Consider the following 56,117-nt stretch of genomic DNA (forward strand, 5'->3'; position numbering starts at 1 on the left):
CGCGCGATGCAATTTCATCCGGTAGGCCTGTGATCCAGGCCACATGTGAATGCATCAAAAAGTGCTGTGACATCCGGGACGTGCCCGCGTCCTAGTTGCGACGCGGACGAAGTTCGGACCTCGCTGGGGGCGGGCCGAGCTCCGGCGCGTCGGGTGGGGGACCGTGGTTCGGAGTGCGCTGGGGGCACGCCGAGCCACGATCCCCCGCTCTCCGGCGTGAGCGCCGGCTCGGACCTCGCTGGCGGCGGACCGAACCGGCGCTCGTGTCCTCGCGCTGCCGGTCCTCGCGCGGCCCCGCCGACGGCGGGACGCGCGAACGTCCTTTACCCGGCCCGGCCGGCCCGCGTACCGTGGACGCATGCGCACCGCACGCTCGCTGCTTACCTAGCCGCACCGGACTCGCCCCTCGACCGGGCACGACCGGTGCGGCCGCCCCTCCCTGCGAGGGGCTTTTTCGTGCCCGGAACCCGATCGACGCACCGGAGAGCGAGAACCATGAGCGAGCAGCGCACCACCCCTGAACCGGCCGACGGCGGTCCGGCCGCGAACCACCCGTTCGCGGCGTCCGACGACGGCGCCCGGCCCTGCCGCTACCTGCTGACGATGTTCCCGTACCCCTCGGGCGACCTGCACATGGGTCACGCCGAGGTGTTCGCGATCACCGACGTCGTCGCCCGCCACTGGCGCGCCAAGGGCTTCGACGTGCTGAACCCGGTGGGCTGGGACTCGTTCGGCCTGCCGGCCGAGAACGCGGCGATCCGCCGCGGTGAGCACCCGGCCGTGTTCACGGAGGCCAACATCGCGACCCAGGCGGCGTCGATCGAGCGCTACGGCGTCTCGTTCGACTGGTCGCGGCGGCTGCACACCCACGAGCCGGCGTACTACCGCTGGACGCAGTGGCTGTTCGCCCGCCTGCACGAGCGGGGCCTGGCCTACCGCGCCGAGGCGGAGGTGAACTGGTGCCCGCACGACCGCACCGTCCTGGCCAACGAGCAGGTCGTCGACGGCGCGTGCGAGCGCTGCGGCACCGCCGTCGTCGCGCGCAGCCTGACGCAGTGGTTCTTCCGGACCACCGCGTACGCGGACCGGCTGCTGGACGACATGACGCTGCTGGAGCCGGGCTGGCCCGCGCACGTGCTGACGATGCAGCGCAACTGGATCGGCCGTTCCGTGGGACCGGACGGCGAGCCCACCTACCGCCTGCACGACTGGCTGATCTCGCGGCAGCGCTACTGGGGTGCGCCGATCCCGGTGGTGCACTGCGCGGCCTGCGGGGAGGTCCTGGTGCCGGACGACGAGCTGCCCGTCGAGCTGCCGCACCTGGAGGGGGACCACCTGGCCCCGGGCGGCGTCTCGCCCCTGGCCGCCGCCCGCGACTGGGTGGAGACCACGTGCCCGCGCTGCGGCGGCCGGGCGGAGCGGGACACGGACACGATGGACACGTTCGTGGACTCGTCCTGGTACTTCCTGCGGTACCTGTCACCCGGGTACGACGGCGGTCCGTTCCGGCCCGAGGACGCCGCCCGGTGGATGCCCACCGCGCTGTACGTGGGCGGCGTCGAGCACGCGACGATGCACCTGCTGTACGCGCGTTTCGTCACCAAGGTGCTGTACGACATGGGCCTGGTGCCGTCGCCCGAGCCGTACGCCCGCCTGATGAACCAGGGGCAGGTGGTCAACCACGGCCGCGCGATGAGCAAGTCGCTGGGCAACGGCGTGGACCTGGCGGCGGAGCTGGACCGGCACGGGGTCGACGCCGTCCGGCTGGCGATGCTGTTCGCCGGCCCGCCGGAGGACGACGTCGACTGGGCGGACGTCTCGCCCGGGGCGATGCGCACGTTCCTGGCCCGCGTGCTGCGGCTGGTCCCGGCCCCGGGTCCGAGCTCCTCCCGTGGGTCGAGCGTGTCGAGACCCGGGTCTCGACACGCTCGACCAGCGGAGCTGCGCCGAACGGTGCACCGGACCGTGCACGACGTCGACGGCCTGGTCGAGGCCGGTCGGTTCAACGTCGCGATCGCGCGTCTGATGGAGCTGGTGGGCGAGGTCCGGCGCGCGGCGTCGGCCGACGTCGGGACGTCCGACGGCGGGACGCACGACGGCGGGACGCACGACGGCGCGGAGGCCTACCGCGAGGCCGTGTCCGCCGTCGCGGTGCTGCTGAGCCTGTTCGCGCCGTTCACCGCCCAGGAGCTGTGGGAGCGGCTGGGGCGCACGACGTCGGTCGCGACGCAGCCGTGGCCCGAGGTGGACCCGGCGTACCTGGTGACGTCCGAGGTCGAGGCCGTGGTCCAGGTGGACGGCCGGGTGCGGGACCGGATGCCGGTCCTGACGGACGTCGCCCCGGCCGAGCTGGAGCGGGCCGCCCTGGCGCGGCCGGCGGTCACGCGCGCCATCGGCGGCCGGCCGGTGCGGCGGGTCGTGGTCCGGCCGCCGCGCCTGGTCAACGTCGTGACCGGGCCGGGCAGGACGCCGGATGAGACGCCCGGCGTGCTGCCGGCGTGACGCCAGGCTAGGCGGCCGCGCCGTCGTCCTCGTCGAGCTTGGCGCGCAGGGCGCGGAGCTCGGCGAGGATCTCACGGTTCTGCTCGGCCAGGGCGTCGAGCCGCTCGTCCTTCTGCTCGTCGTCGTGGCGCTCCTCCTCCGCGATCTCCTCCATGCCGTTGACGATGACGGCGATGAACAGGTTCAGCACCGCGAAGCTGACCACCAGGATGTACAGCACGAAGAAGATCCACGCGGCGGGATGGGTCTCCATCACCGTGCGCGCGATGTCGGGCCAGGCCTCGCCCGTCATGGCCTGGAAGAGCGTGAACAGGGAGATCCACAGGCTCCCGAAGTACTCGGGTGCGGCCTCGCCGAACAGGCCCGTCGCGATCACCGCCGACACGTACATGATCAGGACCAGCAGGGCCCCCACGGCGCCCATCCCCGGCACGGCCCGCAGCAGGCCGTCGACGACGCGGCGGAGCGACGGCACCACGGTGATCACTCGCAGCACCCGCAGCACCCGCAGGGCACGGAGCGCCGACAGGGACTCGCTGGCCGGGAGCACCGCGACGCCGACCACGAGCAGGTCGAACACGTTCCACGGGTCGCGGAAGAACCGCCGGCCGTACGCGACCAGGCGCAGGAGCAGCTCCAGCACGAAGAAGCCGAGCATGACGTGGTCGATGCTCTGCAGGACCTCGAACGCCTCGCCGTGCACCATCGTCTCCGCGCCCAGGACGAGGGCGTTCGCCAGGATCACCCCGAGCACGAGACGGGTGACCCACTTCTGGTCGAGAAAGGCACGCAGTCGCTCTCGTCCGGTCCGCGGCGCGGCCTGGGTGCCGATCTCCTGGTTCATCGGGTGTCTCCTCCACGTTCCCGTGCCCGGAGCCGCGCTCCGGCCTTGCCTCAGGGCCCCTTGCCCGGCCGAACCTTAGCGCGGCGGTGCGCCTCGGCTCGTCCGGGCGCAATGTCCCGATATGAGCATGATCGGCGGGTCCGGTGGCAAGTGGACCGAATAAGTGCTGGAGTAGAGCACAAGCAAGCAACACGACTGGAGGAAAATGCCATGGGCTTCTGGGCCTTTCTCATCCTCGGACTGATCGCCGGTGTCATCGCACGCATCGTCATCCCGGGCAAGCAGCCGGGCGGTTTCTGGGTCACCTTGCTTCTCGGCGTGCTCGGCGCCATGCTCGGCGGCTGGCTGGGCGGACTCATCTTCAACATCGGATTCGACGAGTTCTGGTCCTGGTCGACCTGGCTCTTCGCGGTGATCGGCGCGGTCATCGTCATCCTGATCGCGCAGGCGATCTTCGGTCGGCGCAAGACCGCCTGACCGCTGTGGCCCGCGGCCGCACCACCCTCGTCGTCGTCCTGACGTCGCTGGTCGGGGCGGCCGCGGTCGCATGTTCGGGCGCGCCCGCGCCGTCGTCGACCCTGGGGCCCGTGCCCGACGACATCGCCGACCACCTCAGCGTCCAGGTGGACCAGGGGCGCACGCAGTACGCCGCCCGCGAGATCGTCCTCGCGGTCACCAACGACTCGGACGAGACGATGACGCTCCTGTCGGGCGCCCTGGACGCGGACGGCTTCGGGCCGTCGCACCCCACCAAGGAGAACCGCACCCCGGCGCTGCGGCCCGGCACCACGCGGGACGTCTACGTCGAGCTGGGCGAGGCGGAGTGCGCGGGCTTCCCGGCGGGTCCGGAGGAGCCGGTGCCGGACGCCGCGCCGTCGGCCACGATCACGCTGGCCCGCGGCGAGTTCGACGACCTGGGACCGGCCGCCGACGTCGTCGTCGCGGAGGTGGGCGACCCCGGCGGGCACCTCGCGCGGAACCACGCGGTGGACTGCGCCACGGCCGCGGTCGCGGCGGGTGCGAGCCTCGCCGTCGACGCGGACATCCCCGTCGAGACGCGCGGCGGGGAGCTCACCGCCCTGGTCACGCTGCGGATCGACCCGGTGGACGGCGGGCCGGGGGTCACGATCGACCGGATCGCCGGGACCACCATCATGAACAACCCCGACCCCGACGGCGAGGAGACCGGCTGGACCGGCTCCGCGCTCGACGGGCAACGGTCGGGCAGCATCACCCTGCCCGTGGTGCCCGCCCGCTGCGACGCCCACGCCGTGGGCGAGGACAAGCGCGGCACCTTCCTGCCCGTGACGGCGAGCGTCGACGGGGTGACGCAGCACGTGATCTACGTGCCCATGCCGGACTCGGCGCGTGCCGACCTGTTCGCCTTCATCGCGGACAGCTGCGACTGGCCGGAGTAGCCCGTCGTCCCAGGCGTACGCGAAAGGCGCCCCCTCGGTACCGGGCCCGGTACCGAGGGGGCGCCCCGCGAGAAGCTCTGTTCAGGCAGTCTCAGGCTCTGCCTTTTGTCGTCTGAGCCTGCGGCTCCGCTCCGGGCGAGTGCCTCGTTCCTCGGCCCTCACCCTGCGCTGCGCCTCCGGCTCAGACGACGCGGATGAAGGTCGGGCTGTTCTGCCACATCTCGGTGTAGCGCACCGGCATGCCGGCCGCCCAGGCCTCGATGATCATGCCGTCGCCCGCGTAGAGCGCCACGTGGCCGGGCGTCCAGACGATGTCGCCGGGCTCGGGGTACGTGACCTGGTAGCCGGAGCTCAGCAGCGCGCCCGACGAGTGCGGCAGGGAGATCCCGAGCTGCGCGTACGTGTACTGGATCAGGCCCGAGCAGTCCATGCCCTCCGCCGGCGAGTTGCCGCCCAGCACGTAGGTGATGCCCAGGTAGTTGAAGGCCACGTTGACGGCCTGCTGGCCGAGCGGGACGGGGTCCGGTGCGTCGACCGAGACGACGGCGGGGCCCTCGCCCTTCTCGCCGTCGGCCCCCGTGGAGGCGCCCAGGGCTTCCATCTCGATCGGCATCTTCGCGTCGGCCGGGACGGTCACGGTGGGGGCGGCGGCGACGGACTGCTTGGCCACCGCGGTGAGGGAGTTGAGGTCGACCGAGTTGAGCTTCGCGGTCTTGACGTCGGTCTTCAGGTCCATCGCCGGGGCCGCGTGGGCCGTCGTCGCGATGGTGGAGATCAGGACGCCACCGGCAGCTGCGGCGAGCGCGCCGCGGCGGGCAACGGTGCCGGCGTTCTCGGTGGCGGTACGAGCGAGGATGGTCAGCGGAGTCTGGGCCGGGCGGCTGTCACGATGCCGTCCGCGGAGGGAGTTCGTCACCTAATGTCTCCTGTACCGCCTGCGAGGTCAGCTGTCGGGTTCGGGTAGGAGTACAACCCGGCCGCACGGCTACTGGGGGGTTTCCGTCCGGCTTCACCCCGAGGACGACGATCCTGCTGTCGCCCGGGAATGGGTCCCCCGCTCCTGTCTTGAACGTCTGGTCACGAACCGGTGACAGGACTCGGCGTCCGGATCGCGACTCCACCGTGGAGGTGGAGCAGAAGTCAAAGTACACACGTTCACGGAAAAAGTCACGATCGGGTTACGCATTACGGTCTGACCCAACGAAGGCGCAGATTTGCGCCGTTCCGGGCTTCAGGGGTTATGACCGACATCACACATCCGCTAGCGTTCGGCGGCATGGGCGAATCGCACTCCCGTATCTCCGCCTGGTGGGTGTTTCCCATCAGTGCGATCGTCTGGTGGATCTGTGGGTTCCTGCCCTGGCTCGCGCAGCTGTCGTACCAGGTCACCGGCGTCGCGCAGGCGTCTGACACGGCCGCGGCGGGCCTCCTCCCGCTCCCCTTCACGGCCGACGGCGCGGTGGTCGGCCTCGTCGTGATGGCGCTGTTCGGCGGCGTGCTCGCCGGGGCCACCGCCCGGCTGGCCCGCTCGGCCGGAGCGGGTGCCGGGGCCGCGATCGCCGGCACCCTGCTCGCGATGGCAGGGGCCGGCGGCGCCTCGTGGTGGCTCGCAGCCCGCGAGACCGTCCCCGGGGACGCCATGCCGGTCGGCATGCTCGTGGTCACCTGCGCGGCCGGGATCGTGGGCCTCGGCGCGGGGCTCCTGGCGGGCCTCGGGCCGGCCGCGCTGCGCGGTGTCGCCCTCGCCCTGCCGGTGGTGCTCGTCGACGGCTGGTTCTGGGGCTTCGTGCCCGGCAACGAGGTGTCCCCGACCGGCACGTGGTGGGTGTTGGCCGTGGCCCTCGGCATCGCATTCGGCCTCACCGTGGACAGCAGGCCGATCGAGCTCCTCGGCTGGTTGCCCGCCGCCGGTGCCGTGTGGGTGCTCCAGGCGGCCGGACCCGCCCTGCTCGCGGTGCAGGAGAACATCTGGCCGGGTTCCGCGCTCACCGAGGACCCGCTGTCCGCCGTCGCGATCGCCGCGGGCAAGATCGCTTCCGCCGCGATCGTGGCCGACGGGCACCAGCTCGGAGCCTGGGTGGTCGCCCTGCTGCTCGGCGCGGCGATCGCGGCGCTCCGGCTGTCCCGGGAGGCCGCGGACGAGAGCGAGCTCTCCGAGGCGTGGGCCTGACACGTCGTGCCCCTACTGATTGCGATTGTGTAAATTTCACCCCTCACGGCGCGCGAGGCCTGTTCGGCGCCGACCTGATCACCCTAGGTTTGCCCCAGTTCGGGGGTAATCAGCCCCTGTGCGAACAATGGGGGCATATATGAACAGGAAGTCACTCGTCGGCGCCGCCACCTCCGCGGCGCTCGTCGTGGCGGCGCTGGTCGCGGGGGCACCGGGTGCGCAGGCAGCGACCAGCGATCCCCTCCGGGACAGGCAGTGGGGCCTGGACCAGATCAACGCCGAGGCGGCCTGGGCGGCCAGCACCGGTGACGGCGCGGTGGTGGCCGTGGTCGACACAGGAGTCGACTTCGACCAGCCCGACCTGGCAGGACAGCTCCTGCCGGGTGCCACCTTCACGGGCTGCGCGGACGTCCGTCCGTGCGGCGACGGGGACTTCAGGGGCCCCGACGGCAGCAACGACGGCGACGAGCACGGGACCCACGTGGCGGGCATCGTCGCCGCCGCGACGGACAACGGCATCGGCGTCGCGGGTGTGGCGCCGGACGCCAGGATCCTCCCGGTCAAGGTGCTCGAGGCCGGGTCGGGTTCGTCGCAGGACATCGCGGACGGCATCCGCTGGGCGGCCGACCACGGTGCCGACGTCATCAACCTCTCCCTGGGCTCCGGCCTGGGCGGGCAGCTGCTGACGATCATCGGCGTCGACACCCTGATGCGGGACGCCATCGCCTACGCGCGCGAGCGCGGTGTGCTCACGGTGGCGGCGGCCGGCAACTCGTCGACCCCCCTCTGCAGCGACCCGGCGTTCACCAGCGTCGCGATCTGCGTCGGGGCCACGGACTCGGCCGGGCTCCACTCCTACTACTCCGAGCTGCCGGTCAAGCTCGACCTGAAGAGCGTCTCGGCGCCCGGCGGGTCGGGCGGGCTGACCGGCTGCGACGGCGACGTCTGGTCGACGGTTCCCGTGGGTACGGGGTCCGACACCTGTGCGGGCGGCAGCTACGACTCCTACGCGGGCACGTCGATGGCGACGCCGCACGTGGCCGGGGTCGCGGCGCTCCTGTTCGCACAGGGGCGCCCGGTCGACGAGGTGGAGGGCGCCATCCTCCGCACCGCCCACGACCCGCTGCTGGGTCTCACCGGGCTGTGGACGCCGCTCTACGGGTACGGCGTCGTCGACGCGGCCGCGGCGGTCGCGTACTGACGCCACGAAAGTCTGGCGCGCAGGAGCACCGCGGCCCACGCCGCGGTGCTCCTGCGCTCTGGTTGGTGGTGCGTGCTCGGTGCGGCTCAGTACGGGCGGATGTAGACCGCGTAGTCCTGCCACTGCTCGGTGTAGCGCACAGGACTGCCGTAGTTGGCGGCCTCGACCACCATGCCGTCGCCGGCGTAGAGGGACACGTGTCCCTGGGTCCACACGATGTCGCCCGGGATCGGTGACGACACCTGGTACCCGGTCGCCACCATCGACGAGGACGAGTGGGGCAGCTCGACGCCGAGCTGCGCGTACACGTACTTGACCAGGCCCGAGCAGTCGAACCCGGTGGCGGGCGAGCTGCCGCCGTACGCGTAGGCGATGCCGATGTACTGCATCGCGATCGAGACGGCCTGGGCTCCGATGGAACCGTCGGACGCGTAGTCCGGGGTGGCCGGCTCGGCTTCGGCGGCCGCGGTCGTCGCGGTCACCTGCTCTGTGGTGGTCTCCACGACCGGCTCCGGCTCGGGCTCGGGAGCGGGGGTGACCTTGACGGCCTTGCTCTCGATGGTGAGCCTTGCGTCGTTCGCGACCTGCACGGCTGGTGCCGTCGCGACTTCCTTGGCCAGTCGGTTCGAACCGTCTCCCGCGATCGCGTGTGCGCTGGGTGCGAACGCCGTGGCGAGAAGTCCGGATGATGCCGCGATCACTGCACCGGAACGTGCTGCGGTGCGGGTGACGGACATGAAGTGAGTGCTAGGAGCGTGATCGGCGCGGTGTCGACCGCGTCGGACGGTGGTACTCACCGAAGTTCTCCAAGTCGCCGGTTGCGCGGTCCCGTACCGGTCTGGGGAATGGGGCCCGCGGCCGCGCCTCCGGTGGCGCGGCGAATCTGACGCTACATACGGGTACCCACCTTGTCTCGATCAGATAACACTTGTCGTGAAGTATCGGCGTGTCCGAAACGCGCGTAACTTTTCGACCAGATGCCTTTTCCCAGGGTAAGGAGCATTTTCAACGCCGAAATGCCGTCCTGACGGCTATGAAAGAACAGTGGACGAAATGATGCGACACGCGCCTCTCCGGCGGTGTGTCAGCCCTTGTCCCGCACCTGGAGCTCCGCCTCGGCCACCAGGTCGGCCAGCTCCGTGTCCGCCAGCTCGCGCGCCCTCGGGGCCAGCGCGAGGTCGGTCAGGCCGGCGAGCATCCCGCTCCGCGCGACGACGAACGTGACCTCGCACGCGGCGCCGTGCAGCGGCGCGACCCGGTGCGCGATCCCGGTCCGGACCCCGGGGGTGGCGCTGCTCGACCAGGAGAAGCCCTGCCCCGCCGTGAGGCCGTCCACCTCCCAGGTCGCGGTCGGCAGACCCGGCTGGTCGATCTCGACCCGGGAGCCCACGGCGAGCGCCGTCCCGGGACCGAGCAGCGTCACGCGGGTCATGGCGGTGGTCCACGCGGGCATGCGCTCGACGTCGGACAGGATCTGCCAGACGACGCCGGCGGGCGCCTCGATCCTGGCGCTGGTGCGGTAGGCGTGAGCCACGGGCCCCAGGCTACGCCGGGCTCGGGACCATGCTTCCTTCACGGTGCGGCACGGCGAAAGATCGAGCGGCGCGTCCGGGTGACTGTGGGTGTGCTTCCGTATCCTCGCGGCATGGCCACCCACCGGCTCACCGTGCAGCAGGCGCGCCGCATCGCGCTCCGCGCCCAGCTTCTCGACGCCCACCGGCCGGTCGACCTGGTGCACCTCGTGGAGGACCTCACGTTCCTCGCGGTGGACCCGACGTCGGCGGTTGCCCCGGCGGTGGACCTCGTCGCCTGGTCGCGGCTCGGGAACGAGTACTGGGTGGGCGCGGTCGACGACGCGATCACGGACCGCATGCTGTTCCAGCTCCGCGGCACGGTGCGGTCGATGGGGGACCTGCCGCTGTACCTGGAGCAGATGGGGCAGTGGCCGCAGAACGCGACCATGCGGCAGTGGCTCGCCGACAACGTGGAGTTCGAGCGCGAGGTGCTGGCGCTGGTCGAGGCGGAGGGGCCGGTGCTCGCCAAGGACGTGCCCGACACCGCCCGGGTCCCGTTCACCTGGGGCGCCGAGGGCTGGAGCAGCCGGCGCAGCGTGGCCGAGATGCTCGAGGCGCTGAACATGCAGGGCAAGCTCGCGATGGTGGGGCGCAAGGGCCGCCAGCGGTTGTGGGACCTCGCCGACCGGGTCTATCCCCAGGTCGAGGCGGTGCCGCTCCAGGACGCGCTGCGCGAGCGGGTGGACCGGCGGCTGGCGGCGGAGGGCATCGCGCGCAAGCGGGTGCAGGGCCGCTCGGGCGACGGCGCCTGGTGGGTCGACCTGCCGGGCGAGGTCGTCGAGGTCGAGGGCGTCGAGGGCGAGTGGCGGGTGGACCCGGAGCTGCTTGAGCACGCGGACGACGAGTTCGAGCCGCGCACCGCGCTGCTGTCCCCGTTCGACGCGATCGCCGCCGACCGCGCGCGGCTGCTCGACCTGTTCGGCTACGAGTACACGCTGGAGATGTACAAGCCGAGGGGGAAGCGGCGCTGGGGGTACTTCGCGCTGCCGATCCTGCACGGGGAGCGGTTCGTGGGAAAGCTCGACGCGAAGGCGGACCGCAAGGAGGGCGTGCTGAACGTCTTCGCGGTGCACGAGGACCTGCCGTTCGACGGGGCCACGATGGACGCCGTGCACGCCGAGATCGAGCGGCTCGCGGCGTGGCTCGGCCTGGGTCGGGTCGACTACGCAAGATCCACCTAGCGGTACGCCGCGGCCTGTCCGGGGTGGATCCGCAGGCGGCGTACGACGCGCTGCGGGCGCGCTGGGGTGCCGTGGCTCCGGTCGAGATCGAGGCCGGGGTGCCCGCGTGGCTGGTCATGGGCCACCAGGAGAGCTGTCAGGTGATGCGCTCCGAGGCCGCCTTCGCCAAGGACCCGCGCACCTGGCGGTGGAACGAGCAGGACCTGCTGCCGCCCGGCACCGCGATCGCCACGTTCGCGCCGGCCGACCCGCGGCCGTCGTCGTTCCACCACGACGGCGAGGAGCGGCGCCGGCTCCGCAAGCCGCTGGACGACGCCCTGGAGCAGCTCGACGAGCGGGTCGTCCGCGACAGCATCACCGACCTGTGCCGGCGGATCATCGACCGCATGGGCCCGAGCGGCACCACCGACCTGGTCCGGGCGTTCTGCCAGCCCATGGGCTTCCTCGCGATGACGACGCTGCTCGGGTTCGACCTCGAGACGGGCGCACAGCTCATGGCCGACTCCGCCAAGGTGGTGGCGGCCGACGGCGACGAGGTGGCCGCCGCGCAGGCCCGGGTCGCGGGCACGATCCTGCAGCACATCCAGCAGCGCAGGCAGGACGGCGGGCAGGACCTGATCTCGTTCCTCGCGGTGCACCAGAACTTCGCGCACGACGGCGAGATCGCCTCGACGGCCGTGGTCCCGATGCACGCCGCCGCGATCTTCCTCACCGCGTGGATCACGCAGACCCTGCACCTGCGGCTGTCCGACCGGCAGCTCGCGTCCTGGGTGACCGGCGGACGCGTCGGGCTGGACGACGCCCTGGACGAGGTGCTGTGGCGCCAGTCCCCGATCGCCCAGTCGCCGGCGCTGCGGTTCGCGCGCAACGACGTCGAGCTGGGCGGGCGGCTCGTCGCGAAGGGCGACGCCCTGGTGCTGTCGATCGCGGCCGCGAACGGCGACCCCGCCGTGCACACCAGCGACCCGTGGGACGAGGTGGGCAACCGTGCCCACCTGTCCTGGGGCACCGGACCGCACGCGTGCCCGGCGCCGCGCCAGGCCCGCCTGATCGCGCGCATCGCGGTGGACCAGCTCCTGCGGAACATGGACGTGCAGCTCCACGTGCCGGAGGAGGGCCTGCCCTGGGCGCACTCGCCCTGGGTGCGGCACCCCGAGCGGATGCCGGTGACCTACCGCCGGGCCATGGCCCACGGCGACGTCAACGCCTGACGACGGGCCGGGCGCCCGGGCCGGGCACCCGGCCTCGTCACACGAGCGCGCGGCCTGCCGCCGTCAGGACAGGCGCGCGGGCAGCCGGGCCGGGCCGTTCGCCACGAAACCGGGCACCTGCCCGTGGTCGCCGTCCGGCTCGACGAGCCGGAGGTCGGGGAAGCGCTCGAACAGCGCGGGCAGCGCGACCTCGGCCTCCAGCCGCGCCAGCGGCTCGCCGGGGCAGTGGTGGGCACCGCCGCCGAACGCGAGGTGCGTCCGGTCCGCCCGTGCGGGGTCGAACACCGTGGGCTCCCGGTGCACGGCGGGGTCCCGCCCCGGGGCGCCGAACGCCGCGATGATCGGGTCGCCCTTGCGGATCTGCACGCCGCCGAGCTCCAGGTCCTCGACCGCGAAGCGCAGCGGGATGTAGACCACGGGCGGGGCGACGCGCAGGGTCTCGTCGACCACGGCCGACCAGGAGACCTCGCCCGCGCGGGCCGCGGCCAGCACCCGGGGGTGGGTCAGGAGCAGGCGGGTGGCCGAGGCCAGCAGGTTCACGGTGGTCTCGTGGCCGGCGATGAGCATCAGCCGCACGGTGGACACGGCCTCCTCGTCCGTGAGCGCGGCCGCGACCGTGCTGGTCAGGTCCTCGCCGGGCGTCTCGCGCTTGGCCTGGACCAGGTTCGCGATGAGCTTGCCCAGCTCGATCTGGGTCGCCAGCGCCTCGGTCGCCGTCGTGCTCGTGTCCATCAGGACGTCGGCGCACCGGCGCATGTCGCCGCGCACCTCCGGGGGTACCCCGATCAGGTCGCAGATCACCTCGATGGGGATCGGGTAGGCGAAGAGCTCGCGCAGGTCCACCACCGCGCCGTCGGCGCCGGCAGCGGCGAGCCGGTCGAGTGCGGAGGCGGCCGCCGCCTCGACCGCGGGCCGCATCTCCCGGGTGCGCCGAGCCGTGAAGGCGCGGGCGACCGAACGGCGCAGGCGGCGGTGCTCGTCCCCGTAGGAGTTGAACATCGACTTGCTCGTGACCCAGGTGTACAGCGGCCACTGCGGGGTGATCTCGCCGGCGGCGAGGGCGGTCCAGTGCTGGTGGGAGTCCTTGGAGATCCGCGGGTCGACCAGCATCGGGCGGAGCAGCGCGACGTCGGTCACCGTCCACGCCTCCACCCCGCCGGGCAGCGTGACGCGTGCGACCGGGCCCGTCGCGCGCAGGCGGGCGGCTTCCTCGAGCACGGCGCCGCCGGCGGGATCAAGTACCACGGTCTCCACGAGCATTCCTCCTGATCAGGTCCAGAAACGGTGGCCTCAGTCTTTTCCGGGATGCCCGCTTTGTCCATACCGGAAGTGGTTGAATATTTCAGTAGCATCGGGTGCTACGAAATCGGACTATCATCCGCGACGTGACATCACAGCTGATGGTGGACCTCGTTCCGGTGGGCGAGGACGTGCTCGAAGACCTGCTCGCCCTGGCCGTCGCCGAGGCCCAGCCCGGCGAGGTGATGCCGCCCGCCTCCGGTGAGTCCCCGCACGAGGCCCGCACCACGTGGACCGAGCTGCGCAAGGGCGCGTTCCGCGACTACCACCGCCGGTGCCGGCTCAGCCCGACCGCCCCGGTCCCCGAGGTGACGTGGGCGGTCAAGGCCCGGGGCCGGATCGTGGGGGCGGCCCGCCTCGCCCTGGTCGACGGCGACCCCGGCGCACGCGAGGTCGGGCTCTGGCTCGGCGAGTCCTACCGCGGGCACGGCATCTCCGGCGAGGTGGCCTACTGGGCGCTCGCGGCGGCACGGACCATGGACGCCCGGCGGCTCGTGGCGCGCACGGTGGCGAGCGCGCGGGCGCGGCGGTCGCTGGAGCGGATCGGCTTCGAGGTCGCCGAGCGGGACGGCGGCCTGGTCGGCACCCTCGCGCTGCCCTGACCCTCGCCCGGGACGGTCGTCACGGCAGGGTGAGGTGCGCCAGCTCCTCGCGCGTGCCCGCGAAGACGTTGAGGTCGATGTACGGCTCCGCGCCGTCGTACCCGGCCAGCCGGTCGCGGTTCGAGTACTGCCAGACGGTCCAGTCCCGGCCGTCGGACAGCCGGGGCGGCCACGCAACCGACCGGATCCAGACCGGCAGGTCGGGGTAGCGGCCCGCGACGTAGCGGTCGTACGCCTCCTCGGTCGCGTACACGATCGGCGGCACGCCGTAGTGCTCCTCGATGCCCGCGACGAGCGGGTCGAGGATCGCGCACACCTCGTCGGGCGTGGGCGGGTCGTCGAAGTACGGACCGTAGAACTCGAGGTCGATGACGGGCGGGAGCGTGCCCGGGGTCGCGGGCACCTCACTCGCGAGGTGGGCAGCCTGTTCCGCGCCCGGGCTCTCGAAGCTCATGAAGTGGTACGCCCCCACGAGCAGGTCCGTCCCCGTCGCGGCCGCCCAGTTCTCCGCGAACCGCGGGTCGGTGTGCGACGCGCCCTCGGTCGCCTTGATCCACGCGAAGTCGAGGTCCTGCGTGGCGAGCACGTCCCAGGCGATCTCGCCCTGGTAGTGCGAGACGTCCACGCCCCGCACCTCGTAGGCAGCCGCCGGGATCCGGTTGGGCCAGACGGTCCCGGTCGCCACGAGCGCGCCGAGGACGGCGACGACGGCCACCCCGGCCGCCGTCGTCCACAGGCCTGTGCGCAGTGCTGACCTGGACGGACGGGGTGCGGGCGGGGTGTGCATGCCCGGAGGCTAGCCGCGAGATGCGCGTGCCGCGGTGGACATCCGTGCAGGTCGTGTGCGAGCGGCTACTCGCCCGTCGCGCCGCCCGCGATCTCGGCCGCGACGTCCAGGTGGCCCGCGTGCCGGGCGTACTCCTGCAGCACGTGGAAGCAGATCCACGCGAGCGTGGGCGGGTCCTCGGTGAACCGGCCGCCGAGCGCCCCGTGCTCCGCGAGGTCGTGCGTGGCGAGCACCTCGCGTGTCGCCTCGCCCCCGGCGTGCAGCGCCGCGAGGAGCTCGTCCGGGCCCACGCCGTCGGGCACCGTCCACGGTCCGTGGGGGTCCTGGTCCGCGTGGTCGCCCCAGGGCCGGTCGACCTGCTCGCCCAGGAATCCCCACCGGAACCAGCGGCGCTCCATGTGCACCAGGTGGATCAGGAGCTCGAGCGGCGACCAGCCGGACGGCAGCCGGGAGGCGCGCAGGTCGGCGTCGGACAAGCCACGCACCTTCCGGTCCACGGCCTGCCGGTAGTAGTCCAGGTAGGCGGCGAACAGGACCGGGGTGTCGGCGGAGTCGAGGCGGGGCTCGCGGTCGGAGAGGGGCACGTGGCGAGGTTACGTCGCCCCGCCAGGAAACCGCCGCGAAGAAAGTTGCCGAAGTGCTGTGACATCGGCGGGGTGGCCGCGTCTTCAGGGCATGACCGCGACGAAGAGCAGGACCTACGGACTGGCCTCGAACCCCTCGGAGTGGGCCGCGCACCGCCGCGCCGTCGTCTTCTCCGTGCACCGGATGTTCCCCGGGGTGGACGCCGAGCGGGCGGCCACCGAGGGGCTGGGCGAGCTGTGCCGCCAGATCGTGATGCGCGGCGCCGTCGACCGGCCCGCCGTCGTGTGGTGCGAGGCCGCGATAGCGGCCGCCGCGCGCCTGCGGGCCGAGGACGGCGCGGCGGCGTGAACCACCGGAGGTGTGCCCACTCCCCGGCGTCCACGCCGCACCCACGGATGTCGGACGCACAGGCCCGCGGGACCTGTGCGCCCGACGCGAGGATCAGCGCGTACTGCCGACCTCTGCCACGAACCGAGCGGCGCGTTCGCGCAGACCGGCGATGCGGCGGTCGGTGATCAGCTCACGCATGGCCGGGTCGTTGCCGGCCTCGGTGAACGTGGGCGTGCGCCGCACGTTGCGGGAGCAGACGAACTCGGTGCAGATCAGCGTGCCGATCGTGTTGCCGTTGCGGCCCGAGGCACCGCCGCGCTTGGCGACGTAGAGGGACACGTCCTCGGTGACCACGACGTCCTCGCACCAGGCGCAGACGCCCTTGGTGCGCTTGCCGCCCGCCTTGGCGTCGGTGGAGCGCAGCAGCACCCCGGTCGGTTCGCCGTCGAGCTCGAGCACCACGTACGCGGACAGCGGCGCCTTGCGGTCACGCCATCCGAGGTAGTCGAGGCGCTCCCAGTCGAGGGCGTCGAGGTCGGGGAGGGTCGCCTGCGCGGCCTCGCGCTTGCTCGCGTTCTGGAAGGACGCGCGGATCTGCTTCTCGGTCAGGGGGTTCATCAGGTGTCTCGGCTTCCGGTCGTACGGAAACCACCGGTCGGCGCCCGTCGTCGGGCGCGCACGACGGCGTCACGGTTCACCGACACGTGTCGGTCACCGGGCCGGCCGGCGGCAGGGCAAGGGACGATGCCGCGCCCGCCCTCCGAGCGGTGTGACCAGGTCAGAGGGCTGTAGCGCGGGTCCGGGCGCTGCCCGAGCAGGCCGAGACGGCCGCCCCGCATCCCGCGGTGTGTTCCCGCATCTCTCGCTCCTCGTGTGTGACCGGTCCGTCGGCCGGGCCTGCGTGCCGCACAGCCGACCTCTCGATGCTACGACACCGTTGCCACGTGGTACATGTGCTTTTCGGCACGTCCTGGCCGGGTCATCGCGTGGGCTGGAGCTCCGCGTTCGGCTTGCGTGCGGCCTCACGGTCGGCAGGGCCGGTGAGGTGCCCCGTGCGCCGGAGCCACCACTCGGCGAGCAGCGTGGTCAGCGGCGGCACCGACGAGGCCAGCGCCACGAGCGTCCGGAACCAGCCCCAGCGCAGCCTGATCCCCACGACCACCGTGACCACGACGAAGAGCACGAACGCCCCGCCGTGCAGGCGCCCGAACAGCCACACCCCGGCCTCGGTGGTCTCGGTGACGTACTTGAGGAACATCCCGACCAGCAGTCCCGCCCAGGTGAACGCCTCGATCCAGGCGACGACGGCGAACAGGCGGCCCAGACGGGACATCGGGGGCATGCGGGATCCTTCCGGAGGAGGGTCGGGTGTGCGCCCAGTCTGCCTGACGCCCGGCGGTGCGCCTCAGCCGGGCTGCCGCAGGCGGGACCGGACGGCGATGCCGGCGCAGAGGATCACGGCCGCCCCGCCGAGCGCCGTGGCCCAGCCGGTCTGCTCGTGCAGGAGCAGCGCCGCCCAGCCGATGCCCAGCACGGGCTGGACCAGCTGCACCTGGCTGACCTGCGCCATCGGGCCGATCGCGAGGCCGCGGTACCAGGCGACGAAGCCCAGGAACATGCTCACCGCCCCCAGGTAGCCGAACAGCGCCCAGTCGAGCGGTGTGCCCGACGGCGGCTGCCGCACCGCGGCGGCCGTGGTGAGCAGCGCCATCGGCACCGCGGCGAGCACCAGGGCCCACGAGATCGTCTGCCACGAGCCGAGCTCGCGCGAGAGCAGCCCGCCCTCCGCGTAGCCGAACCCGCAGGCGACCACGGCGGCGAGCAGGAGCAGGTCCGAGCCGCCCAGGCCGCCGAACCCGTCGCCCTGGACCGAGGCGAAGGTGATCGCCGCGACCGCGCCCAGGGCGGCCATCACCCAGAACGACGGCCGCGGCCGCTCGTGCCCGCGCAGCACCACCAGCACCGCGGTGGCGGCGGGCAGCAGCGCGATCACGACGGCGGCGTGACCGGCCGACGCGGTGGTCAGTGCGAACGACGTCAGCACCGGGAAGCCGACGACCACGCCGGCCGCGACGACCGCGAGTCGCGCCCACTGGGCGCCGCGGGGCCGGCGCTGCCGCGTGACCGCGAGCGCGGCACCCGCCAGTACCGCGGCCACGACCGCGCGCCCGCACGCCACGAACAGCGGCGACATGGCGCCGGAGCCGACGACCACGCGGGTGAAGGGGAGGGTGAACGAGAAGGCCAGCACCCCCAGGAGCCCCCACCAGAGACCGGCGCGCGAGGCCGATAGCGGGTGGTCCGTCGGGAGGGTAGCGCTACTGTTGGCTGTCATGTATGACGATAGCAGCGGACGGATCGTCGCCGGCCTGCGTGACTGGATCGCGTCCGCGGCGCCCGGCGCGCGCCTGCCGTCCAGCCGGGAGCTCGTGGCCCGCTACGGGGCGAGCCCGGTCACGGTGCAGAAGGCGCTGCGCACCCTGGTGGCGCAGGGCGTGGTGGAGACCCGGCCGGGGATCGGCACGTTCGTGCGGGCCGTGCGGGTGGCACGCCCCCACGACTTCGCTTGGCAGACGGCGGCGCTCGGCCCCCGCCGGCAGCCCGCCCAGCAGCTCTCCCGGGCTCAGCACACCGTCCCGAACGACGTCATCGCGCTGCACTCGGGATACCCGGACCGCGAGCTGCTGCCCGAGCGGCTGGTTCGCGCGGCCTTCACCCGGGCGGCACGCAGCGACGCCGCTGTGACCCGGTCGCCCGCCGCCGGCGTCCCGGAGCTGCAGGCCTGGTTCGCGGCCGAGGTCGGCGGCGCGTCACCGGCCGGCGTCGCCCCGCCGGCGCCGAGCGACGTCGTCATCTTCCCCGGCAGCCAGAGCAGCCTCAGCATCACCTTCCGTGCGCTGGTCGGCGCGGGCCGGCCGCTGCTGGTCGAGTCGCCCACCTACTGGGGCGCCCTGCTCGCGGCCGACCAGGTCGGGGTGCGGGTCGTCCCCGTGCCCAGCGGACCCGAGGGTCCGGACCCGGAGGCGCTCGCGCGCGCGTTCGAGCAGACCGGCGCGCGCGCCTTCTACGCGCAGCCGCACTTCGCCAACCCGACGGGAGCCCGCTGGTCGCCCGACCTGTGCGACGAGGTGCTCCGGCTGGCCCGGCAGCACGGCGCCTACGTGATCGAGGACGACTGGGCGCACGACTTCGGCATCGCCGAGGACGTGGTGCCGCTCGCGACCCGCGACGACAACGGCCACGTGGTCTACCTGCGCTCCCTGGCCAAGAGCGTCTCGCCGGCGGTGCGGGTGGCGGGTCTGGTCGCCCGGGGCCCGGCCCGGGACCGCATCCTCGCCGGTGCCCAGGCCGAGTCCCTGTACGTGAGCGGCATGCTGCAGGCTGTCGCGCTCGACGTCGTGACGCAGCCCGCCTGGCGCACCCACCTGCGCGGGCTGCGCCAGCAGCTCGCCGGCCGGCGCGACCTGCTGCTCGGCGCGCTGCGGGAGCACGTCCCGGACGCGCGCGTCGAGGCCGTACCCCGGGGCGGCCTCAATCTCTGGGTCCGCCTTCCCGACCCGACGGACGTCGCGCGCCTGGTCCGGGACTGCGAGGCGGCGGGCGTGATCATCGCGGCGGGCGACGAGTGGTTCCCGGCGGAGCCGACGGGCGCCTACCTGCGGCTCAACTACTCGGGCCCGAACCCGGGCGCGTTCCCGGAGGGCGCCCGCGTGATCGGCGAGATGCTGGCCCGACAGGGGTGAGCCTGGCCCGGCGACCAGGCACCTGCTGCCACGCCGGCCCGGTTTCCGGCAGCAGATGCATGGTCGACGGGCCGACGCCTACTTGGCCGGCAGCGTCCGGGCGAAACCGACCCCGCGCCGCACCCAGATGATGAGCTCCGCCTCGGTGGCCACGGCGGTTGCCGGGACGTCCAGCCAGCCCGCCATGGTCCGGGCGCCCATCACCGCGCGCCCGGCGGCCGTGGTGCGGGCGAGCTCCTCGGCGGCCTCGGCGCCGACCCGGACCAGCAGGCCGTCGTCGCGCACCGCGACCGCGAGGTTGCCGCCCACCAGGAACGACAGCCCGCCGAACATGTGCTTCTCGGACAGCCCGTCCTCGCCGGCCAGGGCATGTCGGATCTCGTCGGCCAGGACCCGGTCGTACGCCATGCCTGCGAGGCTACGCCCGCTGCGGCCGCTCCAGGCGGAACAGACGCACCTTGCGGCCCGACGCCCGCTCGTAGCCGCGGTAGCCCGGCCACTGCCGCTCGATCTGCGCCCAGATCGCGTCGCGCTCGCCGTCCTCCACGAGCGTCGCGTGCACGGGGATGTGGCGGCCACGCACGCTGATGCTCGCGTCGGGGTGGGCCAGCAGGTTGTAGGTCCACGCGGGGTGCCGGTCCTGGGCGAACGCCGAGCCCGCCACGATCGCCCGGCCCGGGCCGTCGGGCGTGTACATGAGGTAGGTGTCCCGTGGCTTGCCGGACCTCGCGCCCCGGGTGTGCAGCACGAGCGACGGCACCAGCAGCGCGCTGATCTGCAGGCGTCCGCCGGAGCACCAGGCGAGCACGCGCTCGGCGGGCGGCAGCACCACGGGGCCGACGGCCCGGAAGAACCGCGTACGGGTGAGCGGGGCGACGGCCGAGCGGACGGCGTGCAGCAGGCTGGACATCTGCCCATGATCTGACGCGTGGGCGGAGTCGGCAGCACGATGCGCGGTAGCGTCGCGACCGGCGCTCTCGTGCGCTTCCCCGACCGACGCCGCCTGGAGGAGTCATGACCATCACCCACGAGACCGTTGCCGCACCGGACGGCGTCGTCGCGCCGCGGTTCCGCCCGCCGGCCGGTGCGTCGAGCGCCGCGTCGGTGTCGCTCGACGGCGAGTGGCGGTTCCGGCTGTTCCCGCACGCCGACACGGGTGTCGACCGCGCGGAGCCCGGCGAGGACTGGGACCGGCTGGCCGTACCGGGGCACTGGCAGCTCGCGCGGGCCCCGCACGCCTGGCCCTACGGCGTGCCCGAGTACAACAACGTGACCTTCCCGTTCCCGATCGAGCCGCCGCACGTGCCGGACGACAACCCGACGGGCGAGTACCGCACCACGCTGCGGCTGCCCGCCGACTGGCCGGACGGCGGCCGCACCCTGCTGCGGTTCGAGGGTGTGGACTCGTGGTTCCAGGTGGCGCTCGACGGCGAGCTGCTCGCCACGTCGCACGGCTCGCGCCTGCCCACCGAGATCGACCTGACCGACCGGCTACGGCCCGGCACCGACCACCTGCTCGCGGTGCGGGTCACCAAGTGGTCGGCCATGTCGTACGTCGAGGACCAGGACCAGTGGTGGCTCTCCGGCATCTTCCGGAGCGTCTCCCTGGAGCACCGGCCGGACGGCGCGCTCGACGACGTGCGGGTGCACGCCGCCTACGACCACACCACCGGTCAGGGCACGCTGCGGGTGGACGCCTTCACCGTGGGTGCGGGCGCCGCGGGCGCCGCCGGCGCCGGCCGGGACGCTGTCGCGGCCCGCGTCACGGTGCCGGAGCTCGGCATCGACGCGGCGTCCGGCGAGGAGGTCCGGGTGGCCGTCGAGCCGTGGAGCGCCGAGCGCCCGCGCCTGTACGACGTCGTCGTCGCGACGGACACCGAGACCGTGACGCTTGCCGTCGGCTTCCGCACCGTATCGATCGAGGACGGCGTGTTCCTCGTGAACGGGCGGCCCGTCAAGCTGCGCGGCGTCAACCGGCACGAGTTCGACCCGCTGCGCGGCCGGTCCGTGACCCCGGAGCGCATGCTCGAGGACGTGCTGCTCATGAAGCGGCACCACATCAACGCCGTCCGCACCAGCCACTACCCGCCGCACCCGCACTTCCTGGACCTGTGCGACCGTCACGGGCTCTACGTCATCGACGAGAACGACCTGGAGACGCACGGCTTCACCGACGACCGTGGCTGGGAGGGCAACCCGGTGAACGACCCGGACTGGACCGAGGTGCTGGTCGACCGGGTCACCCGGATGGTCCGCCGCGACGGGCACCACGCGAGCATCATCCTGTGGTCGCTCGGCAACGAGGCCGGTGGCGGCATGAACGTCCCGGCCATGGCGGACGCGATCCGTGCGCTGGACCCCAGCCGTCCGATCCACTACGAGGGCGACTGGTCCAGCGAGCACGTGGACGTGTACTCGCGGATGTACGCCGAGACCGGGTACGTGGACCTCGTCGGGCAGGGCATCGAGCCCGCGCTGGAGCGTGCGGACGCCGACGCGCGCCGCCGGGGCATGCCGTTCCTGCAGTGCGAGTACGCGCACGCGATGGGCAACGGTCCGGGCGGCCTGTCCGACTACGACGCGCTGTTCGACCGGTACCCGCGCCTGATGGGCGGGTTCATCTGGGAGTGGATCGACCACGGCCTGACCCGCACGGACGCCGACGGCACCCCGTTCTCGGCGTACGGCGGCGACTTCGGCGAGCGGTTCCACGACGGCACGTTCATCGCCGACGGCCTGCTGCTGCCCGACCGGACCCCGTCGCCGGGCCTGGTGGAGACGGCCGCGGTGTTCGCGCCGGTCCGGATCGACGCGCAGCCGGACGGCACCCTGCTGGTGCGCAACCGGTACGCGTTCCGGGACACGAGCCACGCCGAGCTGCGGTGGACGCTGCACCGCGGCGCGGAGGAGCTCGCCTCCGGCGTCCTGGACCTGGTGCTGGGCGCCGGGGCGGAGACCGTGGTGCGCCCGCCCGCCGACCTGGTCCTGCCGGAGCCGGGTGACGCGCCCGTCTGGTGGACCCTGCGGGCGGTACAGCAGAAGGCGGACGCGCTGGAGGAGGCGTGGCTCCAGGAGGGCTTCGTGCTCGGCGCGGGGCAGCTCCTGCTCGTGGAGCCCGCGCCGCTGGCGGCGCCGTCCGGCCGGGTGACGATCGAGGACGACGGGGGGTACGTGGCCGGTCCGGCGCGCTTCGACCGCCGCGGCGACCTCCGCTCGCTCGCGGGCCGCGAGATCCACGCGTTCCGGTTCGACGCCTGGCGCGCGCCGACCGACAACGACCGCCGCGCCGGCATGTGGCGCGGGCTGTCCGACGCCGAGGTGTGGCGCAGCACGAGCCTGCACCTGCTGGCCGAGCGCAAGGCCGGGGTGGCCGTGCGTGAGGACGGCGCGCTGGAGATCGACGCACGGATCGCGGGCCCGACGACGCGCGCGGGCTTCGCCACGCGCTACACCTGGCAGCCCGTCACCGACGCCCCGGACGCCGTCGACCTGGTGGTCGACGTCCGGCCGAAGGGCCGCTGGCCGGAGAGCGTCGCGCGCCTCGGCGTGCTGCTCGCGCTGGACGAACCGCGTGCCGCCGACGCGGGCGTGCGCTGGACCGGTCTCGGCCCGGACGAGTCGTACGCGGACTCGAGGGCGGCCGCGCTCGGCGGGGCGTGGGAGCACTCGGTGGCCGAGTGGCAGACCCGGTACACGCACCCGCAGGAGAACGGCGCGCGGCGTGGCGTCACGAGCGCGGCCGTGTCGTTCGCGGACGGCTCAGGCCTGCGGATCGACGCGGGCGAGGTGACGGTCGGGGGCCGGCCGCAGGTCGGCTTCGAGCTGTCGCTGCGGCCGTGGTCCGACGAGGCGCTCGACCGGGCGGCGCACCCCCACGAGCTGGTGCCGGACGGCCGGCTGTGGCTGCACGTCGACGCCGCCCAGCACGGTGTGGGCAGCGCGGCCTGCGGGCCGGGGGTGCTGCCGAACGCCCAGCTGCACGCCGCGCCGGTCCGGATGCGGCTGCGCCTCACGGCGTTCTGAGCCGCTGCGCGGCGCCGTCGGACGCGCTCCGCGGACCGCCCGGCCAACCACTGAGTGAGCACCGTGCCCGCCCCGCTCGTCGGGGCGGGCATGATGTATACAAGAGCGGCTGGACAACGACGACGAGGAGAACCGCTGTGAAGATGGGCTTCCGCTGGTACGGCGAGGGCAACGACACCGTGACCCTGGATCACGTGCGCCAGATCCCTGGCGTGGAGACCATCGTGTGGAGCCTGCACCACAAGCAGGCCGGCGAGGTGTGGGAGCAGGCGGAGATCGACGCCGAGATCGCGAAGATCACGGGCCTGTCGGACGCGGCCCGGGCCCAGGGCATCACGAAGACGTTCGACGCCGAGGTGGTCGAGTCCGTCAACGTGCACGAGTCGATCAAGCTCGGCCGCACCGTGCTCGGGCTCAGCCGCGACGAGGCGATCGAGAACTACATCACGACGGTCCGCCGCCTCGGGCAGTCGGGCGTCAAGGTGGTCTGCTACAACTTCATGCCCGTCTTCGACTGGCTGCGCACCGACCTGTGGCACCCGCTGCCCGACGGCTCGACCGCGCTGTTCTACGAGAAGGCCGTGGTCGACAAGATGTCGCCCGAGAGCCTGATCGCCGACATGGAGGCGAACACGCACGGGCTCACCCTGCCGGGCTGGGAGCCGGAGCGGCTGGCGAGCTTCAGCGAGCTGAACGCGGCGTACGAGGGCGTGACCCACGACGACATGTACGCCAACTACAAGTACTTCCTCGACGCGGTGATCCCCACGTGCGAGGAGGTCGACGTGAAGCTTGGCGTGCACCCGGACGACCCGCCCTTCGACGTCTTCGGCTGGCCGCGCGTGGTCTCGACCAAGGAGGGCATCGCGCGGGTCCTCGACCTGAACCCCAGCCCGTACAACGGCCTGACTCTTTGTCTGGGCAGCTTCTCCGCCAACCCGGAGCAGGACCCCGTCGACGCGGTCAGGACGTTCATGGACCGCATCCACTTCTCGCACGTGCGCAACATCAAGCACTTCGACAACGGGGACTTCACCGAGGTCGCGCACCGCGCGTGCGAGGGCAGCGTCGACACCACCGGCATCATGAAGGCGTACGCCGAGGCCGGCTACGAGGGTTACATCCGGCCCGACCACGGCCGGCACCTGTGGGACGAGAACACCACGAACAAGCCGCGCCCCGGGTACGGCCTGTACGACCGGGCGCTGGGCATCCAGTACCTGCTCGGCGCCTGGGACGCGTACCGCTACCAGGGCTGATATTCCTCGCCCGGGGTCGCCCGCGCTGTCATCATCCAGGGATGGAGAGCAGCACGGGGCCCCGGGCAGACGGCGGGACGACGCCCGGCGGCGGTCTGTCGCCGGACGCCACGCCGTCGGGAGTGGCCGTCGTGCCGGACGCCGCGGCCGCACCGGTCGCCGCCGTCGCCGGCGCGGCGTACGCCACGTGGGGACAGCGCGTGGTCGCGGCGATCCTCGACGACGCGATCCTGGCCGGGGTCACCTGGCTCGCGCTCGGGTCGGGTTTCTCACCCGTCACGCTCACGCCCGTGTTCGCCGCGGCCGGCACCGAGGCGTGGGGGCGCGGCCCGCTCGTCCTGATCCCGCTCGCGGCTCTCGGGGCCCTGCTCGTGCTGCAGGGCACGACGGGCTGGACGCCGGGCAAGCTGGTGCTGGGCATCCGTGTCGTCCGCGAGGACGAGCACCGGCCGGCCGGGCTGTGGCGGACAGCGGCACGCTGGGTGCTGCACGTGCTCGACGCAGTCCTCCTGGTCGGCTACCTGCGACCCCTCTGGCAACCGAGGCGGCAGACCTTCGCCGACTCGATCGTGCACACGGTCGTGGTGCGTGAGCACCTCGGCCTCCCCCGGGGGCGGCGCGTCGCCGTGTACGTGGCGGCGGGCGTGACCTGCCTGCTCGGGCTCGGCTACAGCGTGCCGATCAGCAGCATCAGCAGCCAGAGCCTGGTCGGTGATCCCCTGTGCGAGCTGCAGGGCCCGGGACCGGCCCTGACCGGCGGTGCGATCACACCGGTCGCGTCCGTGTCGGTCGACCAGGACCGCCGGCTGTGGACCGTCCGGGAGACCCGTACGGTCAGCCCGGGCGCGACGCTCGCATGGACCAGCGACCCGTCGGCGCGCGGCACCGGGTACCGGGTCGAGCTCGACGTCCGGCCGGGACCCGGCGAGGAACCGCTGGTCTCCCGGTCCTGGGCCATCGGCACGGGCAGCGTCGACACCTGGGCGCACGACGCCGGGTTCACGCACACCCGGACCGTCGCGGACGACGAGGACCGGCACCACGCCGAGGTCGCCGTCGTCGCACCGCGCCCCGGCCTCGACGTCGATGCCGGCACCTGGTTCGACGTGCGTGTCCTCGCCGACGGCGAGGAGCTCGCGGCATGCGGCGGCGCGGCCGCCTGGGCCGCGCCCTAGCCCGGCGCGCCCTACCCTGGCCCGCTCCCGGCGGCGAAAATCCCGTGGTCCTCGCCGCCGGCACGGTCCACCCTGGGTCGTATGGAACCTACGGAGCACGAGACCGAAGCACCAGCGGCCCGGTGGACCGGGTCCACCGTCTTCCCCGACATGTGGGTGGACCCCGACGACGACCCCCGCGAGACCGACGTCCCGCCGGGTGACGAGCGCGCCATGCTGCTCGACTACCTCCGCTACTACCGGCTCACCGTGGAGCTCAAGTGCCAGGGGCTCGATGCCGAGCAGCTCGCCCGCCGCTCCGCGCCGCCGTCCACCATGTCCCTGCTCGGGCTGGTGCGACACCTCGCCGACGGCGAACGACACCTGCGGCGGGTCCTGGCCGGCGAGGACGCGCCGCCGCTCTACCGGACGGACGACGACCGCGACGGCGACTGGACCGGCGCCGTCGCCGACCCCGCCGTGGCCGAGGACGCGTGGCGGCAGTGGCACACCGAGATGGCGGCCACCGACCGCTACCTCGACACGGTGACCGACCTCGAGAGCTGGAACGTCGGCACCTCCGACCTGGGGCCCGACGGCGGCGACCTCCAGGTCCGGGACGGCATCGTGTCCCAGATCGTCGAGTACGCGCGGCACTGCGGGCACGCCGACATCCTGCGCGAACGCATCGACGGCCGCGTGGGCCAGTGACTGCCCGGGGGTGATGTCCGGGCCGACCTCCGCCGGCCGCTTGCGCGCCCGCACGACGGTGGCAGCCTGGAAATGTCCGGCGCTCCCGACGGGAACACGCCGTGCGGTCGCCGGTGATCACGAAGGAGTGAGACAGCGATGGTCAACGTGCGAAATGTGCTGCCGACGTTCGCGGCGAACGACATCGACGCGGTGCGGGCGTTCTACGCCGACACGCTCGGCATGAGCGTGTCGACCCTGGACGAGGGGGCCGGCATCGTGCTCGACCTCGGCGACGGCGCCGCCGTCTTCGTCTACCAGAAGGACGACCACGTCCCCGCGCCGTTCACCGTCATGCACCTGACGGTCGACGACGTCGACGAGGCGGTCGACGAGCTCGCCGCCAAGGGCGTGACCTTCCAGCACTACGAAGGGTTCGACCAGGACGAGAAGGGCATCGTGCGCGGCTTCATGGAGGGAGGCGACGGCGCCTGGTTCACCGATCCGGCGGGCAACATCATCGGCCTCGCCGACGGCGGCGGGATGGAGGCGTTCCTCGAGAATCCCGGCGGCTGACCGGGTGTGACCCTCGCTGACCACGCGGCACGCGTCATCGAGGTGCTCGAGCGCGCGAAGAAGAACGGGCCGGTGATCCTCGTCGGCCACAGCCGGGCCGGCATGCCGCTGACCGCCGTGGGCAACGCCCGCCCCGACCTGGTCGACCGGATCGTCTACGTCTCCGCCTGGGCACCCGTCGACCTCGACGCGGCCGGCTACTACGCCGCACCCGGGCATCCCGCCCGCGATGGGCCGCGTGCGGCGGCCGAGGTGCTGGCCGGGTCGGCGGCGGGGTTCAGCGGGGCGCCCGCAGCAGACTGAGCTGGAGCGCGACGGCCCCGGTGACCCGGGGTTCGTCGTCGGTGGCGAGCAGGTCGAGCAGGGCGCCCCGGAGCACGGCGAGCGCGAGGGTGCGCCGCGCCGCCCCGTCGGGGGCGTCCCGCTCGGACGCGGGCTGGCGAGCGGCCAGGACCGTGAGCCAGTCGTCCACCGTGGTGCGCGCGAAACCCGCCCAGGGCCCGTCGGGCTCCACGAGCGAGCGGGCATAGGCCTCGGCCCACAGGCGCAGCAGGGGCCGGTGCTCGGCGGCGGCCAGCCAGGACCAGACCAGCTCGACGGCTCCGGCCAGGTCGGGGGGCGCGGCGCCGTCGGCCGGGTCGAGGCGGGTGAGGAGCGCCAGCTCGTCCGCCCGCGCCCGGCGCAGGAGCGCCCTGATCAAACCGTCCTTGCTGCCCCACAGGAACATCAGCACGCGCGGGCTCGACCCGATGGCCGTGGCGAGGGGCCGCAGGGAGAGGTCGGCCAGGCCGTTGGCCAGCGCATACGCGTACGCGGCCTCCAGCAGCTCGACCTGGCGTGCGGACGGTTCTGGTTGGACGTCGGGCATGCGGGTTAGCCTAGTGCTACTGAAACAGTCGTGTCAGTAGCAGCGGGAGGACAGCATGGAGCAGCGAGACCGGCGGCCCGAGGTGCGGGTGCGTCGCGCCGACCAGCCCGGCGACCTGGGCTGGGTGGTGATGGCGCACGGCGAGACGTATCACCGCCAGTTCGGCTGGGACACGGACTTCGAGGCCCTCGTCGCCCGGATCGTCGCGGACTACGCCGCGGACCACGACCCCCGGACCGAGGCGGCGTGGATCGCCGAGGTGGACGGCGAGCGAGCCGGCTGCATCTTCCTGGTGGCCGGCGGCACGCCCGGCGTCGCCCGGCTCCGCATCCTGCTCGTCGCGCTGGAGGCCCGCGGGCTGGGGCTGGGCCGCCTGCTGGTCGGGGAGTGCCTGTCGTTCGCGAGCGGGGCCGGGTACGAGCGCGTGACCCTGTGGACCAACGACGTGCTCGCGTCGGCCCGGCACATCTACGAGACCGTGGGCTTCACGCTCGCCGACGAGGAACGGCACCACAGCTTCGGGCACGACCTGGTGGGCCAGAACTGGGTGCTGGACCTGCCGCGGGCGGGATGAGCCGCGGCGGGGTAGGGGCGCCGGCCCGGCGCCGGTGGCCGGGTGCCGCTCACGCCGGCCAGATCCGTAGGGTCGCGGCGCGGGCCGCGGGTCCGACGGCGAAGGACGCGAACGACCCGTACTTGCTGCGGTAGGCCGCGTCGACCGCCGGCGCGACGTCCGCTCTCGCGGGCTCGAACCGCACCGCGACGGTCTCGCCGGCCACCCGGACCCGTCCCGAACCATGGCTGACCGCGGCGCGGTACCACTGCGACGTCGTGCCGCGCTGCGACCGGACGTAGAGCTCGCCCTCGACTAGGACCATGCCGACCTCGACCTCCGGGGCGACGGCGGCCTGCGGATCGAGCGGGCCGGCCGAGAGGTACAGCGCGGGCGTGTCGCGGAGCGCCGCGGGCGTGGGTGCGGTCCAGGTGGTCATCGTGCGTCCGTCGCGGTCGCCGTCGCCGTGGCCGTGGTGCCGGCGTCCGCCGTCCAGGAGGCCAGGATGCGCAGCGCCTCGTCGGACGGCGAGCCCGACTCGGCGGTGAGCACCATCAGCCGTTGCCCGCTGCCGTCCGGGCTGGACCAGGTGTCGCAGTCGAGCGTCAGGTCGCCGACCACGCGGTGCCGGTACTGCTTGGTGCCGTACGTGGCGCTGTTCACGCGGTGCTCGGCCCACCAGCGGCGGAAGTCGGGGTCGACCACGGCGAGCTCGCCGACCAGCCGGGCGAGCTCGGGGTCGTCGGGATCGGCGGCGGCCTCCATGCGCAGCGCGGCGACGGCGTCCCGCGCGTCGTGCTCCCACCGGACGTGGAGCGCGCGAACGGTCGGCTCCGTGAAGAGCAGGCGGACGTAGTTGCGCCGTGCGGCGGGGATCTCCCCGAAGTCGACGAACAGGGCCACGGCGGCGGCGTTCCAGGCGAGGACGTCCATGCGCTTGCCGAGCACGATCGCCGGCGTGTCGGTGAGCCGGTCGAGCAGCCGCCGCATCGCCGGGCGCAGGGCCTGCCGGGCCCTGCGGCGACGCGGCCGGGCATCGGCCTTGCCGGCGATCTCGTAGAGGTAGCGCTGCTGGTCCTCGTCGAGGCGGAGGGCCGACGAGAGCGTGGCGAGGACCGAGGCGGACGCGGCGACGCGGCCCTGTTCGAGGCGGGTGTAGTAGTCGACGCTGATCGCCGCGAGCTGGGCCACCTCCTCCCGGCGCAGCCCGGGCACCTTGCGCCGGGACAGGGTCTCGGGGAGGCCGGCGGCGTGGCGGTCGAGCGCGGCCCGGCGTGCCTTGAGGAACGCGCCGAGCTCGTCCGGGTCGACGGGTGGGGTCATGGGGACCATTCTGCGAGCGGCCGGGGCGGTGTGGGAGGGCAGGATCCTTCCCCGGGAAGAACCCGACGCTGTTGCGGTGCGAGCGGGGGCCACAACCTGGTCGCATGAACCGCACAGACGTCACCTTCGACAGCGCCGGCATCCCCCTCGCGGGCCACCTCTACCTTCCGTCCTCCGCCGCCGCGGCCGCCCCGCTCCCCGCGGTCGTGGTCGGCCACCCCGGGACCGGGGTCAAGGAGCAGACCGCGGGGACGTACGCGGCGCGCCTGGCCGAGCGAGGCTTCGTCACGCTCGCCTTCGACGCCGCCTACCAGGGCGAGAGCGGCGGACAGCCGCGCGGGCTCGAGGATCCCGCCCACCGCGTCGAGGACCTCAAGGCGGCGGTCTCGTACCTCGGCACGCGCCCCGAGGTCGACGCCGGGCGGATCGGGATGCTCGGCATCTGCGCCTCCGGCGGGTACGGCATCGCGGCGACCGCGGGCGACCACCGGGTGCGGGCGCTGGCCACCGTGAGCGGCGTCGACGTCGGGCGCCAGTTCCGCGAGGGCGCCGACGGCTCCCAGCCCCCGGCCGTGGTCCAGGGGATGCTCGACGCCGCCGCGGCCGCCCGTACCGCGGAGGCGCGCGGCGAGGGCACGGGCATGTTTCCCGGTCTTCCCGGAGACCGCGGAGGAGGCCCGGGCGCTCGGCGGCCGGCACGGCTTCGAGGGCTTCGAGTACTACCGCACGGAGCGGGGGGCGCACCCGCGTTCCGCCAAGGAGTTCACCTGGTCGAGCGTCGACCGCATCGCCACCTCCGACCAGTTCCGGTTCGTCGGCCTGATCGCACCGCGACCGCTGCTCGTCGTCCAGGGGACGGAGGCGGTGACCAGGCACATGGGCACCCTGGCCTTCGCCGAGGCCCACGAGCCCAAGGAGCTCCACTGGGTCGAGGGGGCCAGCCACGTCGACCTCTACGACAGGCCCGAGTTCGTCGGTCCGGTCGTCGAGAAGCTGACCGCGTTCTTCACCCAGGGGCTCGCCGCCGCCTAGCTGGTGCCCCGGGCGCGACGAGGCCGTGCACCAGGACGCCGCGGTGCTCGACCCGGCGGGCGCGGGCCGGACGCACCTGGCGTTCGGCGCCGGCGCCCACCACTGCGTCGGTGAGCCGCTGGCCCGACCCTCGGGTCAGCCGCCGAACGTCAGCCGCCGACCACGCCGTGGTCGGCGGCCCGCCACGTCACGGGCAGCCGCTCGGCGTGCCGTACCCACGCCGAGGACGCCCAGGGCAGGTCGTCGGGTGACCCGGTGAGCCGTAGGTCCATGTGCCGCAGGAGCTGGTCGACGGCGGTGCGGGCGATCAGCCGGGCCAGCCGGGGTGCCGGGCAGGCGTGCGGCCCGGTGCCCCAGGACAGGTGAGAGCGGTTGTCGACCTCGTCCCACACGTCATCGGTGTGCACGGCCGGGTCCCGGTTCGCCGCGGCGATCGCCAGGACCAGGGCGTCGCCCCTGCGGATCCGGTGCCCGCCGAGCTCCATGTCGGTGAGGGCGAACCGCGGCGCGGGCGACTGGGCGATGGGGGACCTGCGCCACAGCACCTCGTCGAGCGTGCCGTCGAGTGTCAGCCGGCCGCCGGCGACCCGGGCGGCGAGGCTCTGGTCCGTCAGGATCTGGTGCAGCGTCTGCGTGATCCACGCGGTGAGGAAGATGGCCGCCGCGCTCACGGGCACGATCGAGCTGCTGGCGATCTCGCCGTCGTGCGCGAAGTTCTTGTGGACCGCGAGGTACGAGACCAGGTCCTCCCCGCCGTCCTGCCGCCGCCGGCGGATGTGCTCCAGGACGATCGCCGCCGTGTTCGCCTGGGCCTGGGCGACCTGGTCGCCGTCGCCGCTCACCACGGCCGCGGCGTCGGCCATGAGCATGGCCCCCGTCTCCAGGTCGAAGCCGAGCGTGGTGGTCATCGCGAGGAACCCGATGGGCCGGCAGTACGCCTTGACCAGGTCACCGCTCCCGGACGGGCCCATCCGGTCGATGACGCGCTCGCACATGTCCGTGGTCCGTTCGCGCACCACCCGCTCGTCGAGGCTCGCCAGGGCGTCGTCCAGCGGCTCGCGCAGCCGCTTGCGCTCCTCGCCGTCGTGGTAGAACGCCGTCGGGCGCGGCTCCGCCGGGGTGTAGATGCCGATCGCCGTGCCGGCGGGCAGCAGGTTCTCGGCGTTCCACCGCCAGTTGGCCGCGTTCCTGCTGAAGTCGAACTCGGAGCGCATCACGTGACAGTTCTCGGAGTGGCCCAGGACCAGCCACGCCGGGATCACGACGTCGTCCTTGCGCTCGATCTCGATCGGCGCCACCGGGCCCCACTGCGCGCGCAACCGCGCGTAGTGCTCCTGCGGGTCCGGGCTGCTGGTGATCTCGGTGAGGGAGGTGAGTCCGGTGTGGCTCTCCAGCGAGGCCGTGCTCCGGGACGTCTGCGGGATCATGGGCGACATCTGACCACGACCGTCGGCGCTCCGGAAGGCCTCAGGATTTCTCATCTCGAAGACCGGTCACCGTCTCGGGCCGTTTCTGCCGGGCGAAGCGAGCCGGCAGGTCAGGCCCGTCCCACACCTGGATCGCCCGCCAGATCGACGCGGCGACGGGCACGGCGAGGACGGCGCCGGTGATCCCGGCGAGCACCGTCCCCGCGGTCAGGGCGAACAGGATGACGAGCGGGTGCAGGCGCAGGGTCCGGCCCATGACGATCGGCTGGAGGAAGTCGCCCTCGAGCTGGTTCACGGCGACCACGATCGCGACGACGATCAGCGCCTCGACGGGTCCCACGGCGACGAGCGTGACCAGGGCCGCGATGATGCCGGCGAGGGTGGCGCCCACCAGGGGGATGAACGCGAGCAGGAAGACGAGCACGGACAGGGGGACGACGAGCGGCACACCCACGATCGCGAGGCCGATCCCGATGCCGACGGCGTCGACCAGCGCCACGATCGCCGTGCCGCGCACATAGCCGCCGAGCGTGCTGACGGTCGCGGCGCCCACCCGCTGCCCGCGCTCGTAGCGGTGGCCCTCGAACGGCCGCAGCAGGAACTCCCACATCGCCGGACCGTCCTTCAGGAAGAAGAACAGGACGACGATCATGATGAAGAAGCCCGCGATGAAGTCGGCGGTCTGGGAGACGCCCGCGATGGCGCCGGAGCCTACCGTGTCGGACTGCAGCAGGTTCAGCGCGGACTCCCGCACCGACGCGATCTGCTCGGCGGTGATGTCGAAGGGCAGGTTCTGGACGTACGTCTCGAGGGAGTCGAACCCGTCGAGCGCCTGCCGGCCCAGCTCGTCCCACTGATCCGCGACGGCGCGCACCACGAGCCACACGATCGCGGACAGGATCGCGACCAGGGCCAGCAGCGACACCCACGTGGCCAGCAGCGAGGGCCACCCGTGGCGGCGCAGGTACGACACCAGCGGGGAGATGGCGGCCGCCAGCACGAGCGCGATGAGCACCGGGATGACGACGAGCGTCAGGCGGGTCCCCACGTACCCGAAGACGGCGATGATCGCGACGACCGCGAGGATCTGCAGCGACCGCGTGCCGACGCGGCCGAAGCCGTCCGACCACAGCCGGGACGCGGGGCTCTCGGCGGGCGCCGCGTGCTCGGCGGCTCGGTCCGGGGCGTCCGGGCGAGCCGGGGGCGGTGTGCGGCGGCCGAAGAGACCCATCGGCTGTCCTCCTCCTAAGGGGTCCAGCACGAGCTGGATCCGGCGGCGCCGGACATGCCGACGGTATTGCGACCGCGCCCAGGTCGCGCGACGGCGCGCCCACTCCGCCGGTACCCGTGAGATCGATGAGTTCGGACCGCCACGACCGTCGACGCTGTGAGCGCGACGAGCGGAGTCAGGTATGGCGGAGATCGACGATGTCCGGCCGCTGGGCACCAGCCTGGAACGGTCCTACGAGGTGTACGTGCGCGGCCGCCTGAAGTTCCGCGTCGGTCAGCTCGTCTACGTGGCGTTCTCGCTCGACGAGTCGGTGATGGGCTTCGCCTTCCCCAAGGAGGAGCGGGCGGCCCTCGTCGCGAGCGACCCGACGACGTTCCAGCTGCCCTCCGCGTCGGACCTGCGCTTCAACTGGGTGCACGCCGACCTCGCCGCCCTGGACCCGGAGGAGGCCCGTGAGCTCGTCATCGACGCGTGGCGCATGGTCGTCCCCCAGAAGGTCGTCCGCGCCTACGACGCCGCACACCCCGCCGGCGCCGACTGAACGTCACACCTGCATGTCGACGAAGCGCTGGTAGTGGCCCTGGAAGGCCACGGTGATCACGTCGGTGGGGCCGTTACGGTGCTTGGCCACGATGAGGTCGGCCTCGCCGGCGCGCGGCGACTCCTTCTCGTAGGCGTCCTCGCGGTGCAGCAGGATCACGACGTCGGCGTCCTGCTCGATGGAGCCTGACTCACGAAGGTCCGACATCTGCGGCTTCTTGTCGCTGCGCTGCTCGGCGCCACGGTTCAGCTGCGAGATGGCGATCACGGGCACCTCGAGCTCCTTCGCCAGCAGCTTGAGCGAACGCGAGAACTCCGAGACCTCCTGCTGACGCGACTCGACGCGCTTGCCGGACGACATGAGCTGGAGGTAGTCGATGACCACCAGCTTGAGGTCGTGCTTCTGCTTGAGGCGCCGGCACTTGGCGCGGATCTCCATCAGCGACATGTTCGGCGAGTCGTCGATGAACAGCGGGGCGTCGGAGACCTTGCCCATGGTGGCGGCGAGCTTCTGCCAGTCGCCGTCGTCCATGTTGCCGCTGCGCATCTTGGTGAGCGGCACGCGGGCCTCGGCGGCGAGCATTCGCATGACGATCTCGTTGCGGCTCATCTCCAGGGAGAAGATGACCGAGGCCATGTCATGGTGGATGGCCGCATGAGATGCGACATTGATGCCCAGCACCGAGTTGTGTGTGGGGACCATCGAACGGCTCGCCAGGTAAAGGTGCGACGCATCCTCCACCTGGATGCAGCGCACGGGCACCGTTTCGATCGGCCGAACGTCGACCACGAATCGCGACGTCAGCTTGGCGGTCCCGGACCGGCGTCGAGCCTTGTGCGTGAGCCGCTTGCGCTCCAGGGCGAAGACGTCGTCCTCAGTGGTGAAGGTGATGGTGTACGCCGTCGAAGACGCCTCGGTCCGGCCGTTGACCCGCTTCTCCGACCAGCCGGTGCGGTAGCCCAGGGACAGGATCAGCTCACGTGTGTCGAGGGCCAGCCGTTTGTTGGTCACGGCGATCTGGATGCTGCCGCCGTGATTGACCGTCCCGTCGGAGTCGAGCAGGCCTGCGAGCAGAGCGCGTCGTTGATCCTCGCTCGCGCGGAGATAGCTGGTCGGGATGTGCTTGTTCTGGAGCAGATCCAGGCTGCGCAGCCGTCCGCCCATCGTGCCGTTCGTGTTGTGGCACTCCTGGCAGCGCCGGAATCCCCAACCCGGCTTGCCGCAGTCGGGGCAGGTTGGCTGCGGCGGACGGGCCATGCCGCGGGAACGCGCCGCACAGGACTTGCTGCATGCAAGCAGTGAAGCCATCTTCGGCTCGAAGGACGTGCCGCACACGATGCACTCACGTGTCTGAGTCTCGGGCTCCGGAAGCAGCATCGAGTAGGTGCGAGCAGCGCCCCTCGCCGTGCCGCGAGGTTGCGCCACGTAACCCAGGCCCTCGATCATCATCGCAATCTCGGGGTCGGCCGACGTGAACTCGGCACGCCGGGAGGTGCCGTCGCCCAGCCAGACACCCAGGGCGTAGGGGTGGATCGGCAGGGTCGCGGAGGGCAGGACGAGGGGCCGGGTGGTCGACACCGAATGGTTGGCGCGCTTGTCCGCCGTGACGGTACGCAGCGTCGCGAGGATCTCCTCGGTGGTGTGGACGGAGGACTCGGGTGCGGTACCCACCTGAACCTTGCGGCGCTGCGCGCGAGTGCTCGTCACCCACTGGTGCTGGGCATCCGCGACGATCACCGTGCCGTCGTCGAACTCCACCTCGTAGCAGGGGCGACCCAGCATGACCTCGGTCGCCGCGACCACTCGCGTCGGGGTGCCGTCCGCCGTCAGGACGAGATCGCCGACCGCGACCTTGCCCATGGTGGTCCAGCCTGAGGGCGTCGGCAGCGGGGTGTCGAGCGCCAGCGCCTTTCCCACAGCAGGCCGGGCCGCCACGACGATCATCTGGCCGCCGTGCAGGCCGTTGGTCAGGCGGTCGAAGTCGGAGTAGCCCGTCGGTACGCCGGTGAGCCCCTCACCGCGGCCCTGCGCGGCGTCGATTTCGTCGAACGTCGGCCCGATGATCTCGGCCAGCGGCAGGTAGTCCTCGGACGCGCGCCGCTCGGTCACGGCGTAGACCTCGGCCTGCGCGTTGTTGACGACGTCGTCCACCTCGCCGCCGTCGGTGGCGTAACCCATCTGCACGATGCGGGTGCCGGCCTCCACCAGGCGGCGCATGATGGCGCGCTCGCGCACGATCTTGGCGTAGTACCCGGCGTTGGCGGCCGTGGGCACGCCCGCCATGAGGTCGTGGATGTACGGGGCGCCGCCCACGCGGGCGTGCTCGCCCCGGCGCTGCAGCTCGGCGACCACGGTGATGGCGTCGGCGGGCTCGCCGCGACCGTAGAGGTCGATGATCGCGTCGTAGATGGCCTCGTGCGCAGGCCGGTAGAAGTCGTTGCCGCGGATCTGCTCGATCACGTCGGCGATCGCGTCCTTGGAAAGCAGCATGCCGCCCAGCACGCTCATCTCCGCGGGGATGTCCTGCGGCGGCGTCCGGTCGAGGCCGGGGCTCCCGCCGGAGTAGCTCGACTCGAGCTCCTCGATCGACATCCGTGCCTCCAGCCTTCCTGATCTCATGACATCCCGTGACGCCGGGGCACACGCTACGCGTGCGTCCGGTCGACGTCCTACACCTGTTCTACTCCTCGCTACCGACACTCTCGGGACGTCGGCCCCGACACGCCTTTGTGTCGTGCACGACAGCCCCGGAACCCAGATCAGCAAGCCAGCCCCGCTGACGCTAGGCCCCCGCGCACCCGAGCGCAACGAGACCTGTGGACAGGCCTGTGCACATCCATGTGGAAAGGTGGCCCAGGGCTGTGCACAGCGGGTGGACAACCCTGTCCCCAGTTGTGGATAACCCCTGTGTAAAACATCGACATGCCCGCTGACCTGCGTTGACGTAAACCCCAGCCTGTGGAGGAAAGAAAGTTGGGCGAGCCTCGCCACACCCCCGGTTCCCCGCGGTCCATCGACCGCGAGATCCTCGCCCTCGCGGTACCCGCCCTCGGGGCCCTGATCGCCGAACCCGTCTTCGTCCTCGTGGACAGCGCGGTCGTGGGGCACCTCGGCACGGCGCAGCTCGCCGGGCTCTCGCTCGCGAGCAACGTGCTGCTCACGCTCGTCGGGCTGTGCGTCTTCCTCGCGTACACCACCACCGCCTCGGTGGCCCGGCTGACCGGGGCGGGCCGGGAACGCCAGGCCCTGCAGTCCGGCATCGACGGGATGTGGCTCGCGCTCGGGATCGGGGCGGTCCTCGTCGTCGTCCTGCTGCTGGCCGCACCGCTGACGGTGACCGCCCTGGGTGCCCACGGCGACGTCGCCCACCATGCCGTGACCTACCTGCGGTGGTCCGCGCCGGGGCTCGCCGGGATGCTCGTGGTCCAGGCCGCGACGGGGGTGCTGCGCGGCCTGCGCGACACGCGCACGCCCCTGGTCGTCGCCGCCGCGGGCGCCGTGCTCAACACCGTGCTCAACGTCGCGCTGGTGTACGGCGTGGGGATGGGGATCGCCGGATCGGGCCTCGGGACGGCGATCACCCAGCTCCTCATGGCCGTCGTGCTGGGCGTGATCGTGGTGCGCGGCGCCCGCCGACGCGGCGCGAGCCTGCGCCCCCACCGGGCCGGCATCCTGTCCGGCGCCCGCGCCGGCGCTCCGCTGGTGGTCCGCACCCTCAGCCTGCGTGCGGCCATCCTGCTCACCGTGGTGGTCGCGACCGGCCTCGGCGACGTCGCGCTCGCCGGGCACCAGGTGGTGAGCTCGCTGTGGGGACTCGCGGCGTTCGCGCTCGACGCGCTCGCCATCGCCGCGCAGGCCCTGGTGGGGCACGGGCTCGGGGCCGGCGACGTCGGCCACGTCCGCGGCGTGCTGCGCCGCTGTCTGCAGTGGGGCGTGGGCGCGGGGGCCGTGATCGGCCTGCTCCTCGCGGCCGCCGGCTGGTGGATCGCGCCCCTCTTCTCGCCCGACCCCGACGTCCGCGTCGCCATCGCCCTCGGCATCGCCGTGTGCGGCGTGCTCATGCCGATGGCGGGCTGGGTCTTCGTGCTCGACGGCGTCCTCATCGGCGCCGGCGACGGCCGCTACCTCGCCTGGGCGGGCATGGCGACGCTCGTCGTCTATCTCCCGTTCGCGCTCGCGGTCGCCGCCTGGGCGCCGGACGGCGCACGCGGGCTCGCCTGGCTCTGGCTCGCGTTCGCGGGCGTCTTCATGGCCGCGCGGGCCTTGACCACCGGCTGGCGCGCCCGCGGCGACCGCTGGCTGGTGACGGGCGCGTGACGCCCGGCGCGGACGTGCCCGGCCGGGAACGGGTCAGGCCCACACCTTGAGCCGGTAACCCACCCCGCGCACCGACGCGACCTCGACGTCGCGCACCGGCGCGAGCCGCTTGCGCAGCCGCTTGACCGCGGACGTCACCGGGTCGGAGTCGCCGAGGTAGGGCAGCTGCCACACCCGCGCCGTGAGCTCGGCGAACGACCACACCCGCCCGGCCTCCAGGGCGAGCGTCGCGAGCAGGTCGAACTCCCGCGCCGACAGGTACACGCGGCGGCCCAGCGCCGTGACCTCGCGGGCGGCCAGGTCCACCAGCAGCGGCCCGGCCACAAGCGGCTCGAGCGCGGGCGGCGCGACCATCGGGATGGAGCCGGTGGCGGCAGGAACCGGACCCGTGCCGGCCCGCCTCGACTCGGCGAAGACCGGGATCGTGCCGGTCGCCGGCCGGGCGGGCGCGGGGATCGTCGCCACGGGCAGCACGGGAGACGCCGTCCACTGCGCGGGCAGGAACTCCGGGGCGGTGCGTGCCGCCGGGTCGGTGAGGTTGTCCGGGAGCTGGTCGGTCGGGTGCCCGGAGAGATGTCGACCGTAGGCCCGCTCGTCCGCCGGGCCCGGGTTGTCGAACCGCTCGGGCTGCCCGCCGAGTCCGTGCCAGGGCGCGTCCCCGGTGCGCCGCGGCGCGGTCTGCTGGCTGAGCACGGCACGCGCCCCGTCGGCGTCGGGCGTGGCGAGCACCGTGGCCCGGCCGCGGAGGAGCCGGGCGATCTCGATGATCTGGTCGGAGGGGAGGCCTACGCAGACGACGAGGCCGGGGGTGGATCCTGGTGCGGGGTCGTGCGTCATTGACTCGCCCTCCATGGTCGACCGTTCAGGCGCGGACCGGGTTAAACCTGGCCGGCGCGCGCCAGTTTGCCCCCGACTCGTACCGCTTGGGTCAATTTTTCGTTACCTGCCCGTTGCGTGGGCAATTTGACACAATCCCGCCGCCTTGACGGCTTTCCGCCAAAGATGGCAGGTTAGAGGGTGAATTCTCGGCATTTAGGTCGGGTGATTTTTCCGGATGGCCATTGACAAAGCCGACATACCCATCCCGACCGAGTTTTGACCGAGAAGTGACCTAACCCTGACCCTGATCCGACCTTGTTGCCCTGACCTGTGCCAACGACGGTTGGGGACGGCCCACGACCGTGGTCCGTCCAAGCGCACCCGATCAGGTGGGTGCGCCGGGTAATGGAGGGTTCATGCATCGCAGAACCGCGCTCGCGAAGCGCGCGACAACCGCAACAGCGGCTCTCGCGCTCCTCGCGACATCAGCACTGAGCGTTGCTCCGGCAGCGCTCGCAGCAACGTCCCCGACATCAGCGCTGCCGGTCAGCACGACCAAGACCGTCGCGACCGACCCTGACAAGAAGTTCACGAGCTTCGCCCGGGAGATGCTGACCGAGCGCAAGACCGCGGACTTCTGGGTCGTGCTCGCGGAAGAGGCGAACCTGACGGCCGCCAAGAACATCGCCGACTGGGACGAGCGCGGTCAGTACGTCTACGACACGCTGACCGCCACGGCCGAGACCTCGCAGGCCAGCCTCGTCAAGGAGCTCAAGGCTGCCGGCGTCGACTACGAGAGCTACTGGATCAGCAACCGCATCCTCGTCGAGGACGGCACGCTGGAGCTCGCCAACGAGCTCGCGGCGAGCACCAAGGTCGAGGCGATCCGCGAGACCGTGAAGCTCGACCTGGTCGACCCGGTCAAGCGCACCCCGGTCAGCGACAAGGCGCCGCAGTCGGTCGAGTGGGGCCTGGACTTCATCAACGCCCCCGAGGCGTGGGAGCAGGGCTACACGGGCCAGGGCATCGTCGTGTCGAACATCGACACCGGCGTGCAGTACGACCACCCGGCGCTCGCCCAGCAGTACCGCGGCCTGCAGTCCGACGGCTCGGTCGTGCACGACTACAACTGGCAGGACACCAGCGGCTCGGCACCCGCGCCGTTCGACGACAACGGCCACGGCACGCACACCATGGGCACCATGGTGGGCGACGACGGCGCCGGCAACCAGATCGGTGTCGCCCCCGACGCCGAGTGGATCGCCACGAACGGCTGTGACAGCTGCTCGGACTCCGCGCTGCTCGAGTCCGGCCAGTGGATCGTCGCCCCGACGAAGGTCGACGGCAGCGACCCCGACCCGTCGAAGCGCCCGAACATCGTCAACAACTCGTGGGGCTACACCGCCGCGGGCTTCATCGACGACTGGTACACCGAGACCACCGCTGCCTGGGCCGCCGCCGGCGTGTTCGGCGCCTGGGCCTCCGGCAACGCCGGCTCCGGGTGCCAGACGACCTCGTCGCCGGGTGCCAACACCAGCTCGTACTCGGTGGGCGCCTTCGACTCCTCCGGCAACATCGCAGCCTTCTCGTCGCGTGGTGCCGGCGAAGACGGCCTGATCAAGCCGAACATCGCCGCTCCCGGCGTGAACGTCCGCTCGTCCGTCCCCGGCGACGGCTACGCCGCCTTCAACGGCACGTCCATGGCGACCCCGCACCTCGCGGGCGCGGTGGCCGTGCTGTGGAGCGCCGCTCCCGCGCTCGTCGGTGACATCGAGGGCACGCAGGCGCTGCTCAACGAGGCCGCGGTGGACACGAACGACACCACCTGTGGCGGTACCGCCGAGAACAACAACGTGTGGGGCGAGGGCAAGCTCGACCTCGCCGCGCTCATCGACGCCGCCCCGATCGGCGCCACCGGCTACGTCGCCGGCACCGTGACGGACGCCGACGGCGCCCCGATCGCCTCGGCCGACGTCACCATCGACGGCGAGCGGGACCGCACCGTCACCACGGACACCGACGGCACCTTCTCCGCCCGCGTCGCCACCGGCGACTACTCGGTGTCGGCGTCGGCCTTCGGCTACCTCCCTTCGGCGCCGACCTCCGCGGTCGTCACCGAGGACGGGACCACGGACGTGTCCATCGCGCTCGAGGCCGCTCCGTCGCACGCCGTGACGGGCACCGTCACCTACGCCGGGTCGGGCGACCCGGTCGTGGGCGTCCCGGTCAGCCTCGGCAGCCACTTCGAGGACGTCGCCACCGGCGCGGACGGCACCTTCGCCTTCGCCGACGTCCCCGAGGGCACCTACACCCTGAGTGTCGAGACGGGCGGTTGTGCCGCTCCGTACGAGGGTGACGTCGTGGTCGACGGCGCGGAGGACGTGCCCGTCGAGATCACCGCGGTGACCGACGACTTCGGCTACTCCTGCTCCACCTCGACGGGTGACTACCTGCAGGGCGACACCGAGTCCTCGCTCACGGGCGACGACGTGCAGACGTCGCTCGACCTGCCCTTCACCTTCCCCTGGTACGGCGAGGGCTACGACTCCGCGTTCGTCACGTCGAACGGCCACCTGAACTTCCTGGCGGCCAGCACGTCGTACGCGAACGGGGCGATCCCGAGCAGCGCGGTGCCGAACGCGGCACTGTTCCCCTTCTGGGACGACCTGGTCCTCGACGGTGAGTCGGGCCTCTACACGGGCGAGACGACGGTCGACGGCGAGGACGCGTTCGTCGTCGAGTGGCGCAACGTCCGCAAGTACAGCCCGGCCACGGACCGGCTGAGCTTCTCGGTCACGCTCGTCGCCGACGGCACCGTGCTCTTCGGCTACGGCGACGTCTCCGACACCAGCTCGGCCAAGGGCGACTCGGCCTCGGTCGGCATCGAGAACAAGACCGGCACCGTCGGCCTGCAGTACTCGAACGGCACGCCGTCGATCTCGTCCGGTCTCTCGATCACCTACACGGCCCCCGTGCTCTCCTTCCTGGAGGGAACGGTCACCGACCAGAACACCGGTGACCCCGTCAAGGGCGCCACGGTCACGGCCACGTCCGACACGGCGACCCGCACCGCCACCACCGGGGAGGACGGCACCTACTCGGCCATCGCCCTCCCGGGCGACTACACCGTCGACGTCACGGCTCCGGACTACGAGTCCGAGTCGGGCACGCTGACCCTCGCACCCGAGGCCACCGGCACGTTCGACGCGTCGCTCGCGGCGGGTCTGGTCACCGTCAGCACCGAGTCCCTCGCCGCCACGATCCCGCTGGGTAGCACCACGACCAAGCGGTTCACCGTGAAGAACGAGGGTTCGGCGCCGGCCGACGTCGAGCTCGCCGGCACCGGCGGCGGCTTCGACATCCTGGGCACGGACGGCCTCGCGGCCATCCAGCACCCGACGGGCGAGGCCACCACGGTCAAGTCCACCAAGCCGTCGGTCAAGCTCGGCGGTTCGGGCGTGGGCGGCTCGAAGTCGAAGCTCCAGGCCGCCGGCAAGGGCACCGCGGGCGAGGGCGTCACGCCCGAGTCCATCCCGGTCTCGCCGAACGCCACGACGATCACCCACTCCGCGTCGCAGGAGATCGTGGCCGTCAACTCCGCCTCGTGCGGTGGCCTGGCGGGCACCACGGAGAACCGCTTCCTGCGGACCTTCACGCTGAGCGACTTCGGCATCGAGGACGACTTCGAGGTCTCGGAGGTGTCCTTCGGTATCGAGGAGGCCACCGCCCAGACGCTGACCGTCAACCTCTACACGCTGGACGGCGCCCTCACCTACGCCAACCTGACCTCGATCGGGACGGCGGACCTGAGCATCCCCGCGTCGACCCTGACGATGGTCTCGGTGCCCGTGACGGGCGAGGTGCCCGCGGGCTCCACGCTCGTGGTCGAGGTCGTCTCGCCCAACCAGCAGTCCAACGGCGGCGTGTTCTACATCGGGTCCAACGGTGCGGGCCAGACCGCGCCGTCGTACCTGGCCGCCACCGACTGCGGTATCTCGGAGCCGGCGACCACCGACTCCATCGGCTGGCCCGACATGCACATCGTCCTGAACGTCTCCGGTGACACCGCCGGCGGCGACCTGACGTGGCTCACCGTGGACCCCTCGGAGTTCACCCTGCAGCCGGGTCAGAGCAAGACGATCACCGCGACGCTCAGCGGCGTCGTCGCGCAGCCGGGCACCTTCACCGGGTCGCTGCTGGCCAAGGCGGAGACGCCGTACGAGACGCCGGCCGTCGACCTCTCGCTGACGGTCAAGCCGCCGAAGAGCTGGGGCAAGCTCTCCGGCACCGTGGGTGGCTTCACGCCGGACGGCGTGGTCTCGCTCGGTGACTCCGTGGTGCAGATCAACGGCAAGTACTCGGCAGTCACCCTGGTCACCGGGTCGGACGGCGTCTACGAGTACTGGTTCGACAAGTCGGAGGCCACGGCGCAGATCATCGCCACGTCCAGCGGGTACGTCCCGCAGGTCCGCTCCGCGAAGGTGACGGCGGGTAAGACCGTCGTGACCGACTTCGAGCTGGACCCGATCAAGTAGCGGGTCCCGCCTGACACGTCGGGCCCCCAGGTCACTCCGGTGACCTGGGGGCCCGACCTGTGTCAGCCGTCAGCGCTCGATTCCTTCTGAGCGCTTCCGCTGCGCTCCGCTTCGGCCGGATGCCTCGTACCTCGGCCTCCGACCTCCGCTGCGCTCCGCGTCAGCGCTCGACGTCGCCGCGGATGAAGGCCTCCAGCTGGGCGCGCCCCGCGGTGTCCTCCATCTGCACGGGCGGGGACTTCATGAAGTAGGTCGCCGCCGACAGGATCGGGCCGCCGACGCCGCGGTCCTTCGCGATCTTGGCCGCCCGCACCGCGTCGATGATGATGCCCGCGGAGTTGGGCGAGTCCCACACCTCGAGCTTGTACTCCAGGTTGAGCGGCACCTCGCCGAAGGCGCGGCCCTCGAGCCGCACGTAGGCCCACTTGCGGTCGTCGAGCCAGGCGACGTAGTCCGACGGGCCGATGTGGACGTTGCGGTCCTCCTTCTTGCCGGCCAGGGGGCCGGTGAGGTTGGACGTGACGGCCTGCGTCTTGGACAGCTTCTTCGACTCCAGCCGGTCGCGCTGCAACATGTTCTTGAAGTCCATGTTGCCGCCCACGTTGAGCTGGTAGGTGCGGTCGAGGACGACGCCGCGCTCCTCGAACAGCTTGGCCAGCACGCGATGCGTGATCGTGGCGCCGACCTGCGACTTGATGTCGTCGCCGACGATCGGCACGCCGGCCTCCTCGAACTTCGCTGCCCACTCGGGGTCGGACGCGATGAACACCGGCAGGGCGTTCACGAACGCGACGCCGGCCTCGATCGCGCACTGCGCGTAGAACTTGGCGGCCTCCTCGGAGCCCACCGGCAGGTAGCAGACGAGCACGTCGACCTCGGCGGCGCGCAGCGCGGCGACGACGTCGACGGCCTCCTTCGTGGACTCGTCGATCGTGGCGCGGTAGTAGTCGCCGAGCCCGTCGAGGGTCGGGCCCCGCTGGACCGTCACGCCGGTCGGCGGGACGTCGGCGATCTTGATCGTGTTGTTCTCGGACGCGTTGATGGCCTCGGCCAGGTCGAACCCGACCTTCTTCGCGTCGACGTCGAACGCCGCGACGAACTCGAGGTCCGACACGTGGTAGTCGCCGAACTGCACGTGCATGAGGCCCGGGACGGTGCTCGCCGGGTCGGCGTCACGGTAGTAGTGCACGCCCTGAACCAGGGACGAGGCGCAGTTGCCTACGCCGACGATGCCCACGCGGATGGAGGTCATCCTCGCTCCTTCTTCGTTTGTTCCTGCTGCGGTGCGGGGCTCTGCGCCGCGGCGCGTCCCCGCTCGGTGGAGATGAGGCTGTCGAGCCAGTGCACTTCGCGCTCGACCTTCTCGAGCCCGAAACGCCGGAGCTCGAGCGCGTACTCGTCGAGCCTCGACCGCGGGTGGGTCGTGGACTCGCGGAAGGCCTCCAGGCGCTCGGTCAGCCGGGTGCGCCGGCCCTCGAGCACGCGGAGGCGGGTCTCGGCGTCGGTCTGCCCGAACAGCGCGAACCGCACGTCGAAGTTGTCGTCCTCCCAGGCCGCGGGCCCGGCGGTGGCCAGGACGGACTGGAGGTGCTCCTTGCCCTCGGCGGTCAGCTCGTAGACCACCCGACGGCGTCCGAGGGGGATGGGTTTGGCGGTCCGGCCGGGGATCCCGGCCTTCCCCTTGCGGGGTGACGACGGTGCCGGTTCGCTCTCGGTGGTCGCGATCAGACCCCGCGTGACCAGGCCCTTCAGGGCCGGGTAGAGCGTGCCGTAAGAGAAGGCACGGAACGAGCCCAGCACCAGGTTGAGGCGCTTGCGGAGCTCGTAGCCGTGCAACGGGGACTCGTTGAGGAGGCCGAGGACGGCGGTCTCCAGCACGTCGGACCGACTACGCACGGCGACCTCCCTCCCGGAAGAACCCGGCGGGCCGGGTCAACTTCTTCTACACGATGTATCGAGTCGATACATCGAGAGAATAAGCACGGTGCCGTCGGTTGGCAATCCGCCGCGAGAACAGGGGGTTCCATCGCGGAGGTGGAAGAAATGTGAAGTGAGGGCAGACGGACTGGGTTGACCATGCGGTGAAATGTCCCGCGTGGGGTGATGTGGACGGATCCGGCTACTGCGCTAGAGGGTGAATCCCCTATGGTTTCGGGTGGTCCGCCGTGGTGGGTGCGACAACGCACACCGGTGGGCCCCGAGTCCGAACGAGGAAGAGGCTGTTGTGTCGAACTGGAGTCCCCCTCCGATCTGGCCGCAGACACCCCGGCGCCGGGAGGGGATCTGGAACTATCCCCGGCCGTACCGCACCGGGATCCGCGCGTGGATCCCGTCGTGGCGGTTCGTCGTGGGAACGCTGCTGACCGGCACGTCGCTCGTCGCCGGCGTCCTGATCTCCGCCTGGGTCAGCGTGCCCGTCCCGAACGAGCTGGGCACGGTGCGCTCCGAGACGACGACGGTGTACTACTCCGACGGCAAGCCGCTCGGAAAGTTCGCCGCGCAGGACCGCACGATCGTGGCGCTGGCCGACCTCCCGCCGCAGGTGACGCAGGCGATCATCTCGTCGGAGGACCAGAGCTTCCGGACCCACCTCGGCATCAACCCCCTGGGCATCGTCCGCGCGGCGCTCAACAACGTGACCGGTGGCGACCGGCAGGGCGCGTCGACGCTGACGCAGCAGTACGTCGAGAACTACTACGTGGGCGTGGAGTACGCGACGTACGCGAGCAAGCTCAAGGAAGCGATCATCGCCCTCAAGGTGACGCAGCAGCAGTCCAAGGACCAGGTGCTGGAGGGGTACGTCAACACCATCTACCTGGGACGTGGCGCGTACGGCGTCGAGGCCGCGTCGAAGGCGTACTTCGGGCACTCGGCCAAGGAGATGACCATCTCCGAGTCCGCCTTCCTCGCGGGCATCATCCCGAACCCGACCTACTGGGACCCGCGGCAGGGCGAGGGCGCCGAGGCGCAGGCGAAGGCGCGCTGGGAGCGCACGCTGAACCTGATGGTGGAGCAGGGCTACATCACCCAGGACGACCGGGACGCCGCCGAGTACCCCAAGCTCGTCAAGTACACCCAGGGCTCGGGCGACAACCGCACCGCGTACCTGATGGAGCAGGTGGCCAACGAGCTCGACCGGAAGGGCATCACGGCGGACCAGCTCACCACGATGGGCTACGAGATCCACACGTCGATCGACCGCAAAATGCAGGCCGCCGCGGCCGAGACCATGAAGCTGCCCGAGGACGCGAGCAAGTTCGCGCGCGCGTCGCTCACGTCCATCGACCCGGCGACGGGTGAGATCAAGGCGATGTACGGCGGTCCGGACTACTCGGTCTACCCGACCAACGCCGCGACGTTCGAGGCGCAGGGCGCGTCGACGTTCAAGCCGTTCACCCTGATCGGGGCGCTGAAGGAGGGCTTCCAGCTCAACAAGCGGTACAGCGCGGTCGACGGGACGGTGATCGAGGGCTGGAAGCAGACGCCGGACGGCCCCGACGTGCCGCTGTACAACTTCAACAACGACTCGTGGAACAGCCTCGACCTGGTCGACGCCACCGCGAACTCGGTGAACGTGGTCTACGGCCAGCTCAACAAGGACATCGGCCCGGAGACGACGGCGCAGGTCGGCTACGACCTCGGCATCCCGCAGGCCGACGACGACCCGGACACCCGGGACTGCTGCGCCATCGGCGGCAACCTGGCAAACGTGCTCGGCACCGCCTACGTGACCAACGTTGACCTGGCGCACGCCTACTCCACCATCGCCGCCCAGGGCTACCGCACCACGCCGCACCTGGTGGTCGAGGTGAAGAACGGCGAGGAGACCATCTACCAGGGGCCGAGCGCGAGCGAGGAGATGTTCGACCCCGAGGTCATGGCCGCGGCGACGTACGCGATGAGCAAGGTCGTGGAGGAAGGGTCCGGCATGCCGGCGCTGGAGCTCGAGCGGCCGGCCGCCGGGAAGACCGGCTCCTCGAACGACAACATGTCGGCATGGTTCGCCGGCTTCGTGCCGCAGCTCACCACCGTCGTCGGCCTCTACGAGTACAACACCGACGCGAACCGGTACGAGCAGATCAAGCCGTTCGGCGGCTACGAGCAGATCACCGGTGGTACCTGGCCGGTCACGGCGTGGACCGCGTACATGCTCAAGGCCACCGAGGGCATGGACGTCGAGCAGCTCCCCGAGTACACGCCGCCGGCACCGGAGCCGTCAGCATCGCCGACGCCGTCCGAGAGCGCCTCCGAGGAGCCCGAGGAGACCGTCGTGGTCCCCGACAACCTGGTGGGCCAGCAGTTCGTGGCCGCGGCGGCGGCGCTCGGCGGACTGCAGCTCGTGCCCGTGCAGGTGGACGTGGACAGCGCCGAGCCCGCGGGCACCGTGCTCGACGTCGAGCACGCGGGTGAGGAGGTCGACCGGAACTCGGAGATCGAGGTCCAGGTCTCCAACGGGTCCCAGGCCGAGGTGGAGACCACCACGGTGCCGTGGGGCCTGACCAACCGGGAGCAGGGCGACGCCGAGCAGCAGCTCCAGGACGCGGAGCTCACGCCGGTGATCCAGGAGGCGCCGTCGGACACCGTGCCCGAGGGCTCGGTGATCTCGGTGGACCCGGGCGAGGGTTCGGAGGTGCCGAAGGGCAGCGAGGTGACCCTCGTGATCTCCACCGGACCGGGTGACGACCCGACCGACGACCCGTCCGGGGACGGCGGAGGCATCTTCGGGTAGGTGGGCGGGCGGGCTCTGCCGGCGTCGGGTGAAGTACCGGGTGAAAAGACCCGAAAACCGCTGGCAGAGCCCGTTGAGACCTGTGTCTCGGACACGGGGCGTACACAGAGAAACCGCGTTTGTGCTACTTGCTGCCAACATCGATCCTCTATCGTTTCGACGGTTCAGTGCCCTCACTGGACCCTGTCCGGCGCTCTCGCTGGACCGATTCGAGGAACGAGGAAGACGTGGCGAACTGGAGTCCCACTCCGATCTGGCCGCAGACGCCCCGACGCCGGCGTGGCATCTGGAACTACCCCCGGCCGCACCGCACGGGCCTGCGCGCATGGATCCCGTCCTGGCGCGTGGTCGTCGGCACCGGGCTGACGCTGCTCTCGCTCGGCGTCGGTGTGTTCACCGCCGGCTGGATCGGCTGGGCCGTGCCGGACGAGCGCAAGGAGATCGGCTCGGAGACCACCACCGTGTACTACGAGGACGGCAAGGTCCTCGGTAAGTTCGCGGCGGTCGACCGGACGATCCGCTCGCTCGACGAGCTGCCCCCGTACGTCGGCCAGGCCGTGGTGGCGTCCGAGGACCAGGGTTTCGAGGGCCACATGGGCGTCGACCCGGTGGGCATCGTCCGGGCGTTCATCAGCAACGTGACCGGCGGCGGCCGGCAGGGCGCGTCCACGCTGACGCAGCAGTACGTGGAGAACACGTACTTCCAGCCCGGGCAGTCGTCCTACGCGGACAAGTTCCGCGAGATCGTGCTCGCTCTCAAGGTGGACAAGGAGAAGTCGAAGGACGAGATCCTCGAGGGCTACGTCAACAGCATCTACCTGGGCCGCGGCGCCTACGGGTTCGAGGCGGCGGCGAAGGCCTACTTCAACAAGCCGGCGGCCGAGCTCACCGTCTCGGAGACCGCGATGCTGGTGGGCATCATCCCGTCGCCGTCGTACTGGGACCCCCGCTTCGGCGAGGAGTCGAAGGCCGTCGCGGAGCAGAAGTGGGCCCGCGTGCTCCGGAACATGGCCGACATGGGCTACATCACCCAGGAGGAGCGGAGCTCCGCCACGTTCCCCGAGCCCATCGAGTACAAGCCGGCCTCGCGCGCCGGCCAGGTCGGCTACCTGCTGGAGGAGGTCCGCAAGGAGCTCGCCGACGAGGGCATCGGCGAGGAGGACCTCATGAACAACGGGTATGAGATCCGCACCACGATCAACTCGAAGTATCAGAAGGCGGCGGTCGACGCGGCGAAGACCATCCCGTACGACGGCGAGAACCCCGCGTCGAAGCGGCTCGGTGTCTCGATCGTGTCGATCGACCCCAAGGACGGCGCCATCCGGGCCCTGTACGGCGGCAAGAACTACGAGGAGGTCCAGTACAACTCTGCGACCGACGCGAAGGCCCAGGGCGGCTCGACGTTCAAGCCGTTCACCCTCATCGGCGCGCTCGAGGAGGGCCACGAGCTCAACGAGTACTACAACGGCAACAGCCCGATGCAGATCCCAGGGTGGACGGAAACCCCGGGCGGACCCGAGGTCGAGCTCACCAACTTCGGCCCTGAAGGTTCCGGCGGTGAGTCCTATGGCGACATCGACCTGATCGACGCGACCGCGAACTCCGTGAACACGGTGTACGCGCAGCTCAACGTGGAGATCGGGGCCAAGAAGTCGCAGGATGTCGCCATTCGGGCGGGTATCCCCGAGAAGGACACCAACGCCGAGCTGTCTAATGTGCTCGGCACGTCCACCGTGCGTGCCGTCGACCTGGCGGGTGCGTATGCGACGTTCGCAGCGCAGGGCACGCGGCACGAGACGCACATGGTCACGTCGGTGAAGAACGGCGAGCAGGAGATCTACACGTTCAGCGGCGAGTCGGCGCGGGCCATCGAGCCCGAGGTGATGACCAAGGCCACCTACGCGATGGAGCAGGTCGTCAACGAGGGCTCCGGCACGCCCGCGAAGGAGCTGGTCGGTCCTGACGGCGAACAGCGTCCGGTCGCCGGCAAGACCGGATCGACCAACCAGAACAGGTCCGCGTGGTTCGCCGGCTACATCCCGCAGCTCGCGACGGTGGTCGGGCTCTACCAGCCCACAGAGAAGGGCGGCGAGGACACCATCACGCCGTTCGGCCAGTGGGCAGGGGGAAGCATGACCGGTGGTACGTGGCCCGTCACGGCCTGGACCCAGTACATGCAGGCCGTGACCGAGGGCATGGAGGTCGAGGAGTTCCCGGAGTACACGCCGCCGGCCCCGCCGCCCTCGCCCACCCCGACGCCGTCCCCGACGCCGACGGTGTCCGACGACCCGAACGAGAAGGTGATGGTCCCGACCGGGCTCGTCGGCCAGCAGTTCGCGGCGGCTGCCGCGGTGCTCTCCGGCGCGGGTCTGAACCCGCAGCTCATCGAGGTCCCGAGCGACCAGCCCCCGGGCACCGTGCTCTCCGTGGAGAAGGAGGGCCAGGAGGTCAAGCGGGGCTCGAACATCCGGGTCGAGGTCTCGACCGGGCCGGACGAGAACACCGCCACCGTGCCGGGTGGCCTGGTCGGCGGTAACGAGAACAACGCGCGCGGACAGCTCCGGGCAGCGGGGCTCGATCCACGGATCGAGTACCAGGCGTCCGAGGACGTGGCCGAGGGCACCGTCATCTCCGTGAACCCCGAGGAGGGTGCCCAGGTGCCGGTGGGCAGCCCCGTGCAGGTGATCGTCTCGTCGGGTCCGGGCGACATCGGGCTCCCGACCGAGGAGCCGACCGGTGGTGGCGGTCCTGGAGGGGGCAACGGGAACGGGAACGGCAGCCCGTAACCATCGTCCTGATCCACACGGCCGAGGGGCCGTCTCCTGCGGGAGGCGGTCCCTCGGCCCGTGTGAGGGGGGTCTCGCGCGCTCGATTCCGCCGTTGTCCACAGGGCGGGTAGGCTTGGCCCTTGCTGTGAACCCTCCTGTCACGGAACGACCGTGACCGCTGAGACCAGAGGAGGTGGGTATACACATGCGTCAGTACGAACTGATGGTGATCCTGGACCCGGAGGTCGAGGAGCGCACCGTTGCCCCGTCGCTCGACAAGTACCTGTCGGTCATCACGACCGAGGGTGGCTCCGTCGACAAGGTGGACATCTGGGGCCGCCGCCGCCTGGCGTTCGACATCTCGAAGAAGTCCGAGGGCATCTACGCCGTCGTCGACTTCACCGCGACGTCGGACACCGCCAAGGAGCTGGACCGCCAGCTCGGCCTCAACGAGGTCGTGCTCCGGACCAAGATCCTGCGCACCGGCGACAAGTAAGTCGTCGGAACTGAACCTCCTACGCCCGCGCGAGTGTCAGTGGTTCGTGGTTGCATTCACCGCGAGCACGGACAACGCGTACGGAACGTCGACTGAATCGAGGAATTGGCATGGCTGGTGAAACTGTCATCACAGTGATCGGGAACCTGACCGGGGACCCTGAGCTGCGCTTCACCCCTTCCGGTGCGGCGGTCGCCAACTTCACGGTGGCGTCGACCCCGCGGACCTTCGACCGCCAGAGCAACGAGTGGAAGGACGGGGAGACCCTGTTCATGCGCTGCTCGATCTGGCGCGAGGCCGCGGAGAGCGTCGCGGAGTCGCTGACCAAGGGCACGCGCGTCATCGCGCAGGGTCGCCTGGTCCAGCGCTCCTACGAGACCCGTGAGGGCGAGAAACGCACCGTCGTGGAGCTGCAGGTGGACGAGATCGGTCCGTCCCTGCGCTACGCCACGGCCAAGGTCACCCGGGCCCAGCGGTCCGGTGGCGGCGGCTTCGGTGGCGGCGGCGGTGGCTACAACGGAGGCGGCGGCCAGCAGGGCGGCGGCTCCGGTGGAGGATTCAGCTCTTCCGGTGGCGGTCAGAGCAATGACGACCCGTGGGCCACGGCAGGCCCGGCGTCGTCGGGCGGCTCGTTCTCGGACGACCCGCCGTTCTAACCCGCTACCCCCAGTTCACCTTTTTTGCTCGCCCGGCCCGCCAGGCCGCGTGAGCAGCACCTGACGAAGGAGCAACACCATGGCGAAGCCTGTGGTGCGCAAGCCCAAGAAGAAGATCAACCCGCTGAAGTCCGCGAAGATCGCCAACATCGACTACAAGGACACGGCGCTGCTGCGCAAGTTCATCTCCGACCGCGGAAAGATCCGTGCCCGTCGCGTCACCGGCGTCTCCGTCCAGGAGCAGCGTCAGATCGCGAAGGCCGTGAAGAACGCCCGCGAGATGGCCCTGCTGCCGTACACGTCGACGGCTCGCTGAGGAAGGGATCGAGAACAATGGCAAAGCTGATCCTGACCCACGAGGTGACCGGCCTGGGCGAGCCCGGCGACGTGGTCGAGGTGAAGGACGGGTACGCCCGTAACTTCCTCATCCCGCGTTCGCTGGCGACCCCGTGGACCAAGGGCGCCGAGTCCGACATCAACGCGATCCGCAAGGCTCGCAAGACGCGCGAGATCGCCTCGCTGGATGACGCGAAGGCCCTGGCCTCCTCGCTGTCCGCGAAGCCGGTCGTCGTCACGGCGAACGCCGGCCCCGGTGGCCGTCTGTTCGGTGCGGTGACCACGGCGGACATCGCCGGTGCGGTTGCCGCTGCCGGTGGCCCGTCGGTCGACAAGCGCAAGATCGAGATCGGTCAGTCCATCAAGACGACCGGTGACTACACCGTGTCGATCCGCCTGCACCCCGAGGTGTCGGCCAAGATCGGCGTCCAGGTCGTCGCCGGCTGAGCTTCGGCCCAGCTGATCACCTGATCGCGAGAAGGCCCCGGTTCCCGTGAGGGAGCCGGGGCCTTCTGCTGTGCGGACGGGGGTCGGCGTCGCCGCGTTGCCGCCGTCGCGCGAAGGTGCGCTTCTACCCCGTCATTACGCCCGAAACGCGGCTGTTTTCGGGCGCAATGACGGGGTAGATGTCACACCGGCGGCGCGGCCGGGGTCGGCAGGACCGCCGCCTCGTCCGAGAGCAGCACATCCAGGGTCAGTGCGGCGGTCCAGGAGAACTGGCGGGTCCCGCGGCCGGCGCCGGTGTCGGGGTCCGTGTACTCGGGGAACCCCTGCGGCGCGGCGACGTCGAAGTGCTCGCGCAGCCGGGCGGCCAGGTCGTCCCGGCCCAGGGCCTGGACGGCGCGCAGCAGCAGCCACGACATGTTGAACCACGCCGGGCCGCGCCAGTACAGGGCGGGGTCGAACGCCGGGTCCTCGCGCGAGGTGCTCGGCAGGTACGGGCCGCCGCCGAGAAACCCGGGACCGGCGAGTGTCGCCAGCAACCGTTCGGTGCGCCGGGTCGGGATCTCGGAGCCGGGCAGATTCCCGGTTCCTCGGGAGTTGCCCGCGCCGAGCAGACCAGGCAGGAGCAGCGGGACCAGCCCGTTCACCGTCGCCCGCCGCACGCGCTCCCCGGTCGTGTCGTCGAGCGCCACGTACAGCCCGAGCTCCTCGTCCCACAGATGCTGGTCCAGCGCGGCGACGACCCGGGCGGCGGCCGCCTCGTGTGCCCGGGCCGCATGTGCACCGGCCGCCTCGTGCGCTCCGGCCCGCGCGTCGCCCCCGCCGTCGGGCAACAACACCCCGCCCCCGCCGTCGGCCAATGCAACCGCCATCCGGGCCAGGGCGACCTCCGAGACCGCCAGCAGCGTGCTGAACAGGGGACACACCATGGCGAACCCGATCGGGACGTCGTCGGTGCAGCCGGCGTCGCGATACGCCTCGGCGAGCCGGTAGTAGCGCCGGTAGTCGCGGCTGCCGGGGCGTTCGCCGGTGCCGGCATGCTGCAGGTCCGGCCGTCGGATGGCGGTCCGCGCCTCCGGTGGCACGCGGGCGAGGGCGGCGTCCCACAGGGGTGAGTTGTCCGTGCCGGTCTCCCACGGGTGCTTCGCCACCGGCGGCCCGACGGCGCCCGCGCGCGGCCCGTGCAGGTACCCGTGCCAGCGGGCGAGCCGGGGGTACACCCGCGCCAGGAAACCCTCCCGGGCGGACCCGGCCGGGTCGGCGCGGTGCACCAGCCACGCGGCCCAGGCGTGCACCGGCGGCTGCACGAGCCCGGAGGTCGCCGCACCCCAGAACGCTGCGCCGGGGGCGTAGTCGTCGTCGCGCTCCGCGTCGTAGACGATCTGCGGCACCCGCCCGTCGGCCCTCTGCGCGTCGAGGAGCGTGACCAGCTCCGCCCGGGCGCGCTCCGGTGCGCGGTGCCGGGTGCCGATCGCGACGAACGCCGAGTCCCAGCTCCACTGATGGGGGTACAGGCCGGTCGCCGGGACGGTGTGCCGGCCGGTCCAGTGGGAGTTCAGGACACGAGCGGCGGCGTCGGCCGGATCTTCCTCAAAGTCCTTGTGCATCTTTCGACAGTAGGTTAGACATAAGTGCCAGATCTACTCACTCGATGACGAGGAGAAGTTATGCTCCGGCACCACCGCGCGGCCACCGCCCGCCTGACGATCGCGGCCACGACGGTCGCGGCGGCGGTCCTCACGCTCACCGCCTGCGGCAGCGGCGGTCCCGAGTCCGACGGGATGATCACCGTCTGGACCGTCGAGACGCAGCCCGAGCGTCTCGCGATCCAGCAGGCCGCGATGGACGCCTGGGCCGAGGAGTCCGGCCTGGAGACGGACCTGGTGCCGGTCGAGGAGGACCAGGTCTCCCAGCTCCTGTCCGCCGCCGCGCTGTCCGGCGAGGACATGCCCGACGTGGTCAACGCGATCAGCCCCGGGCTGGTCCGGTCCTTCGACCGGGACGGCTACCTCGACCGGGACGCCGCCGCCGAGGTGGTCGACGCGCTCGGCGCTGACACGTTCACGCCGGAGGCCCTGGAGCTGACCAGCGACGGCGACGAACTGCTCGCCGTCCCCTCGGACGCCTGGCCGATGATGGTCTACTACCGCACCGACCTGTTCGAGGAGGCGGGCCTGGAGCCGCCCACGACCTACGACGACCTGCGCGCGGCCGCCGAGGAGCTCACGGCCGACGGGCGGTACGGGATCACGCTGTCCACCGACGCGGCCGACCCGTTCACGCAGCAGACGCTGGAGTTCCTGGCCCAGGGCAACGGCTGCGAGCTCGTGGACGACGCCGGGGAGGCGACCCTCGACAGCCCCGCCTGTACCGAGACCATCGGGCTGTACGCGGACCTGGCGGGCGAGTATTCGCCTGAGGGCTCGCAGGGCGTCGAGTCCACGCGCGCGTCGTACTTCGCGGGGCAGGCCGCGATGGCCGTCTGGTCGTCGTTCCTGCTGGACGAGATGGCCGGCCTGCGCGAGGAGTTCACGCCGTCGTGCGACGAGTGCGCCGACGACCCGGGCTGGCTCGCCGACCACACCGGCGTCGTGCCCGTGGTGGAGGGGCCCTCCGCGGGCGGCGACGGCGGGGAAGCCGCCGGCTACGTCGAGTTCGTGTCCTGGGGCATCACCGACGGTGCGGACCACGAGACGGCGGACTTCGTCGAGTACATGATGTCCGACGCGTACGTGGACTGGCTGGCCATGGCGCCCGAGGGCAAGGTGCCCGTGCGCACCGGCACGGCGGAGAACCCCACCGAGTACACCGACGCCTGGTCCGGGCTGGAGATCGGCATCGACTCCCGGCAGACGTTCTCCGACGTCTGGCCCGCCGAGGTGACCGACACCCT

Annotated in this window: 50 protein-coding genes, 1 pseudogene and 1 riboswitch (1 of these 52 only partly in view); of the genes and pseudogenes, 29 read left to right on the forward strand and 22 right to left on the reverse strand. The window is 71.8% G+C overall.

Going from position 1 to position 56,117, the window contains the following annotated elements; translation table 11 throughout:
- Window positions 1–495: 495 nt before the first annotated feature.
- Complete coding sequence (locus ACH45N_RS01540; protein WP_397390490.1) at window positions 496–2,502, forward strand: class I tRNA ligase family protein; 2,007 nt, start codon at window positions 496–498, stop codon at window positions 2,500–2,502.
- 7 nt (window positions 2,503–2,509) lie between these two features.
- Here ACH45N_RS01540 and ACH45N_RS01545 read toward each other — a convergent pair whose 3' ends face one another.
- Entirely contained in the window at window positions 2,510–3,346 is an 837-nt protein-coding gene (locus ACH45N_RS01545; RefSeq protein WP_397390492.1) for an ion transporter, read from the reverse strand.
- A gap of 210 nt (window positions 3,347–3,556) precedes the next feature.
- Between ACH45N_RS01545 and ACH45N_RS01550 the strand changes: the two genes are divergently transcribed.
- Window positions 3,557–3,823: a GlsB/YeaQ/YmgE family stress response membrane protein gene (locus ACH45N_RS01550; RefSeq protein ID WP_377232254.1), complete on the forward strand. Its 267-nt coding sequence runs from the start codon at window positions 3,557–3,559 to the stop codon at window positions 3,821–3,823.
- A 5-nt stretch (window positions 3,824–3,828) separates the two neighbouring features.
- Window positions 3,829–4,764 (forward strand): hypothetical protein, encoded by a 936-nt coding sequence (locus tag ACH45N_RS01555; protein ID WP_397390494.1) that lies wholly within the window; start codon window positions 3,829–3,831, stop codon window positions 4,762–4,764.
- A 181-nt stretch (window positions 4,765–4,945) separates the two neighbouring features.
- Here the strand turns inward: ACH45N_RS01555 and ACH45N_RS01560 are convergent, their stop codons facing one another.
- Window positions 4,946–5,680, reverse strand: coding sequence for a C40 family peptidase (locus ACH45N_RS01560; protein WP_397390496.1), 735 nt, complete (start codon window positions 5,678–5,680; stop codon window positions 4,946–4,948).
- A gap of 1 nt (window position 5,681) precedes the next feature.
- Window positions 5,682–5,877: riboswitch (cyclic di-AMP (ydaO/yuaA leader) on the reverse strand.
- 163 nt (window positions 5,878–6,040) lie between these two features.
- Between ACH45N_RS01560 and ACH45N_RS01565 the strand changes: the two genes are divergently transcribed.
- Window positions 6,041–6,934, forward strand: coding sequence for a hypothetical protein (locus ACH45N_RS01565; protein ID WP_397390498.1), 894 nt, complete (start codon window positions 6,041–6,043; stop codon window positions 6,932–6,934).
- A gap of 139 nt (window positions 6,935–7,073) precedes the next feature.
- Window positions 7,074–8,135, forward strand: a complete 1,062-nt coding sequence (locus tag ACH45N_RS01570; RefSeq protein WP_397390500.1) for a S8 family serine peptidase — start codon at window positions 7,074–7,076, stop codon at window positions 8,133–8,135.
- 86 nt (window positions 8,136–8,221) lie between these two features.
- Here the strand turns inward: ACH45N_RS01570 and ACH45N_RS01575 are convergent, their stop codons facing one another.
- On the reverse strand, window positions 8,222–8,872 hold the full coding sequence (locus ACH45N_RS01575; RefSeq protein ID WP_397390502.1) for a C40 family peptidase: 651 nt from the start codon (window positions 8,870–8,872) through the stop codon (window positions 8,222–8,224).
- Between the two features lie 347 nt (window positions 8,873–9,219).
- Complete coding sequence (locus tag ACH45N_RS01580; protein ID WP_397390504.1) at window positions 9,220–9,669, reverse strand: SRPBCC family protein; 450 nt, start codon at window positions 9,667–9,669, stop codon at window positions 9,220–9,222.
- A 111-nt stretch (window positions 9,670–9,780) separates the two neighbouring features.
- Here ACH45N_RS01580 and ACH45N_RS01585 point away from each other — a divergent pair, with 111 nt between their 5' ends.
- Both ACH45N_RS01585 and ACH45N_RS01590 read left to right on the forward strand, forming a co-directional pair.
- Window positions 9,781–10,890 (forward strand): DNA glycosylase AlkZ-like family protein, encoded by a 1,110-nt coding sequence (locus ACH45N_RS01585; protein ID WP_397390506.1) that lies wholly within the window; start codon window positions 9,781–9,783, stop codon window positions 10,888–10,890.
- Window positions 10,891–10,913: 23 nt separating this feature from the next.
- A complete protein-coding gene (locus ACH45N_RS01590; protein WP_397390508.1) occupies window positions 10,914–12,101 on the forward strand; it encodes a cytochrome P450 in 1,188 nt (395 codons plus the stop codon).
- 63 nt (window positions 12,102–12,164) lie between these two features.
- Here ACH45N_RS01590 and ACH45N_RS01595 read toward each other — a convergent pair whose 3' ends face one another.
- Complete coding sequence (locus ACH45N_RS01595; protein WP_397390510.1) at window positions 12,165–13,355, reverse strand: cytochrome P450; 1,191 nt, start codon at window positions 13,353–13,355, stop codon at window positions 12,165–12,167.
- A gap of 131 nt (window positions 13,356–13,486) precedes the next feature.
- Between ACH45N_RS01595 and ACH45N_RS01600 the strand changes: the two genes are divergently transcribed.
- Complete coding sequence (locus tag ACH45N_RS01600; protein ID WP_397390512.1) at window positions 13,487–14,002, forward strand: GNAT family N-acetyltransferase; 516 nt, start codon at window positions 13,487–13,489, stop codon at window positions 14,000–14,002.
- Window positions 14,003–14,021: 19 nt separating this feature from the next.
- Here ACH45N_RS01600 and ACH45N_RS01605 read toward each other — a convergent pair whose 3' ends face one another.
- Complete coding sequence (locus ACH45N_RS01605) at window positions 14,022–14,789, reverse strand: GH25 family lysozyme (protein ID WP_397390514.1); 768 nt, start codon at window positions 14,787–14,789, stop codon at window positions 14,022–14,024.
- Between the two features lie 65 nt (window positions 14,790–14,854).
- Window positions 14,855–15,373: a DinB family protein gene (locus ACH45N_RS01610; RefSeq protein ID WP_397390516.1), complete on the reverse strand. Its 519-nt coding sequence runs from the start codon at window positions 15,371–15,373 to the stop codon at window positions 14,855–14,857.
- Window positions 15,374–15,464: 91 nt separating this feature from the next.
- On the opposite strand from ACH45N_RS01610, the gene ACH45N_RS01615 reads away from it, so the two are divergent.
- Window positions 15,465–15,722, forward strand: a complete 258-nt coding sequence (locus ACH45N_RS01615) for a hypothetical protein (RefSeq protein WP_397390518.1) — start codon at window positions 15,465–15,467, stop codon at window positions 15,720–15,722.
- 93 nt (window positions 15,723–15,815) lie between these two features.
- Here the strand turns inward: ACH45N_RS01615 and ACH45N_RS01620 are convergent, their stop codons facing one another.
- From ACH45N_RS01620 to ACH45N_RS01630, 3 genes are all read right to left on the reverse strand, one after another.
- Window positions 15,816–16,322, reverse strand: a complete 507-nt coding sequence (locus tag ACH45N_RS01620) for an FBP domain-containing protein (protein WP_397390520.1) — start codon at window positions 16,320–16,322, stop codon at window positions 15,816–15,818.
- Between the two features lie 361 nt (window positions 16,323–16,683).
- Window positions 16,684–17,046 carry a DUF3817 domain-containing protein gene (locus ACH45N_RS01625; RefSeq protein WP_397390522.1) on the reverse strand — a complete coding sequence of 121 codons (363 nt, stop codon included), beginning with the start codon at window positions 17,044–17,046 and terminating at the stop codon, window positions 16,684–16,686.
- Between the two features lie 63 nt (window positions 17,047–17,109).
- Entirely contained in the window at window positions 17,110–18,039 is a 930-nt protein-coding gene (locus ACH45N_RS01630) for a DMT family transporter (protein ID WP_397390524.1), read from the reverse strand.
- Here ACH45N_RS01630 and ACH45N_RS01635 point away from each other — a divergent pair.
- A complete protein-coding gene (locus tag ACH45N_RS01635; protein ID WP_397390526.1) occupies window positions 18,038–19,447 on the forward strand; it encodes a PLP-dependent aminotransferase family protein in 1,410 nt (469 codons plus the stop codon). The genes ACH45N_RS01630 and ACH45N_RS01635 overlap by 2 nt on opposite strands.
- Before the next feature lie 78 nt (window positions 19,448–19,525).
- Here ACH45N_RS01635 and ACH45N_RS01640 read toward each other — a convergent pair whose 3' ends face one another.
- Together ACH45N_RS01640 and ACH45N_RS01645 are read right to left on the reverse strand one after the other, a co-directional pair.
- The gene (locus tag ACH45N_RS01640) at window positions 19,526–19,855 is read right to left on the reverse strand and encodes a TfoX/Sxy family protein (protein ID WP_397390528.1); all 330 of its coding nucleotides are present in this window, start codon (window positions 19,853–19,855) and stop codon (window positions 19,526–19,528) included.
- A gap of 10 nt (window positions 19,856–19,865) precedes the next feature.
- On the reverse strand, window positions 19,866–20,357 hold the full coding sequence (locus tag ACH45N_RS01645) for a nitroreductase family deazaflavin-dependent oxidoreductase (protein ID WP_397390530.1): 492 nt from the start codon (window positions 20,355–20,357) through the stop codon (window positions 19,866–19,868).
- 104 nt (window positions 20,358–20,461) lie between these two features.
- Between ACH45N_RS01645 and ACH45N_RS01650 the strand changes: the two genes are divergently transcribed.
- From ACH45N_RS01650 to ACH45N_RS01675, 6 genes are all read left to right on the forward strand, one after another.
- Window positions 20,462–23,470, forward strand: coding sequence for a glycoside hydrolase family 2 TIM barrel-domain containing protein (locus ACH45N_RS01650; protein ID WP_397390532.1), 3,009 nt, complete (start codon window positions 20,462–20,464; stop codon window positions 23,468–23,470).
- Window positions 23,471–23,613: 143 nt separating this feature from the next.
- Window positions 23,614–24,729 carry a mannonate dehydratase gene (locus ACH45N_RS01655; protein ID WP_397393765.1) on the forward strand — a complete coding sequence of 372 codons (1,116 nt, stop codon included), beginning with the start codon at window positions 23,614–23,616 and terminating at the stop codon, window positions 24,727–24,729.
- A 41-nt stretch (window positions 24,730–24,770) separates the two neighbouring features.
- Window positions 24,771–25,904, forward strand: coding sequence for an RDD family protein (locus tag ACH45N_RS01660; protein ID WP_397390534.1), 1,134 nt, complete (start codon window positions 24,771–24,773; stop codon window positions 25,902–25,904).
- Window positions 25,905–25,985: 81 nt separating this feature from the next.
- On the forward strand, window positions 25,986–26,594 hold the full coding sequence (locus ACH45N_RS01665) for a DinB family protein (protein WP_397390536.1): 609 nt from the start codon (window positions 25,986–25,988) through the stop codon (window positions 26,592–26,594).
- A gap of 138 nt (window positions 26,595–26,732) precedes the next feature.
- A complete protein-coding gene (locus tag ACH45N_RS01670) occupies window positions 26,733–27,149 on the forward strand; it encodes a VOC family protein (protein WP_397390538.1) in 417 nt (138 codons plus the stop codon).
- Window positions 27,150–27,155: 6 nt separating this feature from the next.
- Window positions 27,156–27,452, forward strand: coding sequence for an alpha/beta fold hydrolase (locus ACH45N_RS01675; protein ID WP_397390540.1), 297 nt, complete (start codon window positions 27,156–27,158; stop codon window positions 27,450–27,452).
- Here the strand turns inward: ACH45N_RS01675 and ACH45N_RS01680 are convergent.
- A complete protein-coding gene (locus ACH45N_RS01680; protein ID WP_397390542.1) occupies window positions 27,427–28,017 on the reverse strand; it encodes a TetR/AcrR family transcriptional regulator in 591 nt (196 codons plus the stop codon). The two genes, ACH45N_RS01675 and ACH45N_RS01680, sit on opposite strands and share 26 nt — an antisense overlap.
- Window positions 28,018–28,072: 55 nt before the next feature.
- Between ACH45N_RS01680 and ACH45N_RS01685 the strand changes: the two genes are divergently transcribed.
- A complete protein-coding gene (locus ACH45N_RS01685; protein ID WP_397390544.1) occupies window positions 28,073–28,591 on the forward strand; it encodes a GNAT family N-acetyltransferase in 519 nt (172 codons plus the stop codon).
- A 49-nt stretch (window positions 28,592–28,640) separates the two neighbouring features.
- Here ACH45N_RS01685 and ACH45N_RS01690 read toward each other — a convergent pair whose 3' ends face one another.
- Window positions 28,641–29,009: a DUF2255 family protein gene (locus tag ACH45N_RS01690; protein WP_397390546.1), complete on the reverse strand. Its 369-nt coding sequence runs from the start codon at window positions 29,007–29,009 to the stop codon at window positions 28,641–28,643.
- Window positions 29,006–29,893, reverse strand: coding sequence for a helix-turn-helix domain-containing protein (locus ACH45N_RS01695; protein ID WP_397390548.1), 888 nt, complete (start codon window positions 29,891–29,893; stop codon window positions 29,006–29,008). Before ACH45N_RS01695 ends, ACH45N_RS01690 begins: the two co-directional genes overlap by 4 nt.
- 104 nt (window positions 29,894–29,997) lie before the next feature.
- Here ACH45N_RS01695 and ACH45N_RS01700 point away from each other — a divergent pair.
- Window positions 29,998–30,444, forward strand: a pseudogene (locus ACH45N_RS01700) (alpha/beta hydrolase); the annotation flags it as partial.
- Window positions 30,445–30,757: 313 nt separating this feature from the next.
- Complete coding sequence (locus ACH45N_RS01705; protein ID WP_397393856.1) at window positions 30,758–30,925, forward strand: hypothetical protein; 168 nt, start codon at window positions 30,758–30,760, stop codon at window positions 30,923–30,925.
- Between the two features lie 149 nt (window positions 30,926–31,074).
- On the opposite strand, the gene ACH45N_RS01710 is transcribed toward ACH45N_RS01705, so the two are convergent.
- Together ACH45N_RS01710 and ACH45N_RS01715 are read right to left on the reverse strand one after the other, a co-directional pair.
- Complete coding sequence (locus ACH45N_RS01710; protein ID WP_397390550.1) at window positions 31,075–32,352, reverse strand: cytochrome P450; 1,278 nt, start codon at window positions 32,350–32,352, stop codon at window positions 31,075–31,077.
- A gap of 40 nt (window positions 32,353–32,392) precedes the next feature.
- Window positions 32,393–33,583 carry an AI-2E family transporter gene (locus ACH45N_RS01715; protein ID WP_397390552.1) on the reverse strand — a complete coding sequence of 397 codons (1,191 nt, stop codon included), beginning with the start codon at window positions 33,581–33,583 and terminating at the stop codon, window positions 32,393–32,395.
- A gap of 181 nt (window positions 33,584–33,764) precedes the next feature.
- On the opposite strand from ACH45N_RS01715, the gene ACH45N_RS01720 reads away from it, so the two are divergent.
- Complete coding sequence (locus ACH45N_RS01720; RefSeq protein WP_397390554.1) at window positions 33,765–34,124, forward strand: MmcQ/YjbR family DNA-binding protein; 360 nt, start codon at window positions 33,765–33,767, stop codon at window positions 34,122–34,124.
- Window positions 34,125–34,127: 3 nt separating this feature from the next.
- Here ACH45N_RS01720 and dnaB read toward each other — a convergent pair whose 3' ends face one another.
- Window positions 34,128–36,716, reverse strand: coding sequence for a replicative DNA helicase (gene dnaB / locus ACH45N_RS01725; RefSeq protein WP_397390556.1), 2,589 nt, complete (start codon window positions 36,714–36,716; stop codon window positions 34,128–34,130).
- A gap of 381 nt (window positions 36,717–37,097) precedes the next feature.
- On the opposite strand from dnaB, the gene ACH45N_RS01730 reads away from it, so the two are divergent.
- The gene (locus tag ACH45N_RS01730; protein WP_397390558.1) at window positions 37,098–38,441 is read left to right on the forward strand and encodes an MATE family efflux transporter; all 1,344 of its coding nucleotides are present in this window, start codon (window positions 37,098–37,100) and stop codon (window positions 38,439–38,441) included.
- A gap of 33 nt (window positions 38,442–38,474) precedes the next feature.
- Here the strand turns inward: ACH45N_RS01730 and ACH45N_RS01735 are convergent, their stop codons facing one another.
- Complete coding sequence (locus ACH45N_RS01735) at window positions 38,475–39,278, reverse strand: winged helix-turn-helix domain-containing protein (protein WP_397390560.1); 804 nt, start codon at window positions 39,276–39,278, stop codon at window positions 38,475–38,477.
- 398 nt (window positions 39,279–39,676) lie between these two features.
- Between ACH45N_RS01735 and ACH45N_RS01740 the strand changes: the two genes are divergently transcribed.
- Entirely contained in the window at window positions 39,677–43,795 is a 4,119-nt protein-coding gene (locus ACH45N_RS01740) for a carboxypeptidase regulatory-like domain-containing protein (protein WP_397390562.1), read from the forward strand.
- 160 nt (window positions 43,796–43,955) lie between these two features.
- On the opposite strand, the gene ACH45N_RS01745 is transcribed toward ACH45N_RS01740, so the two are convergent.
- A complete protein-coding gene (locus ACH45N_RS01745; RefSeq protein ID WP_397390564.1) occupies window positions 43,956–45,047 on the reverse strand; it encodes an inositol-3-phosphate synthase in 1,092 nt (363 codons plus the stop codon).
- Entirely contained in the window at window positions 45,044–45,691 is a 648-nt protein-coding gene (locus ACH45N_RS01750; RefSeq protein WP_397390566.1) for a PadR family transcriptional regulator, read from the reverse strand. Before ACH45N_RS01750 ends, ACH45N_RS01745 begins: the two co-directional genes overlap by 4 nt.
- Before the next feature lie 328 nt (window positions 45,692–46,019).
- Here ACH45N_RS01750 and ACH45N_RS01755 point away from each other — a divergent pair, with 328 nt between their 5' ends.
- From ACH45N_RS01755 to rplI, 6 genes are all read left to right on the forward strand, one after another.
- On the forward strand, window positions 46,020–48,524 hold the full coding sequence (locus ACH45N_RS01755; protein WP_397390568.1) for a transglycosylase domain-containing protein: 2,505 nt from the start codon (window positions 46,020–46,022) through the stop codon (window positions 48,522–48,524).
- A 227-nt stretch (window positions 48,525–48,751) separates the two neighbouring features.
- Window positions 48,752–51,310 (forward strand): transglycosylase domain-containing protein, encoded by a 2,559-nt coding sequence (locus ACH45N_RS01760; RefSeq protein WP_397390570.1) that lies wholly within the window; start codon window positions 48,752–48,754, stop codon window positions 51,308–51,310.
- A 187-nt stretch (window positions 51,311–51,497) separates the two neighbouring features.
- A complete protein-coding gene (gene rpsF / locus ACH45N_RS01765) occupies window positions 51,498–51,788 on the forward strand; it encodes a 30S ribosomal protein S6 (protein ID WP_285101724.1) in 291 nt (96 codons plus the stop codon).
- Window positions 51,789–51,898: 110 nt separating this feature from the next.
- On the forward strand, window positions 51,899–52,444 hold the full coding sequence (locus ACH45N_RS01770; protein ID WP_036964287.1) for a single-stranded DNA-binding protein: 546 nt from the start codon (window positions 51,899–51,901) through the stop codon (window positions 52,442–52,444).
- A 79-nt stretch (window positions 52,445–52,523) separates the two neighbouring features.
- On the forward strand, window positions 52,524–52,760 hold the full coding sequence (gene rpsR, locus ACH45N_RS01775; protein ID WP_020013532.1) for a 30S ribosomal protein S18: 237 nt from the start codon (window positions 52,524–52,526) through the stop codon (window positions 52,758–52,760).
- A gap of 17 nt (window positions 52,761–52,777) precedes the next feature.
- Window positions 52,778–53,227, forward strand: coding sequence for a 50S ribosomal protein L9 (gene rplI, locus ACH45N_RS01780; protein ID WP_020013531.1), 450 nt, complete (start codon window positions 52,778–52,780; stop codon window positions 53,225–53,227).
- A gap of 182 nt (window positions 53,228–53,409) precedes the next feature.
- Here rplI and ACH45N_RS01785 read toward each other — a convergent pair whose 3' ends face one another.
- Window positions 53,410–54,831: an MGH1-like glycoside hydrolase domain-containing protein gene (locus ACH45N_RS01785; protein ID WP_397390573.1), complete on the reverse strand. Its 1,422-nt coding sequence runs from the start codon at window positions 54,829–54,831 to the stop codon at window positions 53,410–53,412.
- 60 nt (window positions 54,832–54,891) lie between these two features.
- Between ACH45N_RS01785 and ACH45N_RS01790 the strand changes: the two genes are divergently transcribed.
- Window positions 54,892–56,117, forward strand: the 5' portion of a protein-coding gene (locus ACH45N_RS01790; protein ID WP_397390575.1) for an ABC transporter substrate-binding protein. Its footprint extends 187 nt past the window's final position; only the first 1,226 of its 1,413 coding nucleotides appear in the window; its start codon is at window positions 54,892–54,894; the stop codon falls past the right edge of the window.

The organism is Promicromonospora sp. NPDC019610, assembly GCF_044389365.1.
Lineage (GTDB): Bacteria > Actinomycetota > Actinomycetes > Actinomycetales > Cellulomonadaceae > Promicromonospora.

What these genes read in the sequence shown, in the direction of transcription:
- ACH45N_RS01540 (WP_397390490.1), top strand. Translation starts at nt 496, where the DNA reads ATGAGCGAGCAGCGCACCACCCCTGAACCGGCCGACGGCGGTCCGGCC.
- ACH45N_RS01545 (WP_397390492.1), bottom strand. Translation starts at nt 3,346, where the DNA reads ATGAACCAGGAGATCGGCACCCAGGCCGCGCCGCGGACCGGACGAGAG.
- ACH45N_RS01550 (WP_377232254.1), top strand. Translation starts at nt 3,557, where the DNA reads ATGGGCTTCTGGGCCTTTCTCATCCTCGGACTGATCGCCGGTGTCATC.
- ACH45N_RS01565 (WP_397390498.1), top strand. Translation starts at nt 6,041, where the DNA reads ATGGGCGAATCGCACTCCCGTATCTCCGCCTGGTGGGTGTTTCCCATC.
- ACH45N_RS01570 (WP_397390500.1), top strand. Translation starts at nt 7,074, where the DNA reads ATGAACAGGAAGTCACTCGTCGGCGCCGCCACCTCCGCGGCGCTCGTC.
- ACH45N_RS01575 (WP_397390502.1), bottom strand. Translation starts at nt 8,872, where the DNA reads ATGTCCGTCACCCGCACCGCAGCACGTTCCGGTGCAGTGATCGCGGCA.
- ACH45N_RS01585 (WP_397390506.1), top strand. Translation starts at nt 9,781, where the DNA reads ATGGCCACCCACCGGCTCACCGTGCAGCAGGCGCGCCGCATCGCGCTC.
- ACH45N_RS01605 (WP_397390514.1), bottom strand. Translation starts at nt 14,789, where the DNA reads ATGCACACCCCGCCCGCACCCCGTCCGTCCAGGTCAGCACTGCGCACA.
- ACH45N_RS01615 (WP_397390518.1), top strand. Translation starts at nt 15,465, where the DNA reads ATGACCGCGACGAAGAGCAGGACCTACGGACTGGCCTCGAACCCCTCG.
- ACH45N_RS01620 (WP_397390520.1), bottom strand. Translation starts at nt 16,322, where the DNA reads ATGAACCCCCTGACCGAGAAGCAGATCCGCGCGTCCTTCCAGAACGCG.
- ACH45N_RS01625 (WP_397390522.1), bottom strand. Translation starts at nt 17,046, where the DNA reads ATGCCCCCGATGTCCCGTCTGGGCCGCCTGTTCGCCGTCGTCGCCTGG.
- ACH45N_RS01635 (WP_397390526.1), top strand. Translation starts at nt 18,038, where the DNA reads ATGTATGACGATAGCAGCGGACGGATCGTCGCCGGCCTGCGTGACTGG.
- ACH45N_RS01630 (WP_397390524.1), bottom strand. Translation starts at nt 18,039, where the DNA reads ATGACAGCCAACAGTAGCGCTACCCTCCCGACGGACCACCCGCTATCG.
- ACH45N_RS01640 (WP_397390528.1), bottom strand. Translation starts at nt 19,855, where the DNA reads ATGGCGTACGACCGGGTCCTGGCCGACGAGATCCGACATGCCCTGGCC.
- ACH45N_RS01645 (WP_397390530.1), bottom strand. Translation starts at nt 20,357, where the DNA reads ATGTCCAGCCTGCTGCACGCCGTCCGCTCGGCCGTCGCCCCGCTCACC.
- ACH45N_RS01650 (WP_397390532.1), top strand. Translation starts at nt 20,462, where the DNA reads ATGACCATCACCCACGAGACCGTTGCCGCACCGGACGGCGTCGTCGCG.
- ACH45N_RS01655 (WP_397393765.1), top strand. Translation starts at nt 23,614, where the DNA reads ATGGGCTTCCGCTGGTACGGCGAGGGCAACGACACCGTGACCCTGGAT.
- ACH45N_RS01660 (WP_397390534.1), top strand. Translation starts at nt 24,771, where the DNA reads ATGGAGAGCAGCACGGGGCCCCGGGCAGACGGCGGGACGACGCCCGGC.
- ACH45N_RS01665 (WP_397390536.1), top strand. Translation starts at nt 25,986, where the DNA reads ATGGAACCTACGGAGCACGAGACCGAAGCACCAGCGGCCCGGTGGACC.
- ACH45N_RS01670 (WP_397390538.1), top strand. Translation starts at nt 26,733, where the DNA reads ATGGTCAACGTGCGAAATGTGCTGCCGACGTTCGCGGCGAACGACATC.
- ACH45N_RS01680 (WP_397390542.1), bottom strand. Translation starts at nt 28,017, where the DNA reads ATGCCCGACGTCCAACCAGAACCGTCCGCACGCCAGGTCGAGCTGCTG.
- ACH45N_RS01685 (WP_397390544.1), top strand. Translation starts at nt 28,073, where the DNA reads ATGGAGCAGCGAGACCGGCGGCCCGAGGTGCGGGTGCGTCGCGCCGAC.
- ACH45N_RS01690 (WP_397390546.1), bottom strand. Translation starts at nt 29,009, where the DNA reads ATGACCACCTGGACCGCACCCACGCCCGCGGCGCTCCGCGACACGCCC.
- ACH45N_RS01695 (WP_397390548.1), bottom strand. Translation starts at nt 29,893, where the DNA reads ATGACCCCACCCGTCGACCCGGACGAGCTCGGCGCGTTCCTCAAGGCA.
- ACH45N_RS01710 (WP_397390550.1), bottom strand. Translation starts at nt 32,352, where the DNA reads ATGATCCCGCAGACGTCCCGGAGCACGGCCTCGCTGGAGAGCCACACC.
- ACH45N_RS01715 (WP_397390552.1), bottom strand. Translation starts at nt 33,583, where the DNA reads ATGGGTCTCTTCGGCCGCCGCACACCGCCCCCGGCTCGCCCGGACGCC.
- ACH45N_RS01720 (WP_397390554.1), top strand. Translation starts at nt 33,765, where the DNA reads ATGGCGGAGATCGACGATGTCCGGCCGCTGGGCACCAGCCTGGAACGG.
- dnaB (WP_397390556.1), bottom strand. Translation starts at nt 36,716, where the DNA reads ATGTCGATCGAGGAGCTCGAGTCGAGCTACTCCGGCGGGAGCCCCGGC.
- ACH45N_RS01735 (WP_397390560.1), bottom strand. Translation starts at nt 39,278, where the DNA reads ATGACGCACGACCCCGCACCAGGATCCACCCCCGGCCTCGTCGTCTGC.
- ACH45N_RS01740 (WP_397390562.1), top strand. Translation starts at nt 39,677, where the DNA reads ATGCATCGCAGAACCGCGCTCGCGAAGCGCGCGACAACCGCAACAGCG.
- ACH45N_RS01745 (WP_397390564.1), bottom strand. Translation starts at nt 45,047, where the DNA reads ATGACCTCCATCCGCGTGGGCATCGTCGGCGTAGGCAACTGCGCCTCG.
- rpsF (WP_285101724.1), top strand. Translation starts at nt 51,498, where the DNA reads ATGCGTCAGTACGAACTGATGGTGATCCTGGACCCGGAGGTCGAGGAG.
- ACH45N_RS01770 (WP_036964287.1), top strand. Translation starts at nt 51,899, where the DNA reads ATGGCTGGTGAAACTGTCATCACAGTGATCGGGAACCTGACCGGGGAC.
- rpsR (WP_020013532.1), top strand. Translation starts at nt 52,524, where the DNA reads ATGGCGAAGCCTGTGGTGCGCAAGCCCAAGAAGAAGATCAACCCGCTG.
- rplI (WP_020013531.1), top strand. Translation starts at nt 52,778, where the DNA reads ATGGCAAAGCTGATCCTGACCCACGAGGTGACCGGCCTGGGCGAGCCC.
- ACH45N_RS01785 (WP_397390573.1), bottom strand. Translation starts at nt 54,831, where the DNA reads ATGCACAAGGACTTTGAGGAAGATCCGGCCGACGCCGCCGCTCGTGTC.